Annotated in this window: 48 protein-coding genes and 5 tRNA genes (2 of these 53 cut by a window edge); 32 read left to right on the plus strand and 21 right to left on the minus strand. The window is 48.8% G+C overall.

Translation table 11 applies throughout. From position 1 onward, the window contains the following. From NXS08_RS05290 to rplS, 4 genes are all read right to left on the minus strand, one after another. Positions 1-203 carry the 5' portion of a DUF2469 domain-containing protein gene (locus tag NXS08_RS05290; protein WP_259138142.1) on the minus strand. 103 nt of this gene lie to the left of the window's left edge, so 203 of the gene's 306 nt are visible here — the first part of the coding sequence; the start codon lies at positions 201-203; its stop codon lies beyond the left edge, outside the window. Positions 204-233: 30 nt separating this feature from the next. Continuing rightward, a complete protein-coding gene (locus tag NXS08_RS05295; RefSeq protein ID WP_259138145.1) occupies positions 234-908 on the minus strand; it encodes a ribonuclease HII in 675 nt (224 codons plus the stop codon). Position 909: 1 nt separating this feature from the next. After that, a complete protein-coding gene (lepB, locus tag NXS08_RS05300; RefSeq protein ID WP_259138148.1) occupies positions 910-1,860 on the minus strand; it encodes a signal peptidase I in 951 nt (316 codons plus the stop codon). A gap of 83 nt (positions 1,861-1,943) precedes the next feature. Continuing rightward, on the minus strand, positions 1,944-2,291 hold the full coding sequence (rplS, locus tag NXS08_RS05305) for a 50S ribosomal protein L19 (RefSeq protein WP_259138150.1): 348 nt from the start codon (positions 2,289-2,291) through the stop codon (positions 1,944-1,946). 395 nt (positions 2,292-2,686) lie between these two features. Between rplS and NXS08_RS05310 the strand changes: the two genes are divergently transcribed. The 7 genes from NXS08_RS05310 (at position 2,687) to NXS08_RS05340 (ending at position 10,695) form a co-directional block, all read left to right on the plus strand. After that, entirely contained in the window at positions 2,687-3,040 is a 354-nt protein-coding gene (locus tag NXS08_RS05310) for a YraN family protein (RefSeq protein WP_259138153.1), read from the plus strand. A gap of 3 nt (positions 3,041-3,043) precedes the next feature. Next, the gene (locus tag NXS08_RS05315; RefSeq protein ID WP_259138155.1) at positions 3,044-4,591 is read left to right on the plus strand and encodes a YifB family Mg chelatase-like AAA ATPase; all 1,548 of its coding nucleotides are present in this window, start codon (positions 3,044-3,046) and stop codon (positions 4,589-4,591) included. Further along, the gene (gene dprA, locus NXS08_RS05320; protein WP_259138158.1) at positions 4,584-5,780 is read left to right on the plus strand and encodes a DNA-processing protein DprA; all 1,197 of its coding nucleotides are present in this window, start codon (positions 4,584-4,586) and stop codon (positions 5,778-5,780) included. Before NXS08_RS05315 ends, dprA begins: the two co-directional genes overlap by 8 nt. 188 nt (positions 5,781-5,968) lie before the next feature. Beyond that, positions 5,969-7,786 (plus strand): ABC transporter ATP-binding protein/permease, encoded by a 1,818-nt coding sequence (locus NXS08_RS05325; RefSeq protein WP_259138160.1) that lies wholly within the window; start codon positions 5,969-5,971, stop codon positions 7,784-7,786. A gap of 2 nt (positions 7,787-7,788) precedes the next feature. Beyond that, positions 7,789-9,540, plus strand: a complete 1,752-nt coding sequence (locus tag NXS08_RS05330) for an amino acid ABC transporter ATP-binding/permease protein (protein ID WP_259138163.1) — start codon at positions 7,789-7,791, stop codon at positions 9,538-9,540. Between the two features lie 59 nt (positions 9,541-9,599). Then, on the plus strand, positions 9,600-10,172 hold the full coding sequence (locus tag NXS08_RS05335) for a flavin reductase family protein (protein ID WP_259138166.1): 573 nt from the start codon (positions 9,600-9,602) through the stop codon (positions 10,170-10,172). A 46-nt stretch (positions 10,173-10,218) separates the two neighbouring features. Beyond that, entirely contained in the window at positions 10,219-10,695 is a 477-nt protein-coding gene (locus tag NXS08_RS05340) for a peroxiredoxin (protein WP_259138169.1), read from the plus strand. 2 nt (positions 10,696-10,697) lie between these two features. Here the strand turns inward: NXS08_RS05340 and NXS08_RS05345 are convergent, their stop codons facing one another. Beyond that, the gene (locus tag NXS08_RS05345; RefSeq protein ID WP_259138172.1) at positions 10,698-11,846 is read right to left on the minus strand and encodes an ROK family protein; all 1,149 of its coding nucleotides are present in this window, start codon (positions 11,844-11,846) and stop codon (positions 10,698-10,700) included. A 148-nt stretch (positions 11,847-11,994) separates the two neighbouring features. Between NXS08_RS05345 and NXS08_RS05350 the strand changes: the two genes are divergently transcribed. From NXS08_RS05350 to NXS08_RS05365, 4 genes are all read left to right on the plus strand, one after another. Further along, entirely contained in the window at positions 11,995-13,230 is a 1,236-nt protein-coding gene (locus NXS08_RS05350; protein WP_259138177.1) for an ABC transporter substrate-binding protein, read from the plus strand. Positions 13,231-13,307: 77 nt separating this feature from the next. Beyond that, the gene (locus NXS08_RS05355) at positions 13,308-14,204 is read left to right on the plus strand and encodes a carbohydrate ABC transporter permease (protein WP_259138179.1); all 897 of its coding nucleotides are present in this window, start codon (positions 13,308-13,310) and stop codon (positions 14,202-14,204) included. 1 nt (position 14,205) lies between these two features. After that, on the plus strand, positions 14,206-15,012 hold the full coding sequence (locus tag NXS08_RS05360) for a carbohydrate ABC transporter permease (RefSeq protein ID WP_259138181.1): 807 nt from the start codon (positions 14,206-14,208) through the stop codon (positions 15,010-15,012). A gap of 2 nt (positions 15,013-15,014) precedes the next feature. Continuing rightward, positions 15,015-16,703 carry a DUF4091 domain-containing protein gene (locus NXS08_RS05365; protein ID WP_259138183.1) on the plus strand — a complete coding sequence of 563 codons (1,689 nt, stop codon included), beginning with the start codon at positions 15,015-15,017 and terminating at the stop codon, positions 16,701-16,703. Here the strand turns inward: NXS08_RS05365 and NXS08_RS05370 are convergent. Both NXS08_RS05370 and NXS08_RS05375 read right to left on the minus strand, forming a co-directional pair. Beyond that, the gene (locus NXS08_RS05370) at positions 16,700-17,365 is read right to left on the minus strand and encodes a metal-dependent transcriptional regulator (RefSeq protein ID WP_259138185.1); all 666 of its coding nucleotides are present in this window, start codon (positions 17,363-17,365) and stop codon (positions 16,700-16,702) included. The genes NXS08_RS05365 and NXS08_RS05370 overlap by 4 nt on opposite strands. Then, positions 17,362-17,991 carry a vitamin K epoxide reductase family protein gene (locus NXS08_RS05375; RefSeq protein ID WP_259138188.1) on the minus strand — a complete coding sequence of 210 codons (630 nt, stop codon included), beginning with the start codon at positions 17,989-17,991 and terminating at the stop codon, positions 17,362-17,364. Before NXS08_RS05375 ends, NXS08_RS05370 begins: the two co-directional genes overlap by 4 nt. A 200-nt stretch (positions 17,992-18,191) precedes the next feature. Here NXS08_RS05375 and NXS08_RS05380 point away from each other — a divergent pair. Continuing rightward, positions 18,192-18,267 (plus strand) — tRNA-Lys (locus tag NXS08_RS05380). A 33-nt stretch (positions 18,268-18,300) separates the two neighbouring features. Further along, positions 18,301-18,376 (plus strand) — tRNA-Lys (locus NXS08_RS05385). Positions 18,377-18,550: 174 nt separating this feature from the next. On the opposite strand, the gene NXS08_RS05390 is transcribed toward NXS08_RS05385, so the two are convergent. Beyond that, positions 18,551-18,997: an HIT family protein gene (locus tag NXS08_RS05390; protein ID WP_259138190.1), complete on the minus strand. Its 447-nt coding sequence runs from the start codon at positions 18,995-18,997 to the stop codon at positions 18,551-18,553. Between the two features lie 260 nt (positions 18,998-19,257). On the opposite strand from NXS08_RS05390, the gene NXS08_RS05395 reads away from it, so the two are divergent. Genes NXS08_RS05395 through NXS08_RS05405 form a run of 3 tightly spaced genes read left to right on the plus strand, consistent with a single transcriptional unit; the run spans position 19,258 to position 24,076 of the window. Beyond that, on the plus strand, positions 19,258-22,155 hold the full coding sequence (locus NXS08_RS05395; RefSeq protein ID WP_259138192.1) for a leucine--tRNA ligase: 2,898 nt from the start codon (positions 19,258-19,260) through the stop codon (positions 22,153-22,155). Positions 22,156-22,164: 9 nt separating this feature from the next. Beyond that, positions 22,165-23,259 (plus strand): aldose 1-epimerase, encoded by a 1,095-nt coding sequence (locus tag NXS08_RS05400; protein ID WP_259138195.1) that lies wholly within the window; start codon positions 22,165-22,167, stop codon positions 23,257-23,259. Continuing rightward, positions 23,252-24,076, plus strand: coding sequence for an Fpg/Nei family DNA glycosylase (locus tag NXS08_RS05405; protein WP_259138198.1), 825 nt, complete (start codon positions 23,252-23,254; stop codon positions 24,074-24,076). Before NXS08_RS05400 ends, NXS08_RS05405 begins: the two co-directional genes overlap by 8 nt. Here the strand turns inward: NXS08_RS05405 and NXS08_RS05410 are convergent. Genes NXS08_RS05410 through NXS08_RS05425 form a run of 4 tightly spaced genes read right to left on the minus strand, consistent with a single transcriptional unit; the run spans position 24,073 to position 26,834 of the window. Next, on the minus strand, positions 24,073-24,573 hold the full coding sequence (locus tag NXS08_RS05410; RefSeq protein WP_259138201.1) for a GNAT family N-acetyltransferase: 501 nt from the start codon (positions 24,571-24,573) through the stop codon (positions 24,073-24,075). The two genes, NXS08_RS05405 and NXS08_RS05410, sit on opposite strands and share 4 nt — an antisense overlap. A gap of 60 nt (positions 24,574-24,633) precedes the next feature. Further along, the gene (cysE, locus tag NXS08_RS05415) at positions 24,634-25,218 is read right to left on the minus strand and encodes a serine O-acetyltransferase (protein ID WP_259138203.1); all 585 of its coding nucleotides are present in this window, start codon (positions 25,216-25,218) and stop codon (positions 24,634-24,636) included. Between the two features lie 30 nt (positions 25,219-25,248). Continuing rightward, positions 25,249-26,181 carry a cysteine synthase A gene (cysK, locus tag NXS08_RS05420; protein ID WP_259138205.1) on the minus strand — a complete coding sequence of 311 codons (933 nt, stop codon included), beginning with the start codon at positions 26,179-26,181 and terminating at the stop codon, positions 25,249-25,251. A 14-nt stretch (positions 26,182-26,195) separates the two neighbouring features. Continuing rightward, positions 26,196-26,834, minus strand: a complete 639-nt coding sequence (locus tag NXS08_RS05425; protein WP_259138207.1) for a YigZ family protein — start codon at positions 26,832-26,834, stop codon at positions 26,196-26,198. 234 nt (positions 26,835-27,068) lie between these two features. Here NXS08_RS05425 and rpmF point away from each other — a divergent pair, with 234 nt between their 5' ends. Both rpmF and NXS08_RS05435 read left to right on the plus strand, forming a co-directional pair. Beyond that, entirely contained in the window at positions 27,069-27,239 is a 171-nt protein-coding gene (gene rpmF, locus NXS08_RS05430; protein ID WP_259138209.1) for a 50S ribosomal protein L32, read from the plus strand. Positions 27,240-28,782: 1,543 nt separating this feature from the next. Then, positions 28,783-29,454, plus strand: a complete 672-nt coding sequence (locus tag NXS08_RS05435; RefSeq protein WP_259138212.1) for a hypothetical protein — start codon at positions 28,783-28,785, stop codon at positions 29,452-29,454. 51 nt (positions 29,455-29,505) lie between these two features. Here the strand turns inward: NXS08_RS05435 and NXS08_RS05440 are convergent. Further along, positions 29,506-29,581: transfer RNA gene (locus NXS08_RS05440), tRNA-Arg, on the minus strand. Positions 29,582-29,593: 12 nt separating this feature from the next. Next, complete coding sequence (gene ilvA, locus NXS08_RS05445; RefSeq protein WP_259138215.1) at positions 29,594-30,847, minus strand: threonine ammonia-lyase IlvA; 1,254 nt, start codon at positions 30,845-30,847, stop codon at positions 29,594-29,596. Between the two features lie 139 nt (positions 30,848-30,986). On the opposite strand from ilvA, the gene orn reads away from it, so the two are divergent. From orn to ettA, 4 genes are all read left to right on the plus strand, one after another. Then, positions 30,987-31,613, plus strand: a complete 627-nt coding sequence (gene orn, locus NXS08_RS05450; RefSeq protein WP_259138218.1) for an oligoribonuclease — start codon at positions 30,987-30,989, stop codon at positions 31,611-31,613. A gap of 135 nt (positions 31,614-31,748) precedes the next feature. Beyond that, a complete protein-coding gene (locus NXS08_RS05455) occupies positions 31,749-33,299 on the plus strand; it encodes an LPXTG cell wall anchor domain-containing protein (protein WP_259138220.1) in 1,551 nt (516 codons plus the stop codon). A 30-nt stretch (positions 33,300-33,329) separates the two neighbouring features. After that, complete coding sequence (locus tag NXS08_RS05460; protein WP_259138222.1) at positions 33,330-34,004, plus strand: single-stranded DNA-binding protein; 675 nt, start codon at positions 33,330-33,332, stop codon at positions 34,002-34,004. Positions 34,005-34,184: 180 nt separating this feature from the next. After that, the gene (gene ettA / locus NXS08_RS05465) at positions 34,185-35,867 is read left to right on the plus strand and encodes an energy-dependent translational throttle protein EttA (protein WP_259138224.1); all 1,683 of its coding nucleotides are present in this window, start codon (positions 34,185-34,187) and stop codon (positions 35,865-35,867) included. 84 nt (positions 35,868-35,951) lie between these two features. On the opposite strand, the gene NXS08_RS05470 is transcribed toward ettA, so the two are convergent. Continuing rightward, positions 35,952-36,878 (minus strand): acyl-CoA thioesterase II, encoded by a 927-nt coding sequence (locus NXS08_RS05470; RefSeq protein WP_259138226.1) that lies wholly within the window; start codon positions 36,876-36,878, stop codon positions 35,952-35,954. A 211-nt stretch (positions 36,879-37,089) separates the two neighbouring features. Here NXS08_RS05470 and NXS08_RS05475 point away from each other — a divergent pair, with 211 nt between their 5' ends. Both NXS08_RS05475 and malQ read left to right on the plus strand, forming a co-directional pair. Next, positions 37,090-37,326: a PTS transporter subunit EIIB gene (locus tag NXS08_RS05475; RefSeq protein ID WP_259138229.1), complete on the plus strand. Its 237-nt coding sequence runs from the start codon at positions 37,090-37,092 to the stop codon at positions 37,324-37,326. Between the two features lie 86 nt (positions 37,327-37,412). Continuing rightward, positions 37,413-39,563: a 4-alpha-glucanotransferase gene (gene malQ, locus NXS08_RS05480; protein WP_259138232.1), complete on the plus strand. Its 2,151-nt coding sequence runs from the start codon at positions 37,413-37,415 to the stop codon at positions 39,561-39,563. A gap of 20 nt (positions 39,564-39,583) precedes the next feature. Here malQ and NXS08_RS05485 read toward each other — a convergent pair whose 3' ends face one another. Continuing rightward, positions 39,584-40,045 (minus strand): PTS glucose transporter subunit IIA, encoded by a 462-nt coding sequence (locus tag NXS08_RS05485; protein ID WP_259138235.1) that lies wholly within the window; start codon positions 40,043-40,045, stop codon positions 39,584-39,586. A gap of 95 nt (positions 40,046-40,140) precedes the next feature. Further along, positions 40,141-42,690: an aminopeptidase N gene (gene pepN / locus NXS08_RS05490; RefSeq protein ID WP_259138237.1), complete on the minus strand. Its 2,550-nt coding sequence runs from the start codon at positions 42,688-42,690 to the stop codon at positions 40,141-40,143. Between the two features lie 386 nt (positions 42,691-43,076). Between pepN and NXS08_RS05495 the strand changes: the two genes are divergently transcribed. Further along, entirely contained in the window at positions 43,077-43,397 is a 321-nt protein-coding gene (locus NXS08_RS05495) for a hypothetical protein (RefSeq protein ID WP_259138240.1), read from the plus strand. A gap of 1 nt (position 43,398) precedes the next feature. On the opposite strand, the gene NXS08_RS05500 is transcribed toward NXS08_RS05495, so the two are convergent. The 4 genes from NXS08_RS05500 to NXS08_RS05515 all read right to left on the minus strand — a co-directional run bounded on the left by NXS08_RS05500 (position 43,399) and on the right by NXS08_RS05515 (position 49,651). Continuing rightward, positions 43,399-45,405: a M13 family metallopeptidase gene (locus tag NXS08_RS05500; RefSeq protein WP_259138242.1), complete on the minus strand. Its 2,007-nt coding sequence runs from the start codon at positions 45,403-45,405 to the stop codon at positions 43,399-43,401. A 129-nt stretch (positions 45,406-45,534) separates the two neighbouring features. Continuing rightward, complete coding sequence (locus NXS08_RS05505) at positions 45,535-49,221, minus strand: family 20 glycosylhydrolase (protein WP_259138244.1); 3,687 nt, start codon at positions 49,219-49,221, stop codon at positions 45,535-45,537. Between the two features lie 261 nt (positions 49,222-49,482). Continuing rightward, a tRNA-Pro gene (locus tag NXS08_RS05510) sits at positions 49,483-49,556 on the minus strand. 21 nt (positions 49,557-49,577) lie between these two features. Continuing rightward, positions 49,578-49,651: transfer RNA gene (locus tag NXS08_RS05515), tRNA-Gly, on the minus strand. Positions 49,652-49,918: 267 nt separating this feature from the next. On the opposite strand from NXS08_RS05515, the gene NXS08_RS05520 reads away from it, so the two are divergent. The 7 genes in view from NXS08_RS05520 to NXS08_RS05550 are tightly spaced (at most 24 nt apart) and all read left to right on the plus strand, a layout consistent with a single transcriptional unit that may run on beyond the window. Next, positions 49,919-51,097: a glycosyltransferase family protein gene (locus NXS08_RS05520; protein ID WP_259138246.1), complete on the plus strand. Its 1,179-nt coding sequence runs from the start codon at positions 49,919-49,921 to the stop codon at positions 51,095-51,097. Between the two features lie 24 nt (positions 51,098-51,121). Then, positions 51,122-52,366: a glycosyltransferase family 4 protein gene (locus tag NXS08_RS05525; protein ID WP_259138247.1), complete on the plus strand. Its 1,245-nt coding sequence runs from the start codon at positions 51,122-51,124 to the stop codon at positions 52,364-52,366. Next, positions 52,363-53,499 (plus strand): glycosyltransferase family 4 protein, encoded by a 1,137-nt coding sequence (locus tag NXS08_RS05530; protein ID WP_259138249.1) that lies wholly within the window; start codon positions 52,363-52,365, stop codon positions 53,497-53,499. Before NXS08_RS05525 ends, NXS08_RS05530 begins: the two co-directional genes overlap by 4 nt. After that, positions 53,496-55,292 carry an ABC transporter ATP-binding protein gene (locus NXS08_RS05535; RefSeq protein WP_259138251.1) on the plus strand — a complete coding sequence of 599 codons (1,797 nt, stop codon included), beginning with the start codon at positions 53,496-53,498 and terminating at the stop codon, positions 55,290-55,292. Before NXS08_RS05530 ends, NXS08_RS05535 begins: the two co-directional genes overlap by 4 nt. Next, positions 55,289-56,536: an aminoglycoside phosphotransferase family protein gene (locus tag NXS08_RS05540; RefSeq protein WP_259138254.1), complete on the plus strand. Its 1,248-nt coding sequence runs from the start codon at positions 55,289-55,291 to the stop codon at positions 56,534-56,536. The genes NXS08_RS05535 and NXS08_RS05540 overlap by 4 nt, the downstream gene beginning before the upstream one ends. Further along, a complete protein-coding gene (locus NXS08_RS05545) occupies positions 56,533-57,588 on the plus strand; it encodes a phosphotransferase family protein (protein ID WP_259138256.1) in 1,056 nt (351 codons plus the stop codon). Before NXS08_RS05540 ends, NXS08_RS05545 begins: the two co-directional genes overlap by 4 nt. Before the next feature lie 24 nt (positions 57,589-57,612). Then, positions 57,613-57,671, plus strand: the 5' portion of a protein-coding gene (locus tag NXS08_RS05550) for a UDP-glucose/GDP-mannose dehydrogenase family protein (protein ID WP_259138258.1). 1,270 nt of this gene lie beyond the right edge of the window; the window shows 59 of its 1,329 coding nt (coding positions 1-59); it begins with the start codon at positions 57,613-57,615; the stop codon falls past the right edge of the window.

Genomic DNA, 57,671 nt, shown 5'->3' on the forward strand with positions numbered 1-57,671 from the left:
ATATCCCAGACCCAGGCGTCACTCATGCGCAGTTCAAAGAACACGTCATTTCCAACTGGCTTAACCTGCACATCAACTTGGTTACATAAGTAGAAGCGTCGTTCGGTTTCCACTACGTAGGTGAACAGATGCATTACGTCGCGGTATTCTTTGAAAAGGTCCAACTCTAGGTTGTTTTCGTAACCTTCAATATCCTGGCTCATCTGTGTCCTCTCAATCTAATCCTATTGCTATTAAACCAGTTTCCAACTGGTTCTGTGTAGTGAGCTGGGCCCAAGTGCGGCAATTGCTTTCTTATGCGCGGCCGAACCGTATCCTTTGTTGCGCGCCCACCCATAGCCGGGGTCAGTAACCGTTTCCATGTACTCATCGCGGGCAACTTTCGCTATCACTGAAGCGGCGGCGACTACCGTACACTGTGCGTCGGCTTTTACTTTCATAATTACTTGCGGAGCGCCTACTGCGTCGAAACGCGCCACCAGCGGGTCAGTTGCAAAACTGAGTAAGTCCTGTGGGGGAGTCAGCCAGTCGTGGGAGCCGTCTAAAAGCACCACGTTGGCAACGTATCCGGCAGCTTTTATTTTCTCGAGGGCGCTAATCCCCGCTATCCGCATGGCGGTAACTATTCCCTCTGAATCAACTACCGTATTGTCACTAAAACAAACTGCGGAGGCTAACGCCCAGTCCGCGGCAAGTTTCACATAGGTGTTTCTTTGTTTAACGTTTAATGCTTTAGAGTCAGTTAGGCCAGCTGGTGGTTCACTAAAGGAAGCTACGGCGGCACCTACTCCAACCGGGCCTGCTAAAGCACCTCTGCCGACTTCATCCATGCCGATGACAATACCGTATTTTGCAGAAAGTTCCCGCTCATAGCTGGGACTGGTTTGGAATTTTACGCTTCCAGTCATATCAGTTAGATTTCACCGGCTGGTTGGGAACTTCATTAAATGGTTCGTGGTTAGTGGGGTTTTTCCAGCTGGTGTGTGGCCAGATCACCACCACTACTTTGCCAACTACGTCTTCAATATTAACCATCCCGTTATTCACGTTTCGGTGTGCGCGTGAATCGGCGGAGTTATTGCGGTTATCTCCCATTACCCAGAGTTTTCCCTCTGGTATAGTCACTTCAAAAGGAATGAGGGAGTTGTCAGAACCACTTGCCAAATAGGGTTCGGTGATGGGTTTATCGTTGATGACTAGCTGGTCTAGGCTGTTGCAGCAGACCACTTTATCACCTGGCACTCCGATTACTCTTTTTACTAAAAACTGTTCAGAAGAGGCGGGGCGAAGTCCTAAAAATTCGAGTGGTTTAATAATCCAGTTTAGTTTACTGTCATTTTCTGCAGCGGGGGGAAGCCACTGTTGCGTATCGTTGAAAACGATTACGTCACCGCGTTTAATCTCAAAAAAACGTGGGGTGAGTCTAGAAACTGCAACTGAATCGCCCACTTCTAAAGTTGGGCTCATAGAACCGGAAGGGATCCAGAACGCTTGGAAAAGAAAAGCGCGGATTAAAGCAGAAATAGTTACCGCCAGTACAATCACAATCGTATATTCGCGAATGAATGAACCTACTTTACGGAGTTTGCTTTGCGGTTCAGCGGTAGTTTCGCTTTCTGTAGGGTCGGTCGTTTTACCCTGATTTTGTTGCGCTCGCAGTTCAACGCGACTGGGAAAAGGTCGGGTACTGGAACTGGTGGCAGTGCTTTCTACTTTTTCGAGTTTACTTCCAAAGCTGGATTCAGTTTTAGCTGATTCAGCGGGATGAGTATTGGGCATGGCATGCAGGGGACGGTGAGCTCTGCGCTGAGCGCGGGTACCTTCGTAAGGAAGATTTTTTTTCGATTGGGTTTCGCTCATAGTTTGTCCTTGGAAATGAAAAGTGGGGAAAGCACTACTATGATTTTAGCCCCGGTGAAACCACCGGGGCTAAAAACTTAGGCTTAGTTTTCGCGTAGCTCGCGAACCTTAGCTGCCTTACCGTGACGATCACGCAGGTAGTAAAGCTTCGCACGACGTACGCGACCGCGGGTTACAACCTCGATCTTCTCTACGGTTGGGGTGTGTACTGGGAAAGTACGTTCTACGCCCACACCGAAAGATACTTTACGAACTGTGTAAGTTTCACGAACACCTTCGCCGTGACGGCGAATAACGATGCCCTGGAACACCTGGATACGAGAACGGTTACCTTCGGTAACACGTACGTGTACCTTTACGGTGTCGCCAGCACGGAACAATGGAATATCATCGCGCAATGAAGGTGCGTCAACAATATCTAATTTCTGCATGTTATCTCCTCAACAGCCATGCCGCAGGTCACCACTGTTGGATTGGGTGAACTAAGTTCACCGACATTCTGAGTTGAAAAGCAGTTCTTGCGGCCCCCCGCGGCAGGTAACGCAACTGTTCTCAACTGCTTTAGTTTGCCATATTTGACCAGATTTTTCGAGTGTTTTATCTCAATGTGGGTAAGCACACGCAGTGATTCTAAAGGCTTACTCCAGAAGTAGCGGATCTGCTGCAGGTAGCAGATTAAGAATGTCCCCAAGAACGCGCGACAAAAGGTTTTCCACAGTGTTTTAGGCAGGTGGAGGTAAGGGGAAAAGAGTTTAGGCAAAGTAAAAATCAAGAACTCAGTTAATAACTGACAGAAAGTGCCGGGCACACTACAGGAGCAAAGAAAATGACCCACCACAAACAGTTAATTGGCAAAACTGGAGAAAGATTAGCCGCCCAATACCTGGAAACATTGGGTTGGAAAATACTAGCGCAAAATGTAACTTACCGCGGAGCAGAACTGGACATAATCGCCTTAGAAGATGACGTAGTCGTATTCGTAGAAGTCAGAACTCGCACCACAGACACTAAAGGCAGTGCCCTTGAGAGTATTACACCTGCAAAACTAGCTTCACTTCGTAAAGGAATAGTGCAGTGGCTAATAGGGCAGGAAACCTATCATAAAGCCAGGTTAGATGCGGTAACTGTTAAGCTCTGCAACGGGCAGGCAGAACTGACCCTACATCGAAATATCGGGTGAAAAATGCGCACTAAAATAGTTCGCACCTACGCGATAGCCATTGTTGGTCTAACTGGGAATCTAATAGATGTAGAAACCCACATTGCCCCCGGGCTAGTGGCTTTTAATCTGGTTGGACTGCCCGATACCGGAGTAAAAGAAAGTAAAGACAGGGTGCGAGCTGCCTTACAAACCTGCGGCTTTAAATGGATAGAACACCGCGTCACCGTGAACCTATCTCCGGCAAACGTTCCCAAGATGGGATCAGGATTCGACTTAGCAATTGCAATCGGACTTTTAGGTGCTCAAGGCTACCTAAAAGAAACCAAACTAAGAGAGACAATATTCTTAGCAGAACTAGGCTTAGACGGCACTCTCCAACCCATCCGTGGGATTCTTCCCGCTGTCCTGACCGCCCGTCAATACGGATTTAGAACCGTGGTAGTGCCTTGCGCTCAAGCAAAGGAAGCCAGCTTGGTCCCCGGCATTGAAATCATAGGGTTAGCAAACTTAGCTGAGGTGATAACCCAGTTTGGGGGGAAAGTAGAAGCAAATACCGGTAATTTTCGCCCTCGGGAAAAACTGGTGGAAAACTATTGTGAAACAACTCAGCCGGACCTGGCAGAAGTAAAGGGACAGAACTTTGCAGTACAAGCCCTGGTCACCGCAGCTGCCGGCGGACACCACCTACTTTTAGTAGGAGAGCCAGGGGCAGGCAAAACTATGTTGGCGCAACGCCTGCCCGGGATTCTTCCTAAACTAACCGGCGAAGCTGCTTTAGAAGTAACCGCCATTCAATCAGTAGCTGGTAGAAAACAGGTAGCCAATGGACTAATTGAAATTCCCCCGATTGAGGCTCCACACCACAGCGCTTCGATGGTAGCGATGGTAGGGGGAGGCACCGGACTTCCCAGCCCCGGCGCTATTTCACTAGCCCATCAAGGAGTCCTTTTCTTAGATGAAGCCACCGAGTTCACCCCCAAAGTATTAGATGCGCTTAGGCAACCTTTAGAGACGGGAAATATCACCATCTCCCGAGCGAAAGCGCAAGTGACTTTTCCCGCGCGTTTTCAACTAATCTTGGCAACTAATCCCTGCCCTTGCGGATATGCAATCTCACGAACAAAAACCTGTAGTTGTACCCCCACGCAGAAACGAAAATACTTGGGTAGACTATCGGGGCCACTTTTAGACCGGATAGATATGCAGATCCCCCTGATAACCCCCACCGTAACAGCTTTAGAAATACCCCCGCTGTTCACTACCGAAACCGCGTTAGAAGCAGTTGAAATGGCCAGAGAAAAAGCCCGGCAACGCTGGTATCGAAACTATGGGATAAAAACGAACTCGCAAATTACCACTCAGCTTATTCGCAGTGAAGCTATGGGGATAAGTGAGCTGGTCAACCAGCAGATCCAAAAAGCCCTTAGCCGAGCCACCTTGAGCTTAAGGGGAATAGACAGAGTTCTTAAAGTAGCCCGCACTATAGCCGATTTAAGAGATAGTGAAACGATTGAAATAAATGATTTTGGGCAGGCCATGCAATATCGAAATGGGTTAAAAAATGTATAAACCAAACTTGAACTCACCCCTTGAAGTAGCCTGTATGTGGTCTAACCTACTGGAACCAGGTGATACCGCCGGGGGAGTTCTCATCAGCGAAATGGGAGCTACTGCCGCCTTAGCCTGGTTACTTTCCGGGGCAAACCCAACCGACTTACCAAAACAGATCCGCAGGTTAGAAAATGGGAAAGTAATTCCCTGGGCAAAAGTTGTTGCCCGTTGGCTACCGCGAGTGCCACAAGCAAACGTTAGGCAGCAGCTTGACCTATTAGAACGCCAAGGAGGGGAACTTTGGTATCCGGAACATCCACGCTGGCCTAAACAATTAGCTGATTTAGGAATTGGCGCGCCGGTAGCTCTTTGGGTAAAAGGTAATCTCCAGGCTACACCCCCTAAAGCACATATCGCCTTAGTGGGGGCGCGCGCAGCCAGTGGGGAAGGGGAGCAAATCTCCCAAGAATTTGCCTATGAGCTGGTCCAAGCCGGTTATAGTGTGATCTCTGGAGGAGCATTTGGTATAGATGCTGCCGCTCACCGCGGGGCAATCCAAGCTACCAAACAACCGCGGGTAAATAATGAATCCCAAGCCACCATTGCCTTTATGGCTGGGGGAATTAATCAACTTTATCCAGTGTCGCAGTTGGATTTATTTGACGCGATTACAGAATGTGGGTTGATAATTTCCGAAGTACCTCCCACCTGGCGTCCCGCAAAATGGCGTTTTTTAGCACGCAATCGACTAATTGCTGCCTTTTCTCAAGCAACTGTGGTGATAGAAGCCGGCTGGCGTTCAGGAGCTTTAGCAACTGCGCATCGAGGATTAGAGTTGGGGCGCCCCGTGGCAGCGGTGCCCGGCTCGATCTATTCGCAAATGTCAAAAGGATGTCATCGGCTGATTAGAGAAGCAGGTGCCAGTTTAGTAACTAGCGTTCCAGATATAAGAGAGCTAGTTGATCCCCTCAGTGAATCTTTCCGGCGGGAAGTTGCAACAGAGCCAAATTTGGCTGATGAAACAGAGTTTCCTTCGATTTTGGCGCAAAGAGTTTGGCAGGCACTTCCAAAATATGGGCGGGCGCAGGTTAGCTCGGTGGCTGTTTCAGCAGGTTTAAGTGTCAGTGAAGTAAATGGGGCATTAGCGGAATTATTGGTTGTTGGAAAGGCGCAGGTTTTTGCCGATGAATGTTGGCGGGTGAACTGAAAATAGGGGTAAAAAGTTAGGGAGATGAACTTGAAAACAATCCATATGTGATTTAGAAAATAGATTATAGAGACACGGTGTCAGAATGGTATGCTAGTGGGTGAATAAGGTAAGCCTAAGCTTTCCTAAATACGTTTCGTTTAACGCCCTCGGAAAATCCGAAGAAAAGCGAAAATAGGACCCAAAGAATGAAAAGAAGAAAAAAGACAGCGGTAATCTCAGCTGCCGGAAAACGCGACACACGCCTGGTCATGCTTGGGCGCATCGGATATGCTAGCGCAGTAGCACTCACCCTGCTCACCTTAGCGCAAATCATCGGCAACTACCCACAAAACAGTGCAGAAATCCCCACAAATTGGCAAATAATCGCACTTAGCTGCGGAATAATCCTGGCTTTCGCCGCCTCATTCTTTGAACTTTGGTACGGTGGCAGAGCCGCCCGCCAAGAAGAAAAACGCATCCGCCACAACCTGCTCAACCGACTGTTTGCCCAACAGAGGTCCTTACACATAAAAGCTGAAGATAGTAACGACTCTGCAAACGACGGACAGCTTATCGCAATGCTCACGGATAATACCGAACGAGTCGTAGAATTTCGACAGGTATACTTTGGGCCAACCCTGGCTGCGATCCTAATCCCCTTCCTCACCCTTCTCTACGTGGCCGGAGCCATAGACTGGGTAACTGGAGTGATCCTCCTACTAATGATTCCAGTAATTCCTTTGGGCGTGGGCGGATTTATGAAAGTATTCGCAAAAACCTCAGCCAACTCCCGCAAACAACGCGGCAAATTAGCTGCCCGCTACCTGGACGCTATCCGTAACCTGGTGCTGATTCGCCTCCACCTGGCCGCCCCGCGGATCGAAGCAGAACTCAAAGCTCAGGGAGAGAAAAACCGCAAAGCAATCATGCGTCTACTGGCCGGAAACCAGATAGTCATCATCATCCTAGATGGACTTTTTAGCCTCTGCCTAATCGTGGTAGCTTCCCTAATGAGCTACCTGCGTTTCCAAGCTGGCGCAATCGACTTAGCCGGTGCAATCTCCATCATCTTCCTCTCCTTCTTACTATTAGAACCGCTCAATCAGATTGCCGGCTTCTTCTACATCGGAATGGGTGGAATGGCCAGCGAAAAACAGATTCGCAAATTCCTTGAAACAGACGAAGCAAACAAAGCAAAGCAAGCAGACACTTCCGCAGTCCCAGGTACTTCCACAATCCCAGGCACTTCCGCAATCGCGGGTATTCCCGCAATCTCAGACTCCCAAGCAGATTCCGAGGACGACACCTTTGACCTGGCAATTAAAGTGCGAAACCTACACTTCGACTACGGGCGCGGACCAGTCTTAAAGGGAATTAACCTAGACGTGCCCCAAGGACGCAAAATAGCTATCGTGGGCCGCTCCGGCGGGGGAAAAACAACACTTTTGAAACTAATCAAAGGCTCCCTGCCACTACAAACCGGAAGCCTCACAGTTGCCGGTGAAGACGTGCGCACCTCAGAAACCTTCATGCAACAAATCGCTTTCGTCGCACAAAAAACCTGGCTATTTACCGGGAATATTCGCGACAACCTCCGCCTAGCCAAACCGGACGCAACCGATACGGAAATCTGGGAATCCTTAGAAAAAGCAAACCTAGCTGCCGAAGTGCGTTCCATGGGACAACAGTTAGACAGCAGTGTAGGCGAACAAGGAGCACTCATCTCAGGTGGACAAGCACAGCGGCTTTCCCTGGCCCGAGCTTTCCTCTCAGGAAGAAAAATCCTGATTCTAGATGAACCCACCGCGCAAGTAGACATTGATTCTGAAGCGAAACTAATCGCTGCGATTGGGAAAATCTCCGACGAATACACCGTGGTATTAGTAACCCACCGTTTAGCCTTACTAAAACTAGCCGACGCAACTTTCACCTTAGAAAATGGTGTTTTGGATAGTTTCGAGATGCCACTTAATCACTTAAAAGACCTGGAAGCAACTGAGAATACCGAAAAGGTAGGGAAGTGACGATGAAAACCAATCTAACCCAGCCTTCCTTAAAAGAAATCGTCAAATGGCTCACCAGCATTACCAAACCAGTCCATAAGCCACTTTTGATTTCCTCAGTATTTAGAATCATTAACCTGGTAACGGACTTCCTTCTCTTCGCAGTTGCTGGCGGCGGAGTAGTTGCTCTGATTCTCAACCAAGCAAACGCAACTACAGTTTTCACCGCGCTTATCGTAGCCTCATTAACTAAAGCAATCGCCTTTTACTTTGAGCAATTTTCTGGGCACTTCGTAGCATTCAAAGCTCTGGAACTACTACGTACCTATGCGTTTGCAAAACTATGGCCCAAAGCTCCCGCGATTGTATCCCACTCTCATTCTGGGGACGTATTAGCTTCCTTAACTCGCGACGTGGATCGGATTGAAGTTTTCTACGCCCATACCTTCGCCCCCCTGGTAGCAGCCCTAATTGCCCCGCTCACCATTCTTAGTGGTGTAGGGATTCTCTACGGTTGGGAATTAGCCCTGATTCCTCTAATCTGCGTACTAATTTCCCTCCTGATTCTGCCCCTAATCGGCACGAAAAAAGCTTTTGCAGCCACCCAAGAAACCCTGCTACTGCGTCGCAAACTAGCTCACCACGTAACTGACTCAGTTTCAGGAATTAGTGAAGTAGTTGGCTACAACCAGGAAACCAACCGGTTAGAAGCCATGACCAACTATGAAAATAGCGTCACTCAAAGAGCCAACTATCCACGGACAATCGTTGCCCTACGCCGCGCAGTAAATGCGGCCCTCATGCTGATTAGCGTTACGGGGATTGTCTTAATCGGTCTTAAAACCGGATTCGATCCAATCATCGTCGCCGCAGTAGCAACCGGTAGCCTACGCCTCTTTGAAGGACCACGCGGGGTAGAAGACGCCCTCGGATACTTAGACCACTCCATTGCGGCAGCGCGTCGCCTCTGGACAATCTCAAACGCGCCACAACAGGTAACGGACGGTGAAAACACCTACACTCCCACCCAAGCACCCACAGTAACTTGGGAAAACGTCACCTACCAGTACCGCGACGAAAACGGAGAAGTTGTAAAAACCGCCCTCGAGAATATCAACCTCACCGCACCAGCTGGAAAACGCACCGTAATCCTGGGAGTTTCCGGATCCGGCAAATCCACTGCAGCACAACTGCTACTTCGCTTCGACGACCCAACCCAAGGCACTATCAAACTCGATGCCGTGCCAGTGACAGACTACACGCTGGATTCACTCAGACAAAATGTTGTGCTAGTAACCCAAAAAAACCAGCACCTCAACGCTGACATTGCCACCAACCTACGCTTAGGAGCCCCTGAAGCAACCGACGCGCAGCTTTGGGAAGTTCTTGAAACCGTGGGGTTAAAAGCTGAAATTGAAGCAATGCCAGCCGGACTAAAAACCGAAGTAGGTCAAGGAGGCACCAAACTATCAGGCGGACAATCTCAACGTCTAGCTTTAGGGCGCTCACTTTTGATGCAACCAAAAGTACTGGTGTTAGACGAATTCTCTGCCAACTTGAACACGCAGTTAGAAAAAGAAATCCGCGAAAATCTGGCAAGAAACTACCCTGGAACCACCGTAATCGAAATTACCCACCGCTTGGAATCAGTTAAACACGCAGACCAAGTTGCCCTAATCGACGACGGAAAACTGGTGGAAAAAGGCAGTGTAGCGCAGCTACTGGCCGCCAACGGTGAAGTTTATCGACTCTTAAACCGGGACGTAAACGAATAAAGCCAACGAAAAAAGAGTATGCTAATACTCCGAAGCAGAAATCAAGTAAGAAGAAAATAATGGAAAAACAGTTACATAACATCAAAGACTTAGACGGCGCCCAAGTTTACAAACTGGCAATGAGCATCGGAGCACCCCGGCTAATCGCCTGGATTTCCACCTACAATCAAGACGGCACCGTAAATGTAGCACCTTATGCTATGTCCGGAGTTGTCTCCGTAGACCCGCTTATCGTGCAATTTTGCTCCATCGGTAAAAAACTCACCTACCAGAACGTAACTGAACGTAAGGCTTTTGTCTTTAACATTCCTTCAGTTTCTCACCGCGACTTAGTAGCACAAACAGGTAAACCAGTACCCGCTGACGAAACAAAGGTGATCCCCGCTGAAATAACCACCACTGAGGGCCTGCACGTAGATGCACCGATTATTGACCTAGCCCAAGCTAGTTTTGAATGTGAATTAATCGAAACTAAAGAAATGGGCAGCTCAACCATCATCTACGGTAAGGTAAAAGCCATTCACACCGCTGAAGGATTGGTAGGAGAATCAGGAGCAGCTGATTTCGCTCAGCTTAACCCACTCACCAGACTGGGAACGATTGAATGGGGAGAAACAAAGGCTTTTATCTAAAAGACCTGTAGTTAATCACCTTAAGACAGAAAACAGGAAGAAAACTATGCCCCGCTTTAACCCAGGAGACCTGATTCCAAACTTTCAGGTAGACAGCACCAAAGGAAAAGTAGACCTTTACCAGCTAATCGAAAACTGTGAAAAAGGGGTAATCGTTTACTTTTACCCCAAAGCATCAACCCCGGGTTGCACTAAAGAAGCCTGCGATTTTAGAGACTCATTACAGAGTTTACAAGGCGCCGGATACACTGTTGTGGGCGTAAGTCCAGACAAACTTTCTGCCTTAGAAAAATTCGCTAACGAACAAGGGCTAAACTTTGCGCTTGCTACCGATCCAGATAAAACTCTGATGGAAGCTTGGGGAGCCTACGGGGAGAAACAAAACTACGGAAAAACGGTGGTGGGTGTAATCCGCTCCACCATAGTAATCCACAAGGATAAAACGGTAGCTCACGCCCTATATAACGTGAAAGCCACCGGGCACGTAGCCAGAATCCGAAAACTCTTGGGAATCGATAGCTGAGACTAGTCTCTTTTAAGAAGCACTGTTTCTAAAGCAAGTTGCCCCGCGTGTAGAAAGCAACCACTTAATACGGATTGCGTTCCACGCGGGGTAATATAAATTTCCGGTGGGGAAGAGATTTTCCCAGCGAACACTTGAGCAATAGAAGCCTTAACTAAAGAACCACAATCAGAAATAGCGCCGCCAATGGCGATAACTTCCGGATCTAAAAGGTTAATGATTGGAATCAGAGCGTGGCCAATATTAGCGCTAACATTTTGGATTAGCTCAGTTTCTAACTCGCATATGCCCGCAGTTGAAAAAATCTCATTAGTGGGACGCCCATATTTATCCCGCAACTCTTTAAGCAACTGCCTACACTTATGCCAATAGATGTCGCTTCCTAACAAAATCTCGCCAGCTGCTCCGCGAGCGCCCTCTAACAGTTTCCCATTGAAAATTAAACCAGCTCCCACCGTATCTGAACAGTGAACGGCCATTAGAGTTTCTGGTTCAGCTTGATTTTGCTGCAGCAGATGATGCATCCATTCGGTAGCAACCTTCGCGTCATTTACAATCTGCACGGGGCAAGGATTATCTGCAGTGGAAACCAGGCTTTTAATTTCCTCAACCCAATCAGGTTTAGTGAGCGAAGGGAAGGTGTCTGAGCGAAGTAATTGCCCGTTGTGTACGATCCCCATTACTGCGATCACGGTTGCATAGATTGTGCCAGTAGTGTGTTTTTTCAGTTCCTTAGTAAGGGCAACGAAAGTGCTTTCTGGGGAACTTAAATCGCCGTGCGGAATGTAATGCTGGTAAAGCACTGTGCCACTTGCGGAAATAACTCTACCAGTACACCCAGAGAGATTAATTCGCATCACTAAAGTATTGTGATGGTGCGGATTGAGCAGGAATAATTGCGGTTTTCTTCCCCCCAAAGCATGCCCAGTTTTAGCAGTAGTTGAGTTTACCAACCCGATTTTTTCTAAAGAAGCTAAAACCGCGTTGAGGGTAGGGCGGGAGAGGGCTAACTCAAGTTGTAAATCATTCAAAGAAACCCAGTCTGGGTAACCGCTGAGCGCATGAATCACATTCACCGTGTTCTGCAAGCGAATATTAGCGGTGGCTTTTACGGAGTTAGTAGGGTAAGAAAACTGTGGGTTGATTGGCATGAAACCAGTTTACCGAAAAACTAAATTTTAGCCAGTATTTCAAGTTAAAAACTGGTTATAAAAATAGTTATGAAAACTGGTTGCGAAACTTGCCGGGGGAACGTATTCTAAAACTACGGCAAAGGTGCCGCAGTCAAAGGAGTCTGAAATGTCAATGAAACACAAAACACTCGCCGCAGTAACGACTGCGGGAATCCTCTTAGCCGCCTGCGGCGGCACAACCGCCCCATCTGCAGATAGTAAAGTTATCGACCTGTGGATGCCACCCCTGGTAGCAGACAAACAAGACAAAGCCTACTGGGAAGAAGTCGTCAAACCATTCGAAGAAACCCACGGAGTAGACGTGAACGTCACCATCGTTCCCTGGGACTCCTACGAAGCCAAATACCTAACCGGAGTTTCCTCAGGCAACGGCCCAGAAGTAGGATACATGTATTCCGAAATGATCGGCGACTACATTGATAAAGACCAACTCTACGCATTAGACGAATTCGTCACTGACCAGCAAAAATCAACTTTCTACTTCCTAGAAAACGGAAAATTCAACAACAAACAGTACTCCATTCCGCTGGTTGTAGGCGGCGCCCGGATCCTGCTATATAACAAAGACCTACTTGAAAAAGCCGGAGTTGAAGCCCCCACCAACTGGAACGAATTTCTAGAAGTAGGGAAGAAACTTAAAGAAAAAGAGATCACCCCACTGGTAGTGCCTTTCGGGGACGCTCGCGGAGTAATGAATGGAGCTTTCTTCCCCTTCATTTGGCAAGCTGGCGGAGAACTATTTGAAGTAGACGGTTCAAAAACTCGTTTTGATTCCCCAGAAGTCATCGCAGCAGCCACCTACCTTAATCAGCTGAAGGAAACAGGTGTTCTGGATCCAGCTTCCACGGGGATGACTGAAGAAATCACTCGCGGTCTTTTCCTAGATGGAAAAGTTGCTTTCAGTATCGATACTGATCAAAACGCGAAGAGCTGGTCAGACGCTGGAATCAACTACGGGGTGATCCCTTCCTTGGCAGGACCGGATGGAAAACAAGGCACCTTCATTGCCTCTGACTCACTGGTTATGCTGAAGCAATGTAAGGATCCGAAACTTTGCTATGAACTGATTTCTTTCATGACTGAGGGCAAACAGATGGAGAAATTCCATCAAAAGTCGAACTTCCCTCCAATCGGATCCGATGAAAAGAACACTTACCCAGAAGAATTTGCGAAGATCTATTCCGAACAGGCACAGATTTTGAAACCTCTTCCGGTAGTTCCTAACGGAACCGGCACCTACCAGGTTCTTTACACAAATCTGCAGCAGATGCTCAATGGCCAGAAAACTCCTGAACAAGCCATGAAAGACGCTGCAACTGAAGCAAATCAAATGTTGAAGTGAGTTTGCTAGCTAACGAAAGTTAAATAAGTGGGGGCTGGCGTGACGAACCAACCCCCACTTTCAGAAAGTAGATTTTGATGAGCTCTGCAAGAAAGCACTATGCCGGAGAAAGCGCGTTTGGAAAGTGGTCAGGTACATTATATGTCGCCCCTTCCTTCACGATTCTTCTAGTTATTGCGGTTATCCCGATTATTGCCTCAGCCTACCTATCATTTACCAGGTTCGATGTTCTTTCTTCCCCGCAGTGGGTGGGGGCCAATAACTATCAACGTCTATGGGAAGACGATAACTTTTGGAGAGCGCTGAAAAATACGGTTGTTTTCACAGTCTTTACCGTGCCGCTACAGATTTTTATTCCAATGGTTTTAGCCGACAAACTTGCCCGCATGAAAATCCGTTGGCTTTCTGGTTTCATTCGGTCAGTTTTATTCGTTCCCGTGGTGGCTTCCCTCATCTTAGTAGGTACAGTTTGGCAATATATGTTGGCTGGCGAGGTCGGTTTTTTCAACCTGGTTTTAAAACAACTGAACTTACCGGCGATTAACTTTTTAGGTGATCCCCAATATGCCTTAGGCGCAGTAATCATCGTTTCAGCATGGAAGAATATCGGTTATTTCTTGGTTCTTTTCTATGCCGGAGTCTTAGATATACCAAAAGAACGCTACGAAGCAGCCAGCGTTGATGGAGCAAACACGGTACAACAGTTCTTCTACATCACGGTTCCTGGTTTAAAGAAAGTAACGCAGCTTAGTTTATTACTCGCTACGATTTGGTCATTTCAAGCCTTCGACCTGATTTATGCGATGACTAAAGGTGGGCCCGGTGGGGCTACTTCCACCCTTGTTATGGAAATCTACCAGCAGGGTTTCACTCGATTTGATATGGGCTACGCTTCCGCATTAGCGATGGTGTTGCTTTTAATCATTGTCTTGGTATCAGCCGTTCAGAAACTTATGAGTAAGGAAGCTGACTAAAATGCGTTACATCGGTAAAACTCTTTCCGCCTTCTTTATCGGGCTCTTGCTGATCCTTGCGGTACTTCCTTTTGTCCTTATGATTATCACGGCGATTCAAGACACAACCCGTCTTTCCTACACGATAGATTTCGATAAATTAACCCTTGATAACTTCAGGTCACTTTGGGAAGTGCAAAACTTCGGTGGAGCTTTACTTACTTCTACGCTGGTGGTTTGCTTAGCTTGTGTAATGAATATCGTGGTTTGTTCTTTAGCAGCCTATGGTTTCGCCTTTAAACGTTTCCCCGGTTCAGAAGGGATCTTTTGGGTCTACTTGGTTTCCATGATGGTTCCGGGGCAAGTAACTTTGATCCCTATGTTCATGATGTTCACCAAAGCAGGAATCATTGGTAGTTACTTCTCATTAGCCTTACCAGTGGTGAATGCTTTTGGAGTCTACCTAATCCGTCAATTCTTATATTCGATTCCCAGTTCACTGATTGAAGCTGCACGAATTGATGGTGCAAGTGACTTTCAGATTTTTATGCGAATAATCATCCCCCTGATTCGTTCAGTTTTAGTTGCACTGACTGTTTTTACTTTCTTAACAACCTGGAATGATTTCCTCTGGCCCTTAGTTTCCCTCCAGTCAGATACTACGCAAACTGTGACGTTAGCAGTTTCGCAACTGAAAGGCTCTTTCTCTATCCAATACGGAATGGTGATGGCGGGAACCACCATTGCATTTATGGTGCCTTTCATCGTTTACGTAGTTATGCAACGCCAATTCATTGAAGGGGTCACTTCTTCAGGGGTGAAAGGATAAAAATGTTTGAGTTAAAACTGGTTAATGCACTGGATAAAGTGCTTCCACACCGCGAGCCCATTCCTTTAGTTACAACCGCGGCAGAGGTGAAGCTGAAAGCCTTACAGACACAAACGACCTCGGTGCAATTGGCTTTTAAAACCAGCAACTTAAATGAACTGGCCACTTTTAACTTTGAAAGTGAGAAAGTCAGTTTCTCAACTTACAAAGTCGGGTTAGTGCCGGTGCAAAACCCGGCTCCGCTTCACCCTGATGATGCCTATTTATTGACAACTCCTGGTCTGATGCCAGACCCACTGTATCCTCTGGGAGAGTTTCAAGCAGCTGGTAGCGTCACCTTAAAAGCTGGACATACTGGATGGAACAGTATTTGGATTGATTTAGTAGCTCCGCCAGGAAAACATTTAATCAACTTTTCTGTGAGCGCTCCCTACCAACAAAATAGAAGTACTGCCAGGACTGCTTCAAAGGAAGCTCCGCCAGTTTACGAAACGCAACTTGAGTTAGAGGTCTTAGAAACTCAGCTTCCCGCTGCGCAAATCGTTAATACCCAATGGTTTCACGCAGACAGTTTAGCTAATTATTATGAAGTTGAGGTATGGAGTGAAGCACATTGGCAAGTAATCGACGCCCAGTTCGCATCAGCCGCGAAAATGGGAGTGAACTGCCTGTTAATGCCACTGTGGACACCGCCTTTAGATACGGCAGTAGGAACCTATCGTACCACCGTGCAGTTATTGGAAATCAGTGAAGCAGCTGGCGAATATAGTTTTGATTTTACGCGCGCTGAAAAATGGCTGGAACTTATGCGCCGCCATGGGATAAAGCAGGTGGAAGTGCCCCATCTTTTCACTCAGTGGGGCGCTGCAGCCACCCCAAGATTCTTAATCACTGACGCTACCGGAAAACAAACTTATCGTTTTGGGTGGGAAGAACCTGCTAGTTCACCGGAGTATCGGAAGTTCCTAACCCAGTTAATTCCAGCGGTCAGAAGTTTCTTTAGCGCGGAACTTGGGGAAGAAAACACCTGGTATCACATTTCAGATGAGCCAACTAAAGAGCAACTTAATGCCTATCAAAAAGCTAAAACTCAAGTTTTCGATCTATTAGCGGGAACGCAAATCATAGATGCACTTTCTGAACCTGAACTATTAGCAGCAGTAGAAAAACCGGTGGTAGCTACTGATGCGGTGGATAAGTTCCGCAAAGTGCAGGTAGAACCTGAATGGGTGTACAACTGCGTGGCGCAAGCTACTTCTGTAGCTAATCGGTTCATGGCACAAAGAGGTACTCGGCACAGAGAAATTGGTTTCCAACTTTATAAGGGGAAAGCTAAGGGATTTTTACACTGGGCATTCAATTTTTATAACAGCCAATATTCATTAGGCAGTGTTGATCCCTACCAGGATACTGCCGCTGGAGGTGGTTTCATTTCCGGTGATGCCTTTGTGGTTTATCCAGGTAAGAATGGGGAAGTAGTAGAGAGCCTTAGGCATAGGCTTTTGAGAGCGGCAATTGATGATCTGGCGCTTTGCCAGTTGGTAGAAAAACGCTATGGCAGAGAAACAGTTCTAAAAGCTATTGATCCTCAGGGGACCATTGACTATAACTGCGGTTATCGAAATAGTGTCGAAATAGATGAGGCGCGCGCAGCTTTGCTTGAACTACTTTCAGGAAGTGAAAGGCCTTAAAGGGGGAGGACTCGGATAAAGGCGCCCAGGGTATAGGGTAAATCAACGCGTTGCCCGGCAACTTCCAATCCTACCAGTGCAGTCACATCTGATTTTTCTAACACCAGCACCTGTTTTCCCGGAGTTATTCCGCGGCTTTCAAAGTGGCGTAAAACCTCTGGTTCTGCGTCACGAATTCGCACAATCTCTAAGGGGACTTCAGTGGGGGCGGTTAGGACTGAGAGAGGGGAAGATGAGGCAACCGATCCGTCCTTGCGGGGAATCGGATCGCCATGCGGGTCAGTGGCTGGATAGTCTAGAACTTTATCGATTTGGTCGATGAAGCGTTCGCTCACCGCGTGTTCAAGTTGCTCAGCTTCTTCATGTACTTCATCCCATGAAAACTCTAAAACTTGATGTAGGAAGGTTTCTAAGATTCGGTGGCGACGCACCATTTTCATGGCTTGTTCGCGTCCTGCCGGGGTTAGGCGAACTTGCTGATAGGGTTTGTGGTCCACTAAACCGGCTTCTTTTAAGCGACGTACGTTTTCTGACGCGGTAGAGGGGACTACTCCCATTAGGTTAGCTAAGTCAGATACCCCAACGCCTTTTTCGTCCCATTCTTCAGCTGAATAAATGGCACGCACATAGTCTTCGGACATGGTGGAAATCCGGGGTTTCACAATAGAGTCGCAATCTTATCGGTCAAACCTAACAGCACGGTAATGGCGGTAAGTAAGAAAAGTGTAGCTACAACAGCCCAAGCGTTTTTGTGAAGGGGTTTTCCCCAGGAATTAACCAGGGGTATTTTGCAAATGGAAAGTGCATAAGTGTTTAAGGTTCCGAAAGTTATGAAGGTTGCTGCCCAAATAACCAGGCAGTAGGGGCATAGTGCTTGGAAGTTAAAGATGGAAGCGTAGAGGAAGAAACCGATAAAGAGTAGGGAAGCTCCAGAAGCTGCGGCTAAAAGGTGCCAAACTTGGCGTGGTAGGTGAACTTTCAAATAAGAAGTAACTGAAACGAATAGGGTTACTGCGAAAAATGCTATTCCTAAGGCGGTGTTAGGCAACCCGAAGAATAGGTGGGCTTCCCAAGAGGTGAGTGAAGAACTGCAGCCTACCAGTATGGAAATGTCACAGTTAAGGGCGGCAGTGGGATCAGATAAATACTCAATTTCAGTTTTCAATAACCCTAGGGAGGCGATTAAACCTGCTACGGATGCTAGTAGTAGAAAGGTATTTGCCAGTGGGGAGAGGTGAAAACTGTTTTTGGATGTGCTAGTTAATGGTGCGGAAGTGGATTCGCCCATACTAATCGTCTCTTTCAAACAGGATAGTTTTTTGTCTCTTATCTAGCATAAAGGGTGTGGGCTGATTTTTGATAGTTAAAATTTGGTGCAGGGTCTTTCACAGGGTAGTTAAGTTCAGGAGCTTGACTTTACCTTGTGACTGAGGGCACAGAGGGTAGATTTGGAGATTTTACCCTAAGGAGAGTAAAGTATTCATGTACGCGCCGTTAGCTCAATTGGCAGAGCAACTGGCTCTTAACCAGTGGGTTGGGGGTTCGATTCCCTCACGGCGCACCAACGGATTCTGATGTTTCAGCATTAGTGTTCGTAGCGCCGTTAGCTCAATTGGCAGAGCAACTGGCTCTTAACCAGTGGGTTGGGGGTTCGATTCCCTCACGGCGCACCAGCATTGCCCCGCAAATGCGGGGTTTTTCTTTACCCATATTTCGGTTTTATCATTCGTCTAATACCCGGGGGAAGTTTCAAAAAATGGGTCTATTCAGGTTATCTTCACTAACTATAAAAAGTAGGTGGGGAACTGAAAGTTCCCCACCTATAAGTGAGCGTTAAATACGAAAGATTAAGAAAGTGCTGGAGAATCGATAGTTAGCGGAACGTTAGCTTCATGCCCCTGTTCTTCCAAAGCAGAGCGGAGTGCCTGCATAGTTGATTCAAGGACGCGTTCAGAAACTTCAGTTGCTTCCGCAAGCACCAGGTCATTCTCGTCCCGCAGTGGAATTACGTGCAGGTGTGCGTGGGGAACTTCAAAACCAGCGATTTCCAAACCAATACGAGTACATTCGTAAACACCTAACTGCGCTTTACCAATACGGTGTCCCACTTTCATTAGGTGAGCAGCTAAATCTTCAGGCATATCAGTCCACGCATCGTGAACTTCGCGTGGTACTACCAGCACGTGTCCGGGACGGATGGGGGCTTTGGTAGCAAAAACAACACAGAGGTCATCAGCATATACAAACTTGCCGGGCCATTCACCGGCAATAATCTTTTCAAAAATAGTAGTCATAGCTCTATTGTGCCTGTTGAAAATCTATTTTTATAGGAAAGCAGACCTATCTCTCACCAGAAAATTCTGAGGGGATTTTTCACAATCAAATTCCTTATGAAGAATGTTGAAAACTGCGCGATTGCCACTATGAAAATCAAAATAATTCTCAGTTCAAAAAATGTAATCTCTTTTACCGGCTGATATTTAGGTCGAGATACCTACAAATCCTTAAAGTGCGGTAATCTAATAGGTGATTAACTGTGAGAAAAGAGGACGAAATGAGCCAGGCTCCCGCCGTAGAAACACCGTTCCGTTACGACGCGAAACTCGCTGGGGAGATTGAAACCCGTTGGCAGCAGATTTGGGCTGAGACCGGAGCATTCCATGCTGACAATCCCGAGGGCGATTTAGCTGGACCTCAAGCGGCGAAAGACCCTTACTATTTGCTGGATATGTTCCCTTACCCATCCGGGTCGGGTCTACACGTGGGACACCCATTGGGGTATATTGCCACTGACGCGTTGGCTCGTTTCCAGCGTATGCAGGGTAAGAACGTTCTCTATACCCTTGGTTTTGATGCTTTTGGGCTCCCGGCGGAACAGTATGCGATTCAGACGGGACAGCATCCGCGGATTACCACTGATCAGAACGTGGAAAATATGCGTCGTCAGTTGAAGCGGATTGGTTTAAGCCATGATTTACGCCGCTCTTTCCAAACTACTGATGATGAGTACGTTAAATGGACGCAGTGGATTTTCCTACAAGCCTTTAACTCTTACTATGATCCTGAAGCGAAAAATCCGAGTGGAAAATTAGGGTCAGCTCGCCCCATTTCAGAATTAGTTGAGAAATTTGCTTCCGGGGAAAAATCTACCGGGGGTAAGCCCTGGGCGCAGATGAGTGCAAAAGAACAGGCTGCTTTGCTAGATGAGTACCGTTTAGCGTATGTTTCCGAAGCGCCGGTGAACTGGTGTCCTGGTTTAGGAACCGTTTTAGCTGATGAAGAAGTTACGAATGAGGGCCGTTCTGAGCGCGGTAACTACCCGGTCTTTAAGTCTCGTTTGCGCCAGTGGATGATGCGGATTACCGCGTATGCTGATCGGCTTTCTGAGGACCTTGATACCGTAGATTGGCCTGAGAAGATCGTTACTCAGCAGCGTAACTGGATTGGCCGCTCTGAGGGAGCAACTGTTCATTTCGAGGTCGCTGCTGGGCAGGAAACTAAAGAAACACGGCTAACTGTTTTCACTACCCGTCCTGATACTCTATTTGGCGCGTCTTTTATGGTGGTAGCTCCTGAACACCCCTTAGTGGGGGACCAGCAGGCAACTGAAGAGGAACTTACTGTTCCCACTCAGTGGCCAGCTGAAACGCGCCCCGAATGGACTGGCGGATACGCCACTCCAAAAGAAGCCGTGGCAGCGTACCGCGCTCAAGCTAAGACTCGTTCTGATTTGGAACGTACCCAAGGTGAGGGCGAAAAGACCGGGGTTTTCACCGGTATTTTTGGAACTAACCCGGTAAATGGTCAGCAGATTCCTGTCTTTTTAGCAGATTACGTGCTGATGGGCTATGGAACTGGCGCTATTATGGCTGTTCCTGCTCACGATACCCGCGACTTTGCTTTTGCAACTAAGTTCAACTTGGATATTCGCACCACCATTCAACCTGGCCCTGAACATACTGAGGGGGCTTGGACTGGTGACGGAGTTATCATTAACTCTGCAAATGCGGAAATTAGTTTAGATGGCTTAAATAAAGCAGATGCGATTGCAAAGATCACTGCTTGGCTTGAAGAAAAAGAACTTGGTTACCCTACGGTGACTTTCCGTTTACGTGATTGGCTTTTCTCTCGCCAGCGTTACTGGGGTGAACCTTTCCCAGTGGTTTATGGTGCAGATGGTAGAGTACACGCTTTGCCAGAAGAAATGCTGCCGGTAACTTTACCTGAGGTTGATGATTTCCGTCCTCGGACATTTGATCCTGACGATGCCAACTCTTCCCCGGAAGCTGCCCTGGGACGAGCCCAGGAATGGGTGGCGGTAGAACTGGATTTAGGTGAAGGTTTGCAAACCTACTATCGCGATACCAACACAATGCCAAACTGGGCGGGTTCTTGCTGGTACGAGATCCGCTACACTGATCCCAATAACTCGGAGCAGCTTGTTTCTCCAGCTAACGAAGCCTACTGGATGGGGGCGCGTACTCCCGGAGGTGCAGGTGGAACTGACCTGTATGTAGGCGGGGTAGAGCACACGGTTTTGCATCTGCTGTATGCGCGTTTTTGGCATAAGATTCTTTTCGACTTAGGACACGTTTCTTCTTCAGAACCATTCCATAAACTCTTCAACCAAGGGTATGTGATGGCCTATGCTTACGTGGATAGTCGCGGACAGTACGTGCCGGCCGACCAGGTTGAAGGCAGTGAAGAAACCGGTTGGTTCTATCAGGGAGAACCGGTTGAACGTGAATACGGAAAGATGGGGAAGTCCTTAAAGAACTCAGTTACCCCTGATGAAATGTGTGAAACCTACGGGGCAGACACTTTCCGTATTTATGAGATGGCGATGGGTCCGCTGGAGATTTCTCGCCCGTGGGAGACTCGCGCAGTAGTGGGCGCATACCGTTTCTTACAAAGATTGTGGCGTAACGCGGTGGACGAATACACCGGGGAGCTAACTATCACGGAAGCGGAAGCAGATTTGCCAACGAAGAAACTGGTGGCGCGGACGATCGCTGAGGTAACTGAAGACTATCAGCAGATGCGGTTGAATACAGCGGCTGCGAAAATGATTGTGTTAAATAATCATTTGACTGGTTTAAAGCAGGTTCCGCGTGAGGCTCTTGAACCACTGGTGCTTATGGTGGCTCCGTTGGCTCCGCACATTGCCGAAGAACTGTGGGCTAAGTTGGGGCATAAGGAATCCTTACTGCGCCAGCCTTTCCCTGTGGTTACTGACGAATCTTTGCTGGAGGAAGATTCTGTAGTTTGCGTGATTCAAATGAATGGTAAGATCCGCGGACGTTTAGAAGTTTCCCCTAGCATTTCCGAAGCGGATTTGCAGGAATTAGCGCTTAACTCTGAGGTAGTGCAAAAAGCTTTAGCTGGGCGTGAACCGCTTAAGGTGATTGTGCGCGCTCCGAAGCTAGTTTCGGTTGTGTTACCTAAGGAATAAGGGATTTCGGTGGCTGACGCATTAACCTATATCGACATATCTTTGCATGATTCGCAAGCGCGAATTTGTACTCGCGGGGCAGTGGTCACGCAGTGGCTGGTGCCTTCGCGGACAGGCGAGTTTAATCTGATTGACGGTTATGCGTCAGATTCCGAAGTGCTGGCAGGTGACGGTTGTCGCAGTGCTTTGCTGGCGCCTTGGTCTAACCGGATTGCGGGGGCATCTTATACCTGGCAGGGCAAGTCCACGGAACTGGCTGGTGCGGGTGAGCCGATGCTTGAAGCTTTGCATGGTTTAGTTTTGGCAGCTGATTTTACCGTAGATATTCACGAAGAAGATTACGTGTCACTGTCCACGGTAGTTAGGGATGAGCATTATCCGGTTCCGTTTGCGTTGCGCGCTGATTACACGCTGAGTGAAGCAGAGGGCGTTTACGAGTTGAACTTAACTTTAACTGCTGAGAATCTGGGTGAAATTCCGGCTCCGATTGGCTTGGGTTGGCACCCGTATATTCGTTACGAGGGCGCTCGAAGCGACGCTGAGTTGATTGTGGAAGCAAAAACTCGGATTGAAGTTGATGAAGCATTAATCCCGCTTGCCGGTGCAGCTGCTTTCACTGAGTTAGCTGGATTGGAAGCAACTGACACGCAGGCATATATTGAAGAGCTTTCTCAGCTGTGGATCGGTGACTTGAGTAATTTAGATACGGCGTTTACTGATCTGGTGATTGAAGAAACTAATGGGACTGTGGGGGCTTCTTTATTCCACGCTTCGGGGGCGCGCACTGATGTGGTAGCGACTTCACTGCAACCGATACAGACGGGGGTAGGGGTGCTGCATTTTTTCACCGGAGAGCCTTTAGCACAACGTGCAACTGAGTCTTTGGCGATGGAGTTCTGCCAGTTTATGACCAATGCTTTTAATCGTCCTGAGTGTGAGGACTATTTGCAGGTTTTACCTGGGCAGACCCAAGAAATGTCGGTGAGTATCTTACATGCGGCAGACCCAGAGACTTCGCACGCTGATGAAACTGAGCTACAGACAACCAGTTTGCCGATTGCAGTATCGGTAGTTGGAGCTGAAACTGAGGGGCTAAATGCCTGAAGGACACGTTATTCACCGACTTACCGGACGGCTCCTAGCTGAGTTTGGCAGCTACCCGCTTAAAGTGCTTTCCCCGCAGGGAAGGTTTGCAGATTCTGCTCAGTTACTTGATGGGCAGTCGCTTACGGGGAGTGCGTCTTGGGGAAAGCATATTTTCCTTAAATTTGGGGATGTTCCTGATGAGTTAGCACTGTGGCTTCACGTGCATTTGGGTTTATACGGTAAATGGCGTTTTTATCCGTTAGATGCTTTTGGTGATCCTCCGCCGGTGAGAGGTGAAATCCGGTTGCGTTTGGTTGGGAAGGACCAGGTGGCGGATCTGTCCGGCCCAACGCGTTGTGCGGTAGTTACGTTTGCGGAAGTCCATCAGGTTTTACGCCGTTTAGGGCCCGATCCATTGGTAAATCAACCTGCGGACAGAGAACGCTTCATTACTTTAGTGAAGTCTCGTAAACGTGCTATTGGTGAGTTGATTATGGATCAGTCAGTAGTGGCTGGCCCGGGTAATATTTACAGGGCTGAGTGCCTTTTTAGGGTGGGGATTTCTCCGTTTAGGAAAGGCGCGAATGTAGCTCAAAGGCGGATTGGGTTACTGTGGGATGATTTGCGCGCGGGTCTTCTGGACGGGTTAGCAACGGGTTTGATCTCTACCATGCTTCCGCAGGATTTACTGCCAGAGGATCCTGCAGATATTGAGGCGCAACGTTTTTACGTTTACCATCGAACCGGGCGTCCCTGTGTTCGTTGCGGCACGGAAATTGCGGAGCAATTGATGCAGAATCGGCGTCTCTTTTGGTGTCCGAACTGTCAGCGTTAAGCTTCGTTTTCGATGAATCCCAGTGACGTGTATAGCTGCGCTGCGGGCGCAGCTTCATGTAGGTCTACTCGCAGGCTAATTGAATCGTAGCCAGCTTTCTTTACGCGCAGAGCAATTTCTCCGACTAAAGCTGTGGCGATCCCCTGTCCGCGGTGGGCGGGGTCTACCATCAGGTCAGTGATAATGGGAGTGTCATCGGGGAGGTCTTCCCAGGGGCTGGTGACAGTAAGTAATATAGCGCCCACTAACTTTCCATTAAGCCATGCGCCGACGAAAGAGTTATCTAAGGGTTTACCGAATTCACCGTTAAAGGCCATGCGCATTTCCTCTACGGCTTCTAATAGGTCTTCGGCAGTGAAGCGGTGATCGTAGGCAGCTAGGTAGAGGGACGCTAACGCGGGAATATCGTAGCGGGTTAAAGTAGCCAGCTCGATTCCCTCTGGTCGTTCAATATCGACCAGTTTATTCAACTTTGAATGCAGTGTGAGCTGTGACATACCCTCAGTCTACCTGATAGTAACGTCACTCACACCGCAAATCGGTGAAGCCGCCAGAGGTCAGATGAATAAAGTGGGATCTACAATCAAATCAGCTGCACGGCTTTCTTCACAAAGAGGTTTATTCGCAGCCGGAATCCCAATTGCCACGTGTTCAGCAGGAACGTCTTTAACAACCACCGCATTAGCACCAATTTTAGAACTGTCACCAACCGTTATCGGCCCGAGGATTTTCGCTCCCGCTCCGATCATCACGTGAGAGCCAACTGTGGGATGGCGTTTGCCTTTAACCATCGCTACGCCACCTAAAGTGACTCCGTGGAAGATAACTACATCTTCACCCACTACGGCAGTTTCTCCAATTACCACGCCGGTACCGTGGTCGATAAAAACTCGCCTGCCCAGTTCAGCCCCCGGATGAATATCTATCCCCGTATGGGAACGTGAAATAGAAGAAATAACTCTTGCTAAAGTCCGGAAACCTTTGTACCACAGATTATGGGCGATCCGATGCGCCCAGATTGCATGCACGCCAGGATACGCTAAAGCAACCTCCCATTTTGAGGTTGCGGCAGGGTCGCGGTGCCGGGCATTTGTTAAATCCTCTTTAGCTAAAGCAAAAAAGGACATTCCAGAGTCGTGCATAAGAATCCTTAAGTAAGCAAAGAATAATCTTTATTCAGCAAAATGTGACCACAGGGGAGTAGACAGGTACCGTTCACCCGTATCAGGCAGAACCGTCACAATAGTTTTACCAGCATTTTCCGGGCGGGAAGCTAACTGGGCGGCTCCCCAAAGGGCTGCTCCTGCTGATATGCCCACCAAAAGCCCTTCTTCAGCAGCAGCGCGGCGCGCAAACTCTAAAGCAGCTTCAGTAGGGGCTTGGAGGACCTCATCTAAGATTTCCCGATCTAAGTTCTGCGGAATAAAGTTAGCCCCGATTCCCTGGATCCCATGTGGGCCAGCTTGACCTGTGGAAAGCAACGGAGAATCAGCTGGTTCGATCGCAACAACTTGTAAATCTGGTTGCATTTTCTTTAAGAATCCACCTGCTCCAGAAATAGTTCCACCGGTGCCAACTCCCGCAACTAAAATATCTACTTTACCGCCAGTGGCTTCCCAAATTTCTTTACCGGTATTAGCAGTGTGGGTGGCTGGGTTTGCCGGATTTACAAACTGTGAGGCTAAAACGGCGCCCTCGGAATTGGCGACTAACTCTTCGGCAGCTGCCACGGCTCCTTGCATTCCAAGTTTCGGGTCGGTGAGAATCAACTCGGCACCAAAAGCGCGCATTAAAACCCGGCGTTCAATGCTCATCGAAGAGGGCATGCAGATAACTACTTGGTAGCCGCGAGCCGCACCGACCATCGCTAAAGCAACTCCAGTATTTCCCGAGGTCGCTTCGACAATCTTCCCTCCGGCTAAAAGCTGTCCCGACGCTTCTGCAGCATCAACAATCGCTACCGCGATCCGGTCTTTTACAGAAGAAGCAGGGTTGAAAGACTCTAATTTAGCCAATACGGTAGCCTGCTGATCGGTGACTCGGTTAATCCGCACCAGCGGAGTGTTGCCAATCGTTTCCGTAATATTATTTGCAATCAGTGACACAGTTATCTCCTTGGCTAGTTTTCAAGTGGGACAGCTACCACGGTTGGAGGAAGTTCTTCGGGCGTGACCGCCCCCGTAGTAATAGAACCAACAAGCGCTTGAAATTCTTCCACATTTTCAGGTGGGATAGCACACAGAATCCGCGCGTATTCGTCGTATTCCAAACCAGTAATTTCAATCCCGCGGGAACGTAAGTCTGCTTCTACACGTCCGGCGGTGGCATGTGGGCAGGGAAGTACCCACTGCGTCATAGTTTTAAGTTCAACCAACTGGGCTAAAGCTAAGGCCTCTGAAACGCTAGTTGAGTAGGCTCTTACCAGGCCGCCAGCTCCTAAGAGGATCCCCCCAAAATAGCGGGTGACTACCGCAGTGACGTTAACTAGTTGGTTACGTAATAGCACGTCTAACATGGGCATGCCAGCTGTGCCTGAGGGTTCGCCATCGTCATTTGAGTGACCTATTTCGTTTAGTCCCTCAGGTTTAACTACAAAGGCTGAGCAGTTGTGACGGGCATCTGGATATTCTTCACGCACCGTGGCAATTAGCTGGCGCGCAGCAGCTTCGGTAGGCGTATAGGCTAGGGTAGTGATAAACCGGGAACGCTGGATTTCGATTTCATTGCGAATCCAGGTGCCAGCTTTAACGCTCCGCATTTACTACTCCTTAGCTTGACTATCTTTTCTAATAGTCGCACGGTTTTACTAGTTTTGTAACCTGAGCTATCGGTTTCATATCTAGTGTGATTGGTGGTATCCTGGATAGGTTGCGTAAACGCGGTAAATATCACAGCGTATTTTGGTGGGTTTAACTGGAAATTCCAGGGCTAAACATGGCAAAGTAATCTGTGGCAAGTTAATTATTTTCTATTCTGTGAAGGAGTGGCGGCTATGGCAGTGCCAAAGCGTAAAATGTCTCGGTCGAACACCCGCACTCGCCGGTCTAGCTGGAAGGCTGAGCTGACTGAGCTCGTCACCATCCGCGTACAGGGCCGTGAAGTTCGAGTGCCTCGTCGTTTGGCTAAGGCTTACAAGACCGGTCTGATCTCTGTCGAAGGCTGAGTTAATCTGACTTAAAAAGTGGCGACCCCGCAAGGGGTCGCCACTTTTGTGTTTCTAGGTCCAGGTTGCTGAGCGTTTACCGGTTTTGGGGCTTCGAGGGTGTACGCGCTTACTGAGAATACGGTTTTCCTTGATAAATGAGCGAAAAACCGGAGCTGAAATTACGTCATCGCAGGGCCCTGGCAAATCACGCTAGAACCTGCTCGGTTTGTTTTTATGCGCTGTTTGTTTTTGAAGGCGCTGTGGGTTTTGAATGCGCTGTGGGTTTTGAATGCGCTGTGGCGGGGGTGCTAACAGGGCTGCGCCCAACTTGGTCTACGCATCCTCGTCGCCCTCGGCAAACTGGGGGCTGTGCCCAACGTGGCTTTCGCGCCCTCCTTACCCGCATCCTCGGCCCTCGGCAAACCGGTTTTAGTATAATTTCTGCGAAATTGTACTAAAATGGTGCAGTTTGGCGGGTTTTCGGGGGCGTTTTAGTACATTTTCTGCGAAATTGTACTAAAACGCTTAACGCGAACCCGCTCAGGCAGTTAGGTGTAGCGGACGAAAACATGCCCTGTGTGTTTTTTATGCCCTGTCTGTTCTTCTCCCATGCTCCGCAACGGGCGCGCTTTCAACTCCAAACCGTGCTGGTTATGCGGCGAACGCAAGCTTAGTTCCCGTTGGAGTTACCGCACTAAAACACACTTCCTATCCGCATCCTTCACCTTCATCCTCACAAAAATCACATACGCAGAGATGCCAGGACGGGGGCGGACCAGAAGGTGAAAACCTACTCAAATAAACCAACAATGACGCCTCCGGGAAATGCGCCAACCACGCGGGGGCGTAAGGCTACTTAAGCGTGCAGTTTTCATTGCCGAAACCGCGCAGAAAAACTTGCATTTAACAGCTGCGCGCAAGAGGTTGGTGGCTGCGTATGCGTGCGTGGCACCGACTACCCCCACGAAAATAACTACTTAAAGTTTGAATCATCAACCATTTTTTCCTACAGCCCTGCTTTGTCATAGATTCCGACGCTGTGCGGACTGAACAGTTCTGTTCACATGGTGGAATAGTTTGGAAAAGTCTCCATAAAAATCAAATAATGGAAATGTCAAAAAACGAAAGAAGAAAGTAAAATGCGTGTTGGCGTTCTGATGCAACATCTTCTGACGGGAACCCTTCTTGTTGCCTCGGTCCTGGGGGGGATTAAACTCTGAAGGAGATTCAGAGTAACCTTTTAATCGAACTCGTCCATGTCAGCCACAGTCTTTGCCGATAGAAACCTTTTCTATTAGTGCTACAACTGACGGAAACTCTATCCTATGTGCCGGCGGGTCAATGTTTCCTCAACGTTTATACGTACGGGGGCAAGTAGCGTCATTGATTTGGGAAGATTCACCGTAAAAAGAGGGGCTGCTCGCTATGAACAAAGAGGGCAAGCATATCGCATCGAGAAAGACCATTCAGGTCATGGTGGCACAGCCTGGAAACTATATGATCCCAGGGGAAGACGCGTAGCCTCATTAACACCAAGTGGATACATCTTAAGGATTGACTGATGGAAAACTATACGAACTGGCCAAATATTCTAAGAAACAGTGGGTATCCCCAAATCTCAGGCTCATTCACAGTGCAGCGAAATGAGCACAGCACGGTTCGCTATTTTATCGACACAGCGATTTGCCCTGCAGTAAGAAAACCAGATGGTGAAGAGCTTGCTCCAAGTTTGGTTTTGTCTGAACAAGATGATAAAGCAGGGTACGAAATCTACGTGGACTACCGGGACATCTGTGACAACGACCAGCTCTTAGCTTACTATCAGGTGCAAGACGGAGAGCTAACCGAACAACCACTTGAAAAAGTCGCTGACCGCAACAATGAACTGGCACACATGAAACTGCCATTAGCCCGGGCTGTCAAGGATCTAGCGTTAGCCTGCCTTGCAGACCAGCTGCCGGGTCCGGGTGAGGAAAGAGTTACCGCTGACGGGGTAATCCACATACCTGCTGAAAATCCGGAAACAGGCTATTTCTACAGGCGACTTGTCCCAATGGGACCCGTAATAGATACAGAAACTGATGAGGTATTGTGTTACGAACTGCATGAGTACCGACTAGACCGCCCAATCGGACACGGAGTCATCTACTGGGACGGAAATACTCTTCAGTCAGCAAAATACTGGCCAAATGGGAAACTCCCAGGGATTCACGAACCAATAGCGTTCGCTTAAACAAAGTTGGTGTGGGGTGCAAGAAAATCTTGCACCCCACACCAGTTTTGATGGTACCCCCGACAGGATTCGAACCTGCGACCAAGTGCTTAGAAGGCACCTGCTCTATCCACTGAGCTACGGAGGCAACAACCTAAATTTACACTAAAAGTCTGAAAATCTCAGAATCGGGAGAAATATGCTCCACATGAAGTGGAGAATCGTCGATCCTTTTCAACAAATCAGCTAAATCTTGAGGGGAAACAATATCAATCCCCACTAAAGCCGGGCCAGTATCACGGTTGTTCTTCTTAGTGTACTCAAAATGAACAATGTCCTGATCATGTCCTAAAACGTCTTCTAAGAAACGACGTAAAGCTCCCGGTTCTTGACTGAAAGTTACCAGGAAGTAATGGCGCAAGCCTTCATGGAGTAAAGAACGTTCCTGTACTTCCGCGTAGCGAGAAAGGTCATTATTGCCGCCCGAAACGATTCCGATTACCGGCCCTTGCGGTTGGTGAGGAAGATAACCGTGGATTGCGGCAGCAGCTAACGCACCAGCAGGTTCAGCGATGATTCCCTCCGCATTGTAAAGTGCGAGCATCTGCGAACAGACAGCGCCCTCGGGAACAATCACCACATCATCTAAAAGAGAATTTAAGAACTCAAATGGAGTATCGCCCACTCTCCCCACGGCAGTGCCATCAACAAAGTTATCAGAAACCTTAATCGTAACTGGTTTCCCCGCGCGCCTCGCTGCTGCAGCTGAAGCCGCTCCCGCCGGTTCCACGCCAACCACGCGTATTTTTGGGTGGTGGGTTTTCAACCACAGGGCAATCCCCGCAGCCAATCCGCCCCCACCAATTGGGACAACTACCGTGTCAGTATTTGCGGGCATCTGCGCGGATAACTCCACGCCAATCGTACCTTGCCCGGCAATAGTAAGCGGATCATCATAGGGAGGTACAAAAACCAGGTTCTCGGTTTCCGCATAGGTGCGGGCCAGCTCATTAGCCTGATCAAAACCACCATTGACAATGACTCTTTCAATCCACTTCCCGCCAATAGTCTTAATGCGGTCGCGTTTTTGTCGAGGAGTGTTAGACGGGAGGAAAATCTTCCCGTGAATCTGCAACGCTGCACAAGCATAGGCAACGCCCTGCGCGTGGTTTCCTGCAGAAGCGCAGACTACGCCGCGTTTTTGCTGTTCGGGGGTGAGGGAAGCGATTTTATTGTATGCTCCGCGAACCTTGAAAGAACGGCAAAGCTGTAGGTCTTCACGTTTTAGATAAACATCTACTCCAACCTCTTTTGAGAGGCGCTCAGAATGTTCTAATACAGTTTCTTTGGCGACGCCTTGTAAACGTTTAGCGGCGTCAGCCACTTCAACTGCGGAAAGTGGATAGTCAGTCATATCCCATATTCTAACCGGTAAAAAGCAGACTCGGGTAGTAGCGTAAAAGTATAGAAGAAAGCGAAGCTAATGAGCTGATTATATTCATGCTACGCGGGTAAAGTTCGCATCTAATAGAAAAAAACGTACAGTGGTAGCTATGAGTAATAAAATTCCAGCCCGCCCTTTGGTGTGGATTGACTGTGAGATGACCGGATTAGACGTTGATAATGATGAGCTGGTTGAAGTAGCCGTTGTAATTACCGATGAGGATTTGAACATTATCGACCCGGGGATCGATTTACTGATTAAACCCTCCGCACAGTCTTTAGAAAATATGAGTGATTTTGTGCGGGATATGCATACTACTTCCGGACTGCTAGCTGAGTTAGAACAGGGAATGAGTGTAAAAGAAGCTGAACGGCAAATCCTAGCTTATGTGAAGCGGTTTGTTCCTCAGCCGAAGCGTGGCTTGATGGCGGGGAACTCAATTGGGACTGACAAAATGTTCTTAGAACGCTATATGCCTTCTGTTATGAATCATTTGCACTATCGGGTAGTTGATGTTTCTTCAGTAAAAGAGTTAGCAAAACGCTGGTATCACCGAGCATTTGAGGAAGCTCCCGTTAAAAACGGGGGACACCGTGCGTTAGCCGATATTCTTGAGTCTATTCAAGAACTGGTTTACTACCGTAAAGTACTTTTCCCATTAGATGAGGGGCCATCACGCGAAGAATGTCGCCAGATTGCTACTGATGTAGTTGCTTTAGGGATCGCTAAGAAATAAAAATCTGTACCCAGGCGAAAAAGTCTAAGACTTATCCACAGGAAAATCCTGTGGGGGAGGCGCACAGAAAAATACTTCATAAAAATAACGTTTAAGCGGAACTAATCATCCGATAAACAGCTTTATGAGGTAAAAATGTCTAAACCACAGCGACCCCTTTTTCGGCGGAAACTAATCGCCGCCAGCATCGCTTTTACTATTGCCGGGCTAACCCCCTTCATATCCTGGGCTGACCCCTACACCTACGAAACCTATAATCCCACTTACTTAGCAGTCGCCACCGCGGGGGACATGGTAGGAGTCTGTAACGGAGATCGTCAGGGCCTGGCCACCGCAGAGTCCGGCGAAGTAGAAACTAATATCGTTACCCACTCAGTCGGTACGGATATTCCCCGTAATAGAGAAACTATGACGGGATTTGATGACCTGCATCTGGTGATTAGCGCAGAAAACTCATACCGCTTAGCCAGCCTCTATCACTTTTATGTGGACGAAGCCCTCCAGGACGAACTGCACACTGAATCATTTTCTTGGGCGGTACAGCACTATCTGGAAGTCTTTGGCAGGATGCACTCACTGATCCCCACAGATGGGGGAACTTTGAGTGAAGAAATGCTCGCTAAAGCCAATACTTACGCCGGGCCCTATTACCTACCCGCGATTTGGGAGGGAAAAAGCACTCCCGCAGAACCCTACTTGAAAATTGCAAACCTGGGAGTTCAGGCTCAAAGTGGCGCCTGGTTTCCCGGTGCGAAACTCACTTTAGAACTAAACGGGCCAGCCTCTTTTGTTGCGCTTCCCGAAGAATCCGGTGAACTTACGGAAACTTCTTTACAAAAACTTGAGTTAGAAACTACTGAAACCGCGCAGACAGTACCCGTTCAAGTAACTGGCAGCGGAGAAATTGAAGTTACCATTCACGTCAGTGGATTGCCCTCACCAGTAATCCAAATCCTTGAAATGGAACATTATCAAGACCTAATCACTGTGCCAGCAAAGAAAAGTGAGATCAGTAAAACTATCCAAACAACTGCCGGTAAACAGCCGGTTTCCTTAGAAATAAAAACTGCAGTAACTCAAGCAGTGCTGCGCCCCGATGATCCTGTCATCGACCAGATTTGGATAAACGCCACCCAATGGCCCCGCGATTATGCGGGAAACCCATTGGAAGTAAACATCCGAGCCACTCTTTATGGGCCGTTTACAACCGCGCCCACCCCAACTGAAACCCTATTTGAAGCAAATGAAGAAACAGCAAATACAAAAGACGCAAGACCCAAACAAAACGGGGCAGTACCCCCAGGAATAACCCCCGTAAGTTCGCAGCTACTCACTGTAAAAGCTGCCGGGCAGTATCAGAGCGACCCCACTCAAGTGCCCACTTTGGAGCCTGGCTTTTACACCTGGGTAGTGGAAGCAAAATACGCTGACCAAAGTGACCCTACCGTTTTAGAAACAGAAACTGGGCACGGCTTTGGAGTTGCTGAAGAAACCTTCCAAGTAATTACCGCAAATCAGCCTCCACCAGAGGAAACCTCCACAGGTTCTCTTCCGCCGCCAAAATACACTAAGCCACGCCTGCCAGAAACGGGTCCCGCCACACTAATATCCCTCACCATCTCTACCGCCAGTTTTGGAAGCGGACTGCTGATTCTTCGCCCTCGGAAAAAAGAAACCCAGCTGTAAGCAACCAACGCACAACGAAAGGAAATAAAAATGGAAAACGAAATTTGGAACCAAACTGAAAAACCCGCCAGTCAAACAGCTAACCTCACGGTGCAACCGATTGGGAAAATCCGCCCCACCAACACTGATGCGGTAAATGTGACCTTAAGAGGTAGGGTTGGCACTGCGGTGGAATACTCCAGCTACCCCTCTGGCGCTTCTTTGGCCAGATTCCGCCTGGCTGTAGCTCGCAAAGGCAGAGACGAGGCCGGTCAATGGCACGAACTGGGAGTCACCTGGTACACCGTCAGAATGTGGGGAAAACTTGCTGAAAACGCCTCACATTCACTGCGTAAAGGAGAACCCGTATTAGTCAGCGGCAAACTTGAAGTAAATGAATGGGCCAGTGAAGCAAACGGAACTAAAGGAATGGAACTGGTAATTGTTGCAAACGCGGTGGGACATGACCTCAATTTTGGTCTATCGCTCTTCAATAAAATCAGTCAGCCAGAACCCTCTCGGCCTCACCAGATGGGAAACCGTGAGCGTGAAAAACCAGCTGAAACTGTCCCGCCACATTCTTTAGAAGCGGCTCTTTCAACAGTAGGAACCCTGAAAGTAACCGATTCCCAGACAGTTGCGGATGCCCTGGCAACGGAAGAACCCCAGGCAGTTACAGGTGCCCGGGTTGAAGAAGAAACTAACGCCTTGGCGACTTTAGGGTAGGAAAGTCATGGGGTGAGGAAGATATCTAGATAATCTCCTCACCCCAAAGTGGCTTACATCTAGTTTTCTAATCCATAGTCGCTAACTTTCCTAAAGCTAACTAGAATAGAAGAGACTATGGTTTTTAATGGAAAAAGTTAAAAACCAGTAAACAAGCCTATTTTAGAGTTGAAGGTAGAAGTGGCTGAATACATTTACTCGATGGTCCGTGCGCGCAAAGCACACGGTGACAAAGTAATCCTAGATGACGTAACTATGGCGTTCTTACCCGGCGCAAAAATTGGTATGGTTGGCCCTAACGGGGCAGGTAAATCCTCCATCCTAAAAATTATGGCTGGATTAGACGAACCTTCCAATGGGGAAGCTCGCCTTACCCCTGGCTACACGGTAGGGATCCTGCTACAGGAACCACCTTTAGATGAAGACAAAACCGTTTTAGAAAACGTCCAGATGGGACGCGCCGAACTGGTGGCAAAACTTAAGCGTTATAACGAAATCTCTGAAGAAATGTGCAACCCCGATGCTGATTTCGACGCGCTCATGGAAGAAATGGGTAAACTCCAAGACGAAATTGAAGCTGAAAACGGTTGGGACTTAGACTCCCAACTGGAACAAGCCATGGACGCACTTCGCTGCCCACCACCAGACGCAGACGTGAAAGTTCTCTCAGGTGGGGAACGCCGCCGCGTAGCCCTTTGCAAACTGCTGCTGGAAGCCCCAGACCTGCTGCTCCTGGACGAACCAACTAACCACTTGGACGCAGAATCAGTCCTGTGGTTAGAACAGCACCTGGCATCCTACCCGGGCGCAGTTATCGCCGTAACCCACGACCGCTACTTCCTCGATCACGTAGCTAACTGGATTGCTGAAGTAGACCGCGGACGCCTCTACCCATATGAAGGCAACTACACCACTTACCTGGAAACTAAGGAAGCTCGTCTGGAAGTTCAAGGTAAGAAGGACGCTAAGCTGGCAAAGCGTCTGAAGGACGAACTTGATTGGGTACGTACCAACGCTAAGGGACGTCAAGCAAAATCTAAGGCTCGTCTGGCTCGCTACGAAGAAATGGCAGCGGAAGCAGAACGCACTCGGAAGCTCGATTTTGAAGAAATCCAGATTCCACCAGGCCCACGTTTGGGTAACGTCGTTATCGAAGCAAAGAATTTGAAGAAAGGCTTTGGCGATCGCGTACTGATTGACGGTCTGTCTTTCTCTCTGCCACGTAACGGTATCGTTGGGGTAATTGGTCCAAACGGCGTTGGTAAGACCACTTTGTTTAAGACCATCGTTGGTTTGGAACCACTTGATGGTGGCGAACTGCGCATCGGGGAAACTGTGAAGATTTCCTACGTTGATCAAACTCGCGCGGGGATCGACCCAGATAAGACCCTCTGGGAAGTAGTTTCAGACGGTTTAGACTTCATTGAAGTTGGCAACGTGGAAATGCCTTCACGAGCCTACGTTTCAGCTTTTGGTTTCAAAGGCCCAGACCAGCAGAAACCAGCCGGAGTACTTTCCGGTGGGGAACGCAACCGCCTGAACTTGGCCCTTACTCTCAAACAGGGTGGGAACTTGCTGCTGCTGGACGAACCTACTAACGACCTAGACGTAGAAACCCTCTCCTCTTTGGAAAACGCGTTAGAAAACTTCCCTGGCTGTGCAGTGGTAGTTACCCACGACCGCTGGTTCTTGGACCGTGTAGCCACCCACATTTTGGCTTGGGAAGGCGATGAAGAAAACCCCGCTAAGTGGTTCTGGTTTGAAGGTAACTTTGAAGCCTACGAAAAGAATAAGATTGAACGCCTGGGGGTTGAAGCAGCTCGTCCTCACCGCGTCACTCATCGTCGTTTAACCCGCGACTAACCTTCTAAAATCCTGCTGTAGTTTTGCCCCGTTTCAATCGAAACGGGGCAAAACTATAGTGAAGACGATGCTTTAACTACGTACTTATAAATCAAAAGTCCACTTAGATTTAATGTATTCTCCTTCAGGGGGAAGCCGGAGCATCGCTTCTTGCGTAGCTTCAGCAACCAGCACCCCGTCCTCGGAAAAGACTCGGGCTTGACCCACCGCACGCGCCCCCTGCGCAGAACTGGAGGATAAATCGTAAAGCAACCACTGATTAATATCGAAATCACGGTAAAAATGCATGGAGTGATCGATACTTGCCAGCGCCATGCCGGGAGTCAGCCAAGTCAAGCCGTGGGCACGCAAAGCTGGTTCCATCATCACCTGATCAATCACATATGCCAAAAGCACCCGGGAAACCAAAGCAGAAGGAGCCGGCACTTCAGAACGAGGGCGCATCCACACCTGCTGACTATTCCCAGGCTTTGCACTTACCGTAGTGTAAAGATGATCCTGCACATGGCGAACATCAAAAGCAACAGTTTTACCGAGGAATTTCCCCACCGGATGAGACATAGTTCTAAATATTTCAAAAGCCGACTGTAGTTCACCGGGAGCTGGCACTTTAGGTGCTTTTACAAAATGATCCACCCCGGACTGCTGTTTTTGGAAAGAAGACACCATTGTTAATAGTTCAACGCCTGATTGGTAGGCGCTAACTTGTCGAGAAGCAAATGAACGCCCATCATGTAAACGGCGTACTCGCAGATCAAGGGTGTCAGACGGGGAGCCGCCTTGTAAAAAATAGGCGTGGAAAGAATGCGGAACTTGGGTAAGTCCGTTTTCTAAAGTATTACAAGCTGCTAGAAGAGATTGCGCCAAAACTTGCCCTCCGTAAATGCGTTTCATCTGGGGCAGGTTGTTAGCTTGGAAAGAATCAGAACTAGTTTGCTTCAACTGGAGGCAACGGAGTACGGAAGCTAATGGTTCTGTATCAATCTGGGGAATCTCAATTAGGTTAGGCATAGTTATATTTTGACCTATGGAGGGGAAAACTGACCAGGGGAACCCTGGTGAAAAGTTGTATTCTGTCCCCCAAAGTACTATTATGTGAGTTGGATTACACGCATGGTGGTGTGTGTTTAACAATCAGCCAACAGAACTAGAACCCAGATGTCTGAAACGGACTAAAACCAGATGTCTGAAACAGACTAAAAGCAGATAGAGAGGAAATACTGTGACCCGAAAAGCGTTGCAGCTAATCGCAGGATTAGGGGGCACCGGAAACCTGGTGGAACTTGAACCCTGCATGATGCGGATTCGCGCTCGGGTTAAAGACCCTCAACTGGTGAACGAAGCCCTGATTAGAGAAACCAATCCGCTGGCAGTTGTCTGCTCTGGTAACTACGTGCAGATCGTCACCGGCCCTGACGCTGATGGCGTAGTTGCCCAAATGAAAAGAGAACTTGCCTAAAACTCTAATAAAACTAGGGAAACTTGCTGGGTTCATGTAATAATAGTTGTCTCTAAACTACCGAGGTTTACCACGCAGGAGTGCAAATGTCTCAGCCCATTGTTTCCCCCGAAACTGTTAATCGTATTCAGGAATTAGCCCAAAAGAATGGCATTTCCACCACTTACTGGGATTGGCATGGAAACCGTTGTGAAGTTTCTGCTGAAACACTTATCTTAGCGTTACGGGCTTTAGGGAACTCCATTTCACTATCTCCAGATGCAGCCCAAATGGATACTTTACTGCGAGCTGCAGATGATGAAACCTGGCTCACCACCCTCCCAGCGTGCACTATTAAACGCGAGGGTAACTGGCAAGAACTCCACGTTCACGTTCCGGCTGGACAATCCGTGTGGGTGAAAATTCTTCTCGAGGACGGGGCAGAAGCCTACCTGAATCAAATCGACAACTGGGATGCTGACCGTGAAGTAGCCGGACAGTGGCGCGGTAGAGCCAGCTTCGCTTTAGAACAGTGGATTCCCACGGGCTATCACAAAGTAGTTGCCCACGTAGGTGACGGGGAAGTAACTGAAGCGCATCTAATCGTTGTCCCCAATCGGATTGAACCGCCTGCCCTGCAAAAGCGCGCCCAGCAGTGGGGCGTTTCATCACAGCTTTACTCTGTCCGCTCAGCAAGCTCCTGGGGGATGGGGGATACGCAGGTATTAGCGGAACTGAACCGTAAATTTGGCGCCCTCGGAGCAGATTTTCACCTGGTGAACCCTATGCACGCGGCTTCTCCAGCCACCCCCATCGAGCCATCTCCTTACTTGCCGGTAACCCGCCAGTTCTTAAATCCTCTGTATATTCACCCGCAGGATATTGCTGAATACCAGCTGGTATCTCCCGCAGGTAAACTGCGGATTGAGAATCTATTGGAAGCATCCCGCACTGAAAAAGCTGGTTTGCCGGGGTTGATTAGTCGCGATAACTCGTGGACTGCGAAAGTTACTGCTTTACGTGAAATTTTCTCACTGGGATTATCTGCGCAAAGAGAATCCCAGTTTAAACAGTATGTGCAGCGGGAAGCAGAAGGCTTAGAACGTTTCGCCACTTGGTGTGCGCTTGTAGAAGTCTACGGCGAAGAATTGCCAGCCGAACTGGACTCTGTAAATGCTCCGGGAGTCGCTACTTTCGCGCAGGCGCACGCCGAAGAAATCCGTTTCCACCAGTGGTGTCAGTGGATTATCGCACAGCAGTTGGAAACTGCCCAACAGGCAGCGTTACAAGCAGGGATGAGCATCGGAATCATGTCTGACTTAGCGGTGGGTGTTCACCCAGATGGGTCTGAAGTTTGGTCAAACCCAGACCTATTTGCCACGGGGATGGAAGTGGGGGCGCCACCAGACATGTACTCACAGCTTGGTCAGAACTGGTCTCAGCCACCGTGGAATCCCCGCGCCTTAGCAAAAGTTGGTTACGCGCCGCTGCGGAGAATGATTCAAGCTGCTGTAGCCCACGCCGGTGCAGTGCGGATCGACCATATTCTGGGGTTATTCCGCCTTTGGTGGATCCCCTCTGGGCAAACCGCTAACTATGGTTGCTACGTTTACTACGATCATGAAGCAATGGTGGGTGTACTGGCTTTAGAAGCACAGCGTGCCGGAACCGTTGTAATCGGGGAAGACTTGGGAACTGTGGAGCCTTGGGTGCGCGGATACTTAAGTGACCGGGGAATTTTAGGTACTTCAATTCTTTGGTTTGAAAAAGAAGATGACGGTTCACCTATGCACGCTGACCACTACCGAGTAAATTGTATGTCTGCGGTTAATACGCATGATCTGCCTCCTACAGTTGGTTACTTGCGGGGGGTACAGACAACGTTGCGTGAGCAGTTGGGCTTATTAGTAGAACCGATTGAGCAGGTACGTGCGGCTGATAAGGCTGAACTAGATGCAATGTTGGATCGTTTACATGAATACGGAATGATGCCGGTAGATAAGCGTGATGACGAGCAGACTGTGGTTGAGGGACTCTACCGTTATATTGCGCGCACTGATTCTAAACTGCTGGCAGTTTCTTTGGTGGATATGGTGGGGGATGCGCGTCCGCAGAATCTGCCGGGCACTGACCGGGAGTACCCGAACTGGGATGTGCCGCTAACTGACTCCACTGGGGAAGAAGTGTTGGTAGAAGATTTGGCAAGTCACGATCTGCAGCGTTTTGCGCAGATTATGAACGAGGGCGTTGGGAAGTAGTAACTTAAGGTTAAAGCGTATTAGGCGGAGACAACGTGGAAGAATTCTTCGCCCTGCGCTACTTCCATATGTCCGTGTAGGTCTGAGAAAATCTGCTGCCGTTTTACGTTACACGCCACTACGGAAATAGTGGTGTCTAATCCGGCGTCTATAGCAACTTGTGGATCCCAACGCACAATCGGCGTACCCAGTTCAACGGTGTCTCCCTCGGCGCATAAGACAGTAAAGCCTTTACCTTTAAGAGTTACAGTTTCTACGCCCAGGTGGACCAGGATGCCTATCCCAATTGGGGTGAAGATTAAGAAAGCGTGCGGGTGTACTTTCAAAAGCCGTCCTGAAACCGGGGCGCACACCTCATGTATGCGAGTTTCATTAGCATAAACTGCCAGGCCGGCACCAATAATTTCTTCTGCTAAAACCGGGTCTTTAACGTCTGATAGGGGTTTAACTACGCCAGTTAAGGGTGAGAATACTTGCAGCATGATCTTAATCTGTCTCTTAGAGGTTAGAGCATTGGTGGGGTGAACCTGGGGTGGTTCACCCCACCAAAAGGGCATTTAAGCCGTAAAGAAGTGTCTCACAGTTGCTGAGCTACTTCGGCGCGTTGGGCTTCGGCTACCTGTTCGCTAACTAGACGCACCAGACCAGCTGGAGCATCCTGATGAGCTGAGAGCCAAGCTTTACCTAAGCCCACTACATCAACTCCAGCTATTCGCCCTACAACTGGCCCGGGGAAACCAAGGGCGACAATCGACTGCGCGGTATGAGAAGTGTTATCTGCCCAAATCTGTTCTAAAGACGCATAGAATTTTTCTACACCGGCGGCGAATAGTTCAGGGTGTGAAGCAGAGTTAGCCCAGTAGCCTAAGCCGGTTGCGATCCGCATATCGTTAGAAAGCTCTGCGTCGAACATAACTGCATCTAACGCAGCTACTTTATTTTCAGCTGAGGCGATTGCAGCCCGAGCTTGAGCAGCTTTTTGCTGACCAGTCATAGTGGTATCTTCAGCAAGCAAAGCTTCGATTTCAGATTCAGAAGCAACATCATTAGCAATACAAGAGATCAGCAGTTCCCACTTCATGTCTACATCTAAAGATAGTCCCAGCAAACCGTCCTCGCCGGTGCGAATCCGATTAACTGCTTGGCGATCTTCAACAGACCAGGCGCGGCGCGCAGCAGCTTGTACCAGCAGACGCTGCTGATCAGATTCAGCGGCAGCTGCGCGAGCTAGCCACAGCAGCCGAGAACCCACGTATTCCAAAACTTCTTCGCGCTGCGCGGCCGGTAGGTAACGCACGGCTGCCAGGTCGATGTGCCGCAGGTGTAAACCGAACATCGTAATATCGGTTTCGGTAGGAAGCGCCGATAAAGTCAGTTCAAGGAAGTCACGGGCCTGCATCTGGCCGTCACGCAGCATATCCCAAGCTGCAGCTAAGATGAGGGAGCGGGTGAGTGAATCGCTGAAGCCACCGATATTTGCCTTGGCAAATGCCAAGGATTGGTCATCTAGGCGAATCTTTGCGTAACCCAAATCTCCGTCGTTGATGAGGATAAAGTCAGGGCGGGCAATTCCAGCGGCAGCTGCAACTACGGTGCGAGCCCCTTCAATATCCAACTCGTTGTGGAAGACGCGTTCAATCCCGTTTTCAGTCTTGGAATAGCCGGCAACTGCTAAGCGGTGTGGACGCAGGGAAGAGCCCGGGGTGAAGGATTCTTGCAAAACTGCCAGTTCAGCTAACGTACCGTCAGCGTTTTCGTGGATTTCTGGGCGCAGTAAGGTGACGCCAGCTTCTTCCAACCAGACCTTTGACCAGGCCTTCAGATCGCGGCCGGAAGCGGCTTCCAGCTCATTCATTAGGTCAGGCAAGGTGGTGTTTGCCCAGGAATGCTTGTTGAAGTATTCGTTCAGTGCCTTGAAGAAGTTTTCGCGGCCCACGTAGGAAACCAGCTGGCGCAGCACGGCGGCGCCCTTTGCGTAGGTGATGCCGTCGAAGTTCACTTCTACGTCTTCTAAGTCGCGGATTTCTGCGACGATGGGGTGGGTGGATGGCATCTGGTCTTGGGTCATGCCCCAGTCTTTACGAGCCATGAAGCCGGTCCAAGCGTCCTTCCACTGGGTGCCTTCTGCCAGTGCCAGGTGGGACATGAATTCTGCGAAGGATTCGTTGAGCCACAGGTCGTTCCACCACTTCATGGTGACCAGGTCTCCGAACCACATGTGTGCCAGTTCGTGCAAGACGGTGTTAGCCAAACCTTCCAGCTGCGCGACGGTGGGCTTAGAGCGGAAAATGTATTGGTCGCGGAAAGTTACGCAACCGGCGTTTTCCATGGCGCCTGCGTTGTATTCGGGGACGAAAATTTGGTCGTACTTGCGGAATGGGTAGACGTGGCCGTATTCCTTTTCGAAGAACTTGAAGCCGGCTTTAGTGACATCAAACATCCACTGGGCATCCAGGTGTTCTAACAGGGACTGGCGGCAGTACACGCCCAGTGGGATTTCGCGGCCGTCTGCGCTGGTTAGAGAATCGGTGACACCTACGTAAGGGCCGGCAATAATGGCGGTGATGTAGGAAGACATGAGTTCGGTTTCGGAAAAGTCCCAGCGCTTCTTTTCATTTTCGAGGGCGGTGGGCTCTGGCGTGGGGGAGTTTGAGAAAACTACCCAGTTTTCAGGCGTAGTTACGTGGAAGGTGAAACGAGCCTTCATGTCGGGCTGTTCGAATACTGCGAATACGCGGCGGGCATCAGGTACTTCGAACTGGGAGTAGCAGTAGTCCAAGCCGTCGGCTGGGTCGGTGAAACGGTGCAGACCTTCACCGGTGTGCATGTAACGGCAGATGGCTTCAACGCTAACTACGTTGTTTTCAGCCAGGTTATCCAGTTGGATACGGAAATCCTGGTAGGCATCAACTGGGCGTGCTTCACCGTTAACTACAAGGGATAGAACTTCGTCGGCGACCAAGTCTAAGAAGGTGCTGGCACCTGCCTGGGCATCGAAAGTGATAGTGGACTTGGAGAGGAAGGTTTCGCTTCCGGTGGTCAAGTCCAGATCCACGTCGTAAGTGTAGACTTTTGCAACGGCTGCGCGAGCTTCAGCTTCCGCGCGGGTCAGGTTCATTCCTGGCATGTATGCTCCCTAATATTTCTGTTCCTACTTATATGTAGCTTGCTAGCTTCTATTTTACGTTAGATTACAACTGTAAAGCTTGACCAAATTTCATTTAAGAAAATCTCTTACATGTTTGCACATTAGTTATTGTGGTTAAGGATGAGGAAAAGTTCTTTATTTTTTAGCTTTGCTTATTTTCGGGATCACTGCTTGTGGCCAGGAAATAATGTAGAACCGTCCGGGAACGTGGAAATACTTTGGGTGATCTCAAAGGGGCCGACGTACTTTTATTCTTCTGCAGAAATGGGAAAATCAGTTGCGCCAGATCTTAATAGAGGAAACCAAATCAAATTTTTACATTTAAGGTAACCGGTAGTGATAACTTTGCTCCGCTACTATTTCTAATGGAAATGCTGATTTTGGAAAAGTGGCTTAGTAGAGGATTATTGACCGTCTTGGTAGTCACTGCAACAGCGGCTACTACCGTACTTACTTTCGGTGAATACATTGTATTCGACCTGTTAAAGGTAGATACCGTTAAATATGCAGCAGATCCAGGGGAAATGATCCATACTGTCTTGGCGTTACTCGCTGCTATTGGCGTGATCTTTAGTTACCTGGTACTTCAGTTCAGAAAAAACCAAACGAATAACTTTAACCATCATGCTTTTTTGGGGGGATGCTTAGAAGCATCCCCCCAAAAATACTGTTTAAACAGGAATTAAACTACCAAATTCGCACGCGGTCGGCTGGATCCAACCACATGGCATCGCCCGGCTGAGTCCCAAAAGTCTCGTGGAACAGGTCAAAGTTACGCAAAATCCCGTTGCAACGGAACTCAGCAGGAGAGTGCGGATCAATAGTCAGCAGCTGCTTCAAGTATTCGTCACGAGCCTTACCACGCCAGATGCGTGCCCAAGAATACAAGAACTGCTCAGCCCCGTTAAGAGCATCAGACACATCGCCCTCGTGAGAATCCAACCCACGCTCTGCCAATGCCAACTGGTATGCCTTCCACGCGATGGTGATGCCACCCAAGTCGCCAATGTTTTCGCCAATCGTCAGCTCACCGTTCACCTTGAACTCATCGTCCAACTGGGCTGGGGAGAACTGCGCATACTGGTCAATCAACGCCTTAGTGCGGTTCTTGAACTCAGTCTCATCAGCTTCCTCCCACCAATTCTTCAACTGGCCGGTGCCATCATACTGCGCGCCCTGATCGTCAAAACCGTGACCGATTTCGTGGCCGATAACCGCCCCAATCGCCCCGTAGTTAACCGCATCAGACTGCTCAGGGTGGAAGAAAGGAGGCTGCAAAATAGCCGCTGGGAAAACAATCTCATTTGCTGGAGGCATGTAGTAAGCATTTACCGTTTGCGGGGTCATTAGCCACTCAGTACGATCAACTGGCTGATCGTAACGCTCGAAGTGACGCAAGGAAGCGAACGCAGCCACATTGCGAACTGACTGTAGCAGGTTCTCACCCACAGTTAAACGAGTGTAGTCTTCCCACTTATCAGGGAAACCAATTTTCGCAACAAACTTAGAAAGTTTATCAAGGGCGCGCTCGCGGGTAGTTTCCCCCATCCAATCCAGTGTAGAAATAGACTGGCGGTAGGCTTCTAACAGATTATTAACCAGCTTCAGCATTTTATCCTTATGTGCTGGAGGGAAGTGCTGGGCCACATAGATTTCGCCAATTGCTTCTCCCATGGCATCTTCTACAAAAGCAATTCCTCGCTTCCAACGAGGGCGTTGTTCAGTGGCGCCAGTAAGAATACGGCTGAACTCGAAGTTGTTATCGACCAATTCCTGGTGTAGGTAGGGGGAGCGGGCGGCAATCACATGGGCAGTGAGCCACAGTTTAAGAGTTGCTAAATCAGTGTTTTCCCACAGGTTTACGAAGCCCTCCCAGAAAGAAGGTTGTTCAACATTTGCTACGGAATCTTCGGTAACTTCTAAACCGACTCCCTGTAGGAAAGACTGCCAAGGAAAATTAGGAATCTTTTGAGCCAGTTCTTTTAGAGAACTAGGGTTATTAGTTTTAATCGCGTCACGGCAAGCTACCCGATCCCAGTGGGATTTAGCCAATTCGGTTTCAAAAGCTAAAACGGATTCGCCGAAGTTTTCCGGCAGGTCATCGACCAGCTGAGAAGAAAGAGTTTCATCAGCTTTTAATAGGGAAGCCGCCGTATTTAGGTAACGAACTAAAGCCTCACGGATGGGTGCGGAAGATTCCTCCCGGTAGAAAGCCTCATCTGGAAGAGAAAGTCCTCCTTGGTAGAGGTAGAGGCCGTATTGAGCTGGGTTGTTCACATCTGGGTAAACAGCTACCCCGGCAAAACCAGCTACCCCAACTTTAGCTAAATCCGCAATAGCTTCAAGCATTTCAGCATGGTTAGAAGCCTTTTCAATAAGTTCTAAATCAGCTGCTAAAGGAGCAGCTTTTAGCGCATTGACGGTTTCTTCATCCATGAACTGAGCGAAAAGTTTTGCCAGTTTCGCTTCATTAGGGTTATCGCTATCGGCCTTTAAGTTTTCAACGATTTCTTTAACTGCCAGTTCAGAAGCGTCCCGCAGGGTGTAGAAAGCGCCATCACTAGGGCGGTCAGCGGGAATCTCATGTTCTTTCAGCCAAGTGCCGTTAGCGTAGCGGAAAAAATCTTCGGTGGGTTTAACAGAAACATCTGCAATAGCCTGGTCAAATACAGGGGTAATCTCAATTTTAGTCATAGGAATAATCATAGCGGATATACAAGTAGCGGGGCAGTCGAGTTTATTTAACCGACCACCCCGCCACTGTGAGGGCGGAAGTAAAACCTCCTAGAAAAGGCTGTTGCTTTTAGCAGCTAAACAATGAACCTAGGGTTTACGTAGGCTAAGCAGTAAAGCCGCACCAGCCCCTATTAGAGCTAGTCCTCCGACTCCTAAAAGTCCTAAGCCCAGCCACGACCAAGAGGCATCTTCAGCTGGAACAGTTATCTTAGAAGACTTAGCTGAAGAAGTGTTTTTGGTAGTAGATTTGGTCTCTTTAGAGGTAATACTTGACTTCTCAGTAGACTTTTTAGACTCGGTAGGCTTTGCTTGCGCCTTTTCCTTTTCCTTAGCGGATTCTTTAGCCTTTGCAGACTTAGTAGTGTCCGCCTTAAGCGTTGGGGCAGGAGCCTGTGAAGTTACCGGTGCTTGGCGCACTGGTGGAAGCGGAGGCGTTACCAGCGGAGGTGAACCTGCTCCCGGAACTGGATCTAAACTTGGTATGGGAGCCGGTTTAGGTACTGGTTTTGGAACCGGTTTCGGTTGCGGATCCGGTTTCGGTTTTGGAACCGGTTTCGGTTGCGGATCCGGTTTCGGTTTTGGAACCGGTTTCGGTTGCGGATCCGGTTTCGGTTTTGGATCTGGCTTTGGTTGCGGATCCGGTTTCGGCTGTGGATCTGGCTTTGGCTGCGGATCCGGTTTCGGTTGTGGATCTGGCTTTGGTTGCGGATCTGGAACCGTGATAGTCACCAATTTAACCGGCGACTGACCAGAAACTTCCAGTCCATTTATAAAGATTGAAAGAGCGCCCTCGGAAACGCCCTCGGGAACCTCACCAACCAAACGCAACTGGAAAATACCATTTTGCTGACGGTTCTCATGATTAGCAGGAGAACCCGCCAAGTAAGGGCGCGCCTGCGAAACCGACACCGCAGAAGTCTTCCCATTATCCCAAGTAACTTTCCCACCAGTAACCGCGAAAGTAGCAGTCGCCGGAGAGAACAAGTAACCTACTGTAGCATCGGCAGACACCGGTTTTGGCAGAATAGCACCAACTAAACTAACAGCTGGATTCAGACCATCCCCGTGATAGAAATCCACGCCCTGAGCAGACAAACCATTAACCAAAGCACCGGCGCGGCGCTTAAAATCAACTAACTTGCCAACACGTTTCGCCTGCGGAGTCCAACCCACTTCAGCGGCAGCTAAAGCTCGGGGGAACTGCATGAAGAAACCGTCTTGCATAGAACGCACATGCTCATTCCACTGTGCACTCTCAATCCCCAACACGTCACTATCAGGTAAGTTCAAAGCCTGAGCAGGATCATAGTTGTACCAGTTCGCTAAACGACAAGAACCCCTGCAAGCCCAAGTTGCGCCAGCTACCCCAGTAGCAGGACTCTGCGGGTAATAGAGATTACCAGCATTAGAATAAATCGCCTTAGCACCTTCAACTCGCACCGAATGATTAACCGCGGCATGGCCGCCGTTCCACAGTTGGAGCACGTCACCTGGCTGCTGTTTAGCAGCCGCAGCTTCATTCCAAGTAATCGGCGTAAGCCCCTTAGAACGAACGATTTGCGCTATCTTCTCAACATAACGACGATAAGTTGCGCCCCTATCTTTATTCGTAAGCGCATGCGCTTCATCACCACCAAAGTGGAAGTACTTAGAACCAGTCAGGTCATTAATCTGGGTAATCACATGATCAATGAAACGCAAAGTCGCCGGATCATCAATATCCAAATAGGTACCACCCACATCTCCAGTATCCTGAACTGGAGCCGTCAAATAACTACTTGGATCAGTAATCAACTGGTTATTGGCTGTGCGAGTACCATCATGTGAAGAACCGGGAGTATTCAACTGAGGAATTGCGTGCAAAGCAGCATTAGTGTGACCGGGCAAGTCGATTTCTGGAATAACTTCCATGTGGCGTGCCCGCGCATACGCTACGATTTCCTTCCACTCAGCTTGCGTGTAGAAACCAGTCTTACCAGCTGGACTATTGAACCGAGACTTACCTTCCCCCATAGCTGTCTTGCCAGAAACGGAAGTCAGCAAAGAGTAATCAATCTTATCTTCAGGGTGTTTTCCTTCATTCGTAATTTCAATCCGCCACCCCTGATCATCAGCCAAGTGAACGTGTAACACGTTGAACTTGAAACTACTATAGACGTCAATTGCCTGCTTCATCTCAGCAACTGTGTGGAAACTCCGCGAAGGGTCAAACATATTACCCCGGTGAGCAAAGCGAGGCTGGTCGTCAATTTGCAATGCCGGAATCTTCCAAAGGCCAGTAGTCGGTTGCGTAAACTGTGACCAGCCGCCGAACAGTTGCATCAAAGTCTGCGTCCCGTTGAATAAGCCGTGAGCGGTATCACCGGTGACAGTTACGCCAGCTTCCGTCACAGTAAGCGTGTAACGCTCAGCTGCAATACCAGAAACGCCAGGTAAATCCCGGTTAATTAACACCAAATCCGGGATTTCATCAGCAGATGCAGTTACCACCGGGAGTGCAAAACCAGTGGACTTCCGAAGTTTATCGGCCAACAGATTAGCTTCAACCTGCGCATTCGGAGCAGCCACAATCTGGGATTGTGCTGAAAGTGTAAAGAAAGAATCAGCGTCAGTCAGAGAATACTCTTTCGGCAGGGGAACTAAAGGAGGTAGAACAGGTTTTGGAACCGGCTTTTCTAACGCCACGCCAAAAACGCCAATTTCCCAAACGCTAGTGGCATATTTCCCAGAACGCTTATGCGAAACTAAACGCACGTGGCGGGCAGCAACAGGCTTTTCAGCCACACGAACATCAATCGTTTGCTTAGCAGAGCGTTCGCCCACTAAACCAGTCTTTACCTTATTCCAATCATTCCCATCTAGGGATAGCCAAATGTCATAGTCGGTAGACCACTGCTTACCCCAGGTGATTTCCACGTTACTTAGTTCAGCCCGGAATCCCAGGTCAATATTCAACCAAACCTCATCTTGATTTGGAGCAGACCAGCGGGAAGCATCATTTGCTAAATGGACACTTGCTTGGTCTCTTTGTGGGCCGCCGTCTTTGCCATCAACGATCAACTCAGGCCCCCACTTGTCACTAACTTCTTGACCAATCGCAGTGACTACAACGCTTTCTTCACGCGCAAGGTTATTTAACTCAGGCGTTTGTGGGGTAGTAGAGGCACCCGGAGCTTCGGGAATGCTAGGGGGGCTCGTCCCGGGATCTGCTGGCTCAGTGGCAGGTAGAAACTCTCCAAAGACTTCAAACTCCCAAACACTAATCGCATAGGTCGCCGAACGCTGGTGAGAAGACAAACGAATATAACGGGATTCAACACCCTTTCCGTCAGTAGTTAAATCAACTGTCTGCTCATTTGAAGCAGACCCACTTAATCCTGATTTGAGTTTCGTCCAAACTACGTCATCTTTTGAGACTTCAATATCGAAGTTTTTTGAGTATTGCTTCCCCCAAGTGATCTTCACTTGAGTGACTTTCGCAGACTTGCCCAAATCTAGCTTTAACCAAGTCTCATCGTCATTGTTAGCAGACCAACGGGAAGCATCTGGAGACCGAAAGTTAGCGCGGTTATCGCGGAAAGCGAAATCTCCACCCTTATCGTTATCAATAGCCAGTTCAGGGCCCCAACGATCTGGGACTTCTTGTCCGGCGGCAGTAGCTTTTACCGCGGGGTCTACAGCAAGGTTTGTCTCCGTAGCATGAGCAACCGTTGGCAAGAATGTCAGCGAGCTTGCTATCAATGCACCGGCAGCTAAGACGCTAAAACGCCTCATGCGTACTCCTCTCAACATTGAGATTTATGGGATTCTTAGTGCCTTCACTACGTCGTTGCTAGTGAAGACAGACATGTGCGGGATATCAAGAAAATTCTAGCGAGTTTCTGCTTCAAACAATTGCGTTTGAAGCAAAACTTTGCAAAATGCCAAACTGCTATGAATCGTCGAAAAACAAAGCGCCGGCAAAGGACGTAACAGGTAAAGCAATAGAAATGAAAAGTGGCTGTGAACTTATTTCACAGCCACTTTATTTAAGTGTCGGGGTAGCGGGATTTGAACCCACGACCTTCCGCTCCCAAAGCGGACGCGCTACCAAACTGCGCCATACCCCGATATTCATTTATTTTCATAAATGGAGCGAGTGACGGGAATCGAACCCGCACCATCTGCTTGGAAGGCAGAGGCTCTACCATTGAGCTACACTCGCAAATCTTTAAGCGCGAACGCCTTAAGACATAAAAGACTATACAGAAGGATTTAGGTGAATGCAATTTGATTAACGCCGAACCCAGGTTAATAGGATAGTAATCACATTCTCACCAGAAAGATTAGAAAGAAAACCCCGGAAAATAAGGGTTCTTTTCCAAATCTAAGAAAGCTCTAATTTAACCCTCATTCTGTTCTTTTTTCTGCCTGCCACTATTAGGGTTATCAGGCTTCAAGAAAGCGCCCTCGGAACTAAAAGAGCACGAATATGAACGAAAATCCGTTGAAAATAGTCCTCTACAGCCACGATTCCCAAGGACTCGGACATATCCGCCGTAACCTGGCAATCGCACACCAGCTGGTACAGGACTTGCCTCGCCTCACCGGGCGAAGCGTCAGCGGGCTGCTAATTTCCGGTCTGGCACCTACCCACCGTTTCCCTCTCCCAACTGGTTTTGACTGGGTAACCATCCCCGGAGTAAGCAAAGGTGCAAACGGATACCAAGCCCGTTCCTTAAAATCTGAAACCGGACGACTAATCGGACTGCGCTCTGAACTTATCAAAGCAGCCCTGATTGGTTTTAATCCCGACCTGGTAATCGTGGACCGGCACATTTACGGAGTCTGGAACGAACTACGGCATCCCCTCCAAGCACTAAAAGCACAAAATCGACACGCAAAAATCGTCCTCGGTTTACGAGAAATCCTAGATGAACCAGACGTAGTCGCGAAAGAATGGGAAGCCCTGGGAGATTTAACTGCCCTGGCTGAACTTTTGGATAACGTCTGGGTATACGGTGACGAAAAGGTATATAACCCACTTGAAAATGGGCAGATTCCTACCCAGCTGGCCCCCTTAGCGAAATTCACCGGTTACCTGGCGCACGGACGCCGGAAAACCGACTCACAGGCAGCTGCAGAACAAATCGCAGAAACAACCCGCCCATTTATTCTCACCACCACCGGAGGGGGAGAAGACGGGCAACGGATACTCACCGCAGCCGTAGCAGCTAAAGTTCCGGCAGCATACCGTCACCTAATAGTCACCGGGCCACAGCTTGATGAAGCCGCAGTAAATGACTTGCGTACCCAGGCAAGCGAAAATACTCAAATCATTCAAAGCCTACCTGGACTGGGACGGCATATCGGAGAAGCCAGCGCGGTAATCGCCATGGGCGGATACAACACGGTTTGTGAAATTTTAGCTACCAACGTTCCCGCTTTGATTATTCCCCGCGAGATTCCTCGCAAAGAACAGCTGATTCGCGCAAAAGCACTTCACCGCATCAACGCAGTAGATTACCTACGCAATGAAGAAGCTACTGCAACGGCAATAGAAAACTGGCTAGCGCGAGTTTTAGAAACCACTAATGAACGCACTGGCATAAATAAAGATGGTTTAACCACGGTATCTGAATACGCGGCACAACTATTACAAACACGATAAACACAGCAAAAGTAAGGATCAACAATGTCTAAAATCGGTTACGTATTAAAAGTTTACCCACGGTTTTCAGAAACTTTCGTGGTAACAGAAATCTTGGCACGCGAAAACAACGGAGAAACCCTGGTTATCTTCGCGCTGCGTCCCACCACAGACACTCGCTTCCACCCAGAGATTTCTAAAGTAGCTGCAGAAGTTAAATGGGTGCCTCGCCCACTGAAGCCAACTCAATTCTGGCTCCAACTCAGCCAAGATCTGCTGAGTGCAGGTCTAACCGAAAAATTTGCGAAAATCTGGCCAGCCGTAGCACAGCTCCCCGCCGACGAAGTAGCCCAAGGGGTAGCTTTAGCAGTGGCAGCGAAACAGGAAAATGTGACTCACTTACACGCACATTTCGCTTCCTTAGCGGGAAGAACCGCCTGGATCGCTTCACAACTAACTGGAATTCCCTACACGGTAACCACCCACGCGAAAGACATTTTCCACGAATCTGTAAACGAAGAATGGCTTTTAAGAATCGCTACGGGAGCTGCTCAGGTAATCGCCATTTCAAAGTACAACTACGCTTTCTTAGAAAATAAGTTCCGCGGCCAAAATGTGAATCTAGTTCTACAGTACAACGCTTTAGAGCTGGCTCGATTCCCCTTTAAAGAAAAGAACCACAATCTAGCTGCCGAATTGCAGACTCGCCCGTTGAAAGTCTTAGCAGTTGGTCGCCTGGTAGAAAAGAAAGGTTTCGACCTGATGCTGCGGGCGATTAAGCAGCTTACTGACGCTGGCATTGACTTAGATGTCAAGATCGCCGGCGAGGGCGCTGACGGTGAAAGTCTCAAAGCATTAGCTGATTCTTTGGAACTAGGCGAGACTGTGAAGTTCTTAGGTGCTCGCACTCAAGCAGAGGTAAGAGATCTACTCCTTTGGGCAGACGTCCAACTTACCCCTTCAGTCCCTGCTTTGGATGGAAACCTAGATGGATTACCCACAGTCACTTTAGAAGCAATGGCAATGGGAACTTTGGTTATCGCCAGTGACGTAACCGGTTTGCCTGAGGTAGTCCGCCCAGAAAACGGAAACCTTGCGCCTACGGGACTTCTGGTTCCAGCTGGAGATCTGGAAGCCTTAACTGCAGCCCTTAAGCGAGTAGCTGAAGGGGATGTGAATTACACAGAGCTGGTTAAAAACGCTAGAGAACTGATTGAAACTGAGTTTGATTCAGCGCAACAAGCACGTAACTTGGCAGATTTAATGAAAAACGGAGGAGAACTACGATGAAAATCGCATACGTTTGCGCCGATCCGGGGATTCCAGTTTTTGGAACTAAGGGCGCCAGTGTTCACATTCAAGAAGTTATCCGCCAAATGTTAGCTAAAGGGCATGAAGTTAGTGTTTTCGCGATCAGAAAAGGAACTGAAATTCCCGCTGACTTAGCACACCTGCCCGTGCGCGTCTACGAACTTTCTAATGAGCTGAAGAAAAATCCAGCGCAAAGAGAAGACGCTCAAGCCCTGGCAGCTGAGGAAATCGCGAAAGCTATTAGTAGCGAGAACTTTGACCTGGTGTACGAGCGCTACTCACTATTTTCTTCAGTACTTTTCCAAGTGCGCTCAACCAAACCAGAAACTAAGACTATTTTAGAAGTGAACGCGCCTTTAATCGAGGAACAGCGTAAACATCGAGTTCTGGTGAAAGAAGAATTAGCGCAGACCTGTCTACAACTTCAGGTAAGTGCCGCAGACGCGGTTATCTGTGTTTCTGACCGAGTCACTGCCTGGGTGCAGGCAATGGTTCCCGCCTACGCGCAGAAGGTGCATACGGTAAACAATGGAGTTAATCCAGAGCGGATTACCGTGCAACCAGAAGCAGATGAAGTGGTTGTAACTTTCGTAGGCACTTTGAAACCTTGGCACGGGGTAGAAGACCTGTTGAAAGCATACGCTTTAAAAGAAACCGCTTGGAAACTTCGGATTATCGGGGCGGGGCCAGAAGAAGCAGACCTGCAGCGTCAAGCCGGTGAACTTGGTTTGGATGTTGATTTCTACGGGGCTGTGCCACCGCAAGAAATGCCGGCTGCGTTAGCTGGAACTGCGATTGGAGTAGCCCCTTACCCGATTCCTCAAAGCCCGGAGGAACACTACTTTTCGCCCTTGAAGATTTACGAATACTTAGCTGCCGGTCTGGCTGTGGTAGCAACTGATGTAGCTGATATTCCAGAACTTTTGGACGGCTGTGGGGTAGTTGTTCCCGCTTCAAACCCACTTGCTTTAGCAACTGCGATTGATGATTTAGTAATTAACTCGCAGGCGCGCCACGAACTGCAGCTTTTAGCGCGTGAAGCGGCTGTAACTAAACACTCTTGGAAGCAGGCAGTGGAACGTATCTTCGCTTTGGCGGGAGCTTCTCTATGAGTAGTAAAAAGTCAGCCAGAAAACGCACTATGAAGATGATAGCTCCGGAGCTGAAACCACATGCTCCGCTGGCTGTCGTGGGTGTGATTGCGCTGCTTTTAGAAGTTATTTTCCGCGTGTTAGAACCCTGGCCGCTGAAGATCGTTATCGATAACGTGATTCCGATGGGATACAGTAAGGAAGCAATTTCTACGCTTATTCTGGTTGCTGGATTACTGGTGGGGACGGTTGCGCTCCGCGCCGTGAGTAACTATCTGGCGACTATTTCCTTTGCCCTGGTTGGATCGCGTATCTCAGCTAATTTACGAGCCCGCGTTTTCCGGCACGTGCAAAGTTTAGATCAGCAGTATCACGCGCGAAACCGCAGTGCTGACACCGTGCAGCGAATTGTAGGTGACGTAGCCCGTCTCCAAGACGTTGCTATTACCGCGGGGCTGCCGCTAATCGCGAATGTGATTACCCTGCTGTTCATGGCAGTAGTCATGTTCTGGATTGACCCGCTTTTGGCTCTGGTAGTTGTTGTGGCAGTTTTATTCTTCATCGTTTCCGCGCAGGGAACTTCCGGGAAAATCACCGCAGCTGCAAAACGGACTCGCCGCGGGGAAGGCCAGTTGGCAAATACGGCGCAAGAATCGCTAACTTCCATTAAAGTTGTCCAAACTTACGGTTTAGAAAAACACTTAGAATCACGGTTCAGTGGTGCTAACCAACGTTCCCTCACCGAGGGCGTCCGGAGCCGTAGGCTATCAGCTCGTTTGGAACGCTCTACCGATGTGATTGTAGGTATTGCGACCGCCGCGGTGATTATCGGCGGGGGGATGCGGGTAATGAATGGCTTTATGACTATCGGAGAACTGGTTTTATTCATCACCTACCTTCGGACCACCATGAAACCATTGCGAGACATGGCAAAATACACGGGACGAATTGCGAAAGCTTCCGCTTCGGGAGAACGCGTAGTTGATTTGCTTGAGGTGAAACCGCAGATTTTCTCTCCGGAATCTCCTACAGCACCTGATGAAGTTCGTGGACGGGTGGAGTTTGAAAATGTGGTGACTCATTACGAGGATCACCAGGTTCTTAAAGGGATTAACCTCACGGTGACTCCACATGAATATGTGGCGGTGATTGGGCCTTCTGGAGCTGGAAAATCCACCTTAGTGTCGCTGCTGACTCGATCTTTAGACCCATCAAGTGGGGTAGTTTCCTTAGACGGCCACCCGTTGCCCGAGTTTTCTTTAGAAAAACTTCGCACCCAAGTTTCGATTCTGCATCAAGAGGCAGTCTTATTTACGGATACGATTCGCGAAAACATTCGCTTTGGTCGTTTCGATGCTACGGATGCAGAAGTAGAAGCTGCTGCCCGAGCCGCTAATGCTGAAGAGTTCATTTTGGCTCAGCCACACGGGTATGACACTTTAGTGGGGGAACGCGGAGGAACCCTTTCAGGTGGCCAGCGTCAGCGTATTGCGATTGCCCGCGCACTCCTTAGAAACTCACCGGTGGTAGTACTTGATGAGGCAACTACCGGATTGGATCCAGAATCTGCCGCACAGGTTTTAGATGCGATTGATTTGCTGGTAGCTAACCGGACTACCATCGCCGTAACTCACGACGTTGAAGTAGTCCGCCGCGCGAGCCGTGTGATATGGCTCCAAGACGGAGAAGTTCTCTTAGACGGCTCCGTACCAGAACTGCTGGAAACTTCCGCTGAGTTCCGTCAGTGGATGGCTTCAGATGAAGCAGAGATTCGGGTTGATACAAATCCAGAAAGATCCGAGGGCGAAAAATGAAACTAACTAATGAGATCATTGCCTTCTTAACTAATCAACGTAACCTTACCGCGTTGCTGCGGGGAACTTGCGGAGCAAAAGGAAATATTAAAGCAACTTCACTGCGGGTTAAACCTGACATGAATGTGGCTTTTAGTTGGGAAGATGAAACCACCCAACTGCAGGGGTGGGGCAGAGTACTCTGGCCGGTTACGCAAATCAAGGCTGAAAAACCAGCCACCATGTCTGCTCGGAAAATGAGGGTTGCTGAAAAACTGGGGATTTCTTATGAGGTTTATACGCTTCCTCTGATCGGTTTCCAAGTTGATGGTGAGCCACTTTTGATCCAGTGGGGAAGCTTCGTCTCAGACCCTTCACTGGCGAAAAGATTCGCTAGATACGTTGATAAGTTGGATGTGAAAGACCTAAATGACTTTAAAGTATTGCGTTACAACCCGTTTCGCAGAATTATTTTCAACGTCAATAACCAGGTTATTCGCTTAGCTAAAGAAGTTAAGTCAGCTGCCTTTTACACGCTTTGGGATGATTTCAAAGATAGCCAACTGCCGGTAGTGGACCTGTTAGATGCAGAACCAACTGCTCCCGCTTTTGAATATGTGCGGGGCTTAGACGGTGAACGTTACTTACAGTTAGCTTCCCCCCAGCAAAATGAAGAGTTTCATCAAATCGCGGGAAGGCGTTTTGCACAGTTACACCTGGTGAAACCTGATTTTTCGCAGGAAGGGAAAGAAACCCTCCAGCAAGAATTACTGGCAGCTGCCCCAAAAATACTCAATCAGATAGAAGTGCATCAGGGAGTGCTGCTACCGCTAGCTACCAGAGGATCAGTCCTGGCTAACGTACTGAAAAAAGAACTGGCGCAAATAGCAGCTCAACTAAAGCCCTTAGAAGGCCCCTTAGTGCTATCTCACGGGGATGCCTCAGCAGATCAGCTAATCGTAGTGGCAGAAAACGGAACGCACGAAATGTATTTGAATGATTTCGATCGAATGTGTTTGGCGCCGGCTGCTTTGGATCTGGGATCTTACCTGTATGTTCATGCGCATACAGAAGTTGCTGAAAATGCTTTCCTACGCGGATACCGGGAAGTAACCGGGAATGTACCTGAGTTTGCTTCCTTACAGATGGGAAAGCTCTACGCTGCTTTGCAACGTTTAGCTACCCCCTTGCGCAGCGCCCAACCAGATTGGGAAAAACAAATCATTGCACAGATTAACAAGCTAAATAAGGAGTACCGGATATGAAAACTGAAACAGTTTTAGCTTCGCGCGAAACGCAGCAAAATCTGCAAACTCCTTTCGCGGTGCTTCGGGAACTCCCTGGGATTGTGCGCGCGTGGCCAGCAAAGCAGGGAGCAATCACTTTTGAAATGCAAGTAGCTGCTGATGAACCAACGGGAGGGAAACTACTTTTAGCTGGAGAAATCAACGCAGCTGGAGAAGTAACTATTCTGCCTGCTGGAACAGATCCGAAAATACCTGCTTTAGCTACTGAACGGGCAGCTAACCCACAGGCGAAACTAGTAGTTCACCGCCTGGGGAAACGTGCAGTACTAATCGCTGAAAATACGGTGATTAAAGTAACTCGCCCAGGTAAAACCAAGGCTCCGATTAACCTTGCACAAATTCCTACAGCGCCAGCTATTTTAATTGACCCGGCAGCCGGTATCTCTAAATTTGTGAAGTTACCAGGAAAAACCCTTCACGATTTAGGAGATGCTGCCGGAGCAGGATGGATGGCATTCATCAAACACCTTGGGGTGCTGCCTACTTTGACAGCTGAGGCTGAGCGAGTAAACCCACAGCCATTCACCGCTGCAGACGAGCAACGCCATTTAGAAACTTGGATTAAGCACGTGGAAAATCACGGAACGCTTAACCACCTTATTTCACTCAAGAGACTCTGGCAAGCAGCGGATAAAGTAGCTGAGAAACTCTCACAAGCTCCGAGCAAGCTGGTGGCCACCCATCGCGACCTGCATGACAAGCAGGTACTTTGGGACGGAAAAACCGCCTACCTGTTAGATTTAGATACTTTCTGTTTAGGTCCAGCGGGCTTAGATTTAGGGAATTTAACGGCGCATCTGGAACTGAGAAAAATACAGGGAAAAATCAGCCCTGAGTTTAAACAGTTTGTTTTGCAACAACTGGCGCAACTACCAGACTACGAACATCATCCTGCATACAATGCAGCCACCCAGCTTCGCTTGGCAGCCGTTTATAGCTTCCGTCCCAGGGCAGCAAAATGGCTTCCCGCCTGGATTGAAAACACTTTAACAACAGTAGAAGAACTTTAAATCAAAGAAAGTAAAGGAAAAAACATGAAAATCTCAGTAATTGGATGCGGATACTTAGGTGCAGTTCACGCAGCTTGTATGGC

The sequence above is a fragment of the Gleimia sp. 6138-11-ORH1 genome, assembly GCF_024814355.1.
Classification (GTDB): domain Bacteria; phylum Actinomycetota; class Actinomycetes; order Actinomycetales; family Actinomycetaceae; genus Gleimia.

Coding starts and splice junctions, on each gene's coding strand:
- NXS08_RS05460 (WP_259138222.1), top strand. CDS start 33,330: ATGGAAAACGAAATTTGGAACCAAACTGAAAAACCCGCCAGTCAAACA.
- ilvA (WP_259138215.1), bottom strand. CDS start 30,847: ATGACTGACTATCCACTTTCCGCAGTTGAAGTGGCTGACGCCGCTAAA.
- NXS08_RS05315 (WP_259138155.1), top strand. CDS start 3,044: ATGCGCACTAAAATAGTTCGCACCTACGCGATAGCCATTGTTGGTCTA.
- NXS08_RS05295 (WP_259138145.1), bottom strand. CDS start 908: ATGACTGGAAGCGTAAAATTCCAAACCAGTCCCAGCTATGAGCGGGAA.
- NXS08_RS05425 (WP_259138207.1), bottom strand. CDS start 26,834: ATGCGGAGCGTTAAAGCTGGCACCTGGATTCGCAATGAAATCGAAATC.
- rplS (WP_259138150.1), bottom strand. CDS start 2,291: ATGCAGAAATTAGATATTGTTGACGCACCTTCATTGCGCGATGATATT.
- NXS08_RS05365 (WP_259138183.1), top strand. CDS start 15,015: ATGTTTGAGTTAAAACTGGTTAATGCACTGGATAAAGTGCTTCCACAC.
- lepB (WP_259138148.1), bottom strand. CDS start 1,860: ATGAGCGAAACCCAATCGAAAAAAAATCTTCCTTACGAAGGTACCCGC.
- NXS08_RS05530 (WP_259138249.1), top strand. CDS start 52,363: ATGAAAATCGCATACGTTTGCGCCGATCCGGGGATTCCAGTTTTTGGA.
- dprA (WP_259138158.1), top strand. CDS start 4,584: ATGTATAAACCAAACTTGAACTCACCCCTTGAAGTAGCCTGTATGTGG.
- pepN (WP_259138237.1), bottom strand. CDS start 42,690: ATGCCAGGAATGAACCTGACCCGCGCGGAAGCTGAAGCTCGCGCAGCC.
- NXS08_RS05525 (WP_259138247.1), top strand. CDS start 51,122: ATGTCTAAAATCGGTTACGTATTAAAAGTTTACCCACGGTTTTCAGAA.
- NXS08_RS05410 (WP_259138201.1), bottom strand. CDS start 24,573: ATGTCACAGCTCACACTGCATTCAAAGTTGAATAAACTGGTCGATATT.
- NXS08_RS05340 (WP_259138169.1), top strand. CDS start 10,219: ATGCCCCGCTTTAACCCAGGAGACCTGATTCCAAACTTTCAGGTAGAC.
- NXS08_RS05520 (WP_259138246.1), top strand. CDS start 49,919: ATGAACGAAAATCCGTTGAAAATAGTCCTCTACAGCCACGATTCCCAA.
- NXS08_RS05360 (WP_259138181.1), top strand. CDS start 14,206: ATGCGTTACATCGGTAAAACTCTTTCCGCCTTCTTTATCGGGCTCTTG.
- NXS08_RS05325 (WP_259138160.1), top strand. CDS start 5,969: ATGAAAAGAAGAAAAAAGACAGCGGTAATCTCAGCTGCCGGAAAACGC.
- NXS08_RS05330 (WP_259138163.1), top strand. CDS start 7,789: ATGAAAACCAATCTAACCCAGCCTTCCTTAAAAGAAATCGTCAAATGG.
- NXS08_RS05540 (WP_259138254.1), top strand. CDS start 55,289: ATGAAACTAACTAATGAGATCATTGCCTTCTTAACTAATCAACGTAAC.
- NXS08_RS05545 (WP_259138256.1), top strand. CDS start 56,533: ATGAAAACTGAAACAGTTTTAGCTTCGCGCGAAACGCAGCAAAATCTG.
- NXS08_RS05375 (WP_259138188.1), bottom strand. CDS start 17,991: ATGGGCGAATCCACTTCCGCACCATTAACTAGCACATCCAAAAACAGT.
- NXS08_RS05495 (WP_259138240.1), top strand. CDS start 43,077: ATGGAAATGCTGATTTTGGAAAAGTGGCTTAGTAGAGGATTATTGACC.
- orn (WP_259138218.1), top strand. CDS start 30,987: ATGAGTAATAAAATTCCAGCCCGCCCTTTGGTGTGGATTGACTGTGAG.
- NXS08_RS05435 (WP_259138212.1), top strand. CDS start 28,783: ATGGAAAACTATACGAACTGGCCAAATATTCTAAGAAACAGTGGGTAT.
- NXS08_RS05335 (WP_259138166.1), top strand. CDS start 9,600: ATGGAAAAACAGTTACATAACATCAAAGACTTAGACGGCGCCCAAGTT.
- NXS08_RS05395 (WP_259138192.1), top strand. CDS start 19,258: ATGAGCCAGGCTCCCGCCGTAGAAACACCGTTCCGTTACGACGCGAAA.
- NXS08_RS05390 (WP_259138190.1), bottom strand. CDS start 18,997: ATGACTACTATTTTTGAAAAGATTATTGCCGGTGAATGGCCCGGCAAG.
- NXS08_RS05470 (WP_259138226.1), bottom strand. CDS start 36,878: ATGCCTAACCTAATTGAGATTCCCCAGATTGATACAGAACCATTAGCT.
- NXS08_RS05505 (WP_259138244.1), bottom strand. CDS start 49,221: ATGAGGCGTTTTAGCGTCTTAGCTGCCGGTGCATTGATAGCAAGCTCG.
- NXS08_RS05310 (WP_259138153.1), top strand. CDS start 2,687: ATGACCCACCACAAACAGTTAATTGGCAAAACTGGAGAAAGATTAGCC.
- cysE (WP_259138203.1), bottom strand. CDS start 25,218: ATGCACGACTCTGGAATGTCCTTTTTTGCTTTAGCTAAAGAGGATTTA.
- NXS08_RS05350 (WP_259138177.1), top strand. CDS start 11,995: ATGTCAATGAAACACAAAACACTCGCCGCAGTAACGACTGCGGGAATC.
- NXS08_RS05455 (WP_259138220.1), top strand. CDS start 31,749: ATGTCTAAACCACAGCGACCCCTTTTTCGGCGGAAACTAATCGCCGCC.
- NXS08_RS05500 (WP_259138242.1), bottom strand. CDS start 45,405: ATGACTAAAATTGAGATTACCCCTGTATTTGACCAGGCTATTGCAGAT.
- NXS08_RS05355 (WP_259138179.1), top strand. CDS start 13,308: ATGAGCTCTGCAAGAAAGCACTATGCCGGAGAAAGCGCGTTTGGAAAG.
- rpmF (WP_259138209.1), top strand. CDS start 27,069: ATGGCAGTGCCAAAGCGTAAAATGTCTCGGTCGAACACCCGCACTCGC.
- malQ (WP_259138232.1), top strand. CDS start 37,413: ATGTCTCAGCCCATTGTTTCCCCCGAAACTGTTAATCGTATTCAGGAA.
- NXS08_RS05345 (WP_259138172.1), bottom strand. CDS start 11,846: ATGCCAATCAACCCACAGTTTTCTTACCCTACTAACTCCGTAAAAGCC.
- NXS08_RS05405 (WP_259138198.1), top strand. CDS start 23,252: ATGCCTGAAGGACACGTTATTCACCGACTTACCGGACGGCTCCTAGCT.
- NXS08_RS05535 (WP_259138251.1), top strand. CDS start 53,496: ATGAGTAGTAAAAAGTCAGCCAGAAAACGCACTATGAAGATGATAGCT.
- NXS08_RS05485 (WP_259138235.1), bottom strand. CDS start 40,045: ATGCTGCAAGTATTCTCACCCTTAACTGGCGTAGTTAAACCCCTATCA.